Source organism: Aeromonas sp. QDB62, assembly GCF_027705695.1.
GTDB lineage: Bacteria > Pseudomonadota > Gammaproteobacteria > Enterobacterales > Aeromonadaceae > Aeromonas > Aeromonas allosaccharophila.
In genome coordinates this window covers 57,034-113,890 of sequence record NZ_JAPDCD010000005.1, presented here as the reverse complement: position 1 = coordinate 113,890, position 56,857 = coordinate 57,034, and the positions used below count along the sequence as shown (strand labels likewise).

Genomic DNA, 56,857 nt, shown 5'->3' with positions numbered 1-56,857 from the left:
TCAGCTCACGCTGGCCACGACCGATAGGGATCATGGCATCGATGGCTTTCAGACCGGTCTGGACCGGCTGGTCAACAGACTTACGCTCGATAACGCCCGGTGCGATCACTTCGATCGGCGAGAAGCCGTCGTTGTCGATCGGACCTTTACCGTCGATCGGCTGACCCAGGGTGTTCAGCACCCGGCCCAACAGACCACGACCTACCGGCACTTCCAGAATACGGCCAGTACCTTTTACTTTCATTCCTTCTGACAGACCGTCATAGGAACCCATAATCACCGCACCGACGGAGTCACGCTCCAGGTTCAATGCCAGAGCGTAGCGGTTGCCCGGCAGCTCGATCATCTCACCCTGCATGGCATCGGCCAGGCCGTGAATACGAATGATACCGTCGCTCACAGAGACGATAGTACCTTCGTTACGCGCTTCGCTTTTTACATCAAACTGCGCAATGCGCTGCTTGATCAGCTCGGCGATTTCAGTGGAATTCAGTTGCATGCTCTAATACCCCAATCAAGATTGCAGCGCGTCAGCCATGCGATCCAGCTTACCGCGGACTGTGCCGTCGATTACCAGATCACCGGCCTTGATGAGCACCCCGGCCATCAAGGACGCATCGATGCTGCAATTCAGCTTCACTTTGCGCGCGAGACGTTGTTCCAGAGAAGCCTGAATATTGGCTTTCTGCTGGTCGGTCAGTTCGATCGCCGAAATCACGTCAGCCTGAACCTCTTTATCCAGTTCAGCTTTGAACGCTACAAATTCAGCAACGACCGCCGGCAGCACACCCAAGCGACCATTCTCGGCCATCACCCGGATCAGGTTCTGGCCATGCTCGTCGAGTTGCTCACCACAGATACCGACAAATAGATTTGCCAGCTCTTCGGCAGCCACAGAGCCGTTTACCAGGTTGTGCATGGTCTCGTTTTCCGCTACTTGCGCAGCGAAACCGAGCATACCCAGCCACTGGTCAACCGCCTTGTGCTCAACGGCAAACTCGAAAGCAGCCTTGGCGTAGGGGCGAGCGATTGTAGTCAGTTCAGACATAGCCCCGTTCCCGTTACAGTTCTGCTACCAGTTTGTCGACGATGTCGCTGTTGGCAGCCTGGTCGATTTGACGCGCCAGGATCTTCTCTGCACCAGCAATGGCAAGAGCAGCAACCTGCTTACGCAGTTCTTCTTTGGCACGATGACGTTCAGCTTCGATCTCGGCACGGCCCTGAGCCAGGATTTTTTCCCGCTCGGATTGGGCACCAGCGGCGGCTTCATCAATGATCTGGGCTTTACGTTTGTTAGCCTGTTCAATGATTTCAGCAGCCTGCAGCTTGGCTTCTTTCAGCTGATCGGTGGCGTTGGCCTTGGCCAAATCCAGATCTTTCTTGGCACGTTCGGCAGAAGAGAGACCGTCAGCAATAGCTTTCTGACGGGCTTCGATGGCAGCAATCAGCGGCGGCCATACGTACTTCATGCAAAACACTACGAAGAAGAAAAAAGCAATTGCTTGGCCGAGGAGGGTGGCATTGATATTCACAGCCGATGTCCTCTTAAGTTAGTTAATGGGTTATGCCTGGAGAGTCGTAACGACTTAGCCAGCAACCGCAAACATCACGTACAGACCCAGACCAACGGCGATCATCGGGATCGCATCCACCAGACCCATTACGATGAAGAACTGGGTACGCAGAACAGGGATCAGATCCGGTTGACGAGCAGCACCTTCCAGGAACTTGCCACCCAGGATACCGATACCGATGGAAGCGCCGATAGCAGCCAGACCCATCATCATTGCAGCAGCGATGTACAGCAGGTCCATGTTCAAGTTTTCCATGAGGATCTCCAGTTATTTAGATGTAATTGATTGTATAAAAAGGATTATTTGAGTTGCATCAATTATGGTCTTCTTGCGCCATCGACAGATAGACGATGGTCAGAACCATGAAAATGAATGCCTGCAAAGTGATGATCAGGATGTGGAAAATTGCCCAAGGCACGGACAGGATCCACTGTGACCACCAGGGTAACAAACCCGCAATCAGGATAAAGATCAGTTCGCCAGCATACATGTTGCCGAACAGTCGAAGACCCAGAGAAACAGGTTTGGAAATCAGCGTAACAGTTTCCAGGATGAGGTTAACCGGGATGGCCGCCGGGTGGTTGAAAGGCTGAAGCGTCAGCTCCTTCACAAACCCGCCGATACCCTTGACCTTGATGCTGTAGTACAGGATCAAGAAGAACACGCCCAAAGCCATGGACATGGTGATGTTAACGTCAGCAGAGGGAACCACACGCAGATAGGGAATACCCATCAATTGTGCAGCGTGAGGGATAAAGTCAACGGGGATCAGATCCATGAAGTTCATCAGGAAGATCCACACAAACACGGTCAACCCCAAAGGTGCGATGACCTTGTTGCGACCGTGAAAGATGTCTTTGACGTTACCATTCACAAACTCGACCAGCATCTCCACAAAGCACTGCAGCTTACCCGGCACACCGCTGGTAGCGTTAACGGCTACTTTGCGGAACAACAGGATAAACAGGGCGCCTAGCACGACGGAAAATATCATTGAGTCGATATTGACCGTCCAGAACCCGGACCCGACTTGAAGGTGGGTCAGGTGGTGGGAGATATATCCCTGAGGAGTCAGGACTTCTCCGGTTGCAGACATGAGTTTTCCTAATAGTGGTTGTTAAGCGTGAATGAAACCATCCACTGTACAACGAGGGCGAGGATATAAGTGGCGAAAAACGAGACGGTAACGACCTCGACTCCCGCACCGGACAACAGGGCAAACAGACCTGCGGTCGAAATGAGCTTAATCCCAGCCCCACCATAAAAGTCCCGCAAAACCAGGCCCACACTCTCGGTTGTCACCTTGCGGCGCAGCACCCAGACAGTAAACAAGGCTTGAGGAACCCAGTACATCCCCCCTCCGTAGAGGGCGGAATAACCGGCGCTGGCACCAGTCAGGTAAAACCAGACGGCACTCATCGCCAGGATCAGGATGAGTTGACAAACGAGCATAACCAAGGCCAGTGTCAAACCTTCCAAGGCTAATTTCTGCTTCACCAACCTACCCCTGAACATTACAGAACTGTAAAAAATCGGGATCCGAAGACCCCATGTTAACAGCTCTTAAAGCCGGTCAAATTATACCCTTGAGGGCAGCTATTGCAATATGACAAAAATCCTTAATTTTTGCGGCTTTCAGCGGCAAATCAAGGTTATGGCCATATCAAAAGGAATGGATGTTTTATTACTACAAAAAGCGTAAAAATCACGATTCCGACACGCCAAAATAGCCCAATATACGGTCCAAATCGGACAAATTCTCGTAACTTATTACTAACTTCCCGCTATCCCGCTTGCCAGGCTGAAGTTGCACCTGATTGCCAATTTTTTCTGCCAGTTGGCGCTCCAGGTAACCGATCTGCGGATCACGGGCAGGTTCGACCCTGGCTTTTGCCGGTTCGAGCGCTTTTTGCACCAGCTTCTCGGTATCGCGCACGGTCAGCCCCTTCTGGGCAACCAGCTTGGCCAGTTCGGACTGGGCCTGGCCGCTCAGGGCCAGCAGGGCACGGGCATGACCCATGTCGAGGTCACCATGCTCGACGAAACGCTTCACGTCGTCGTTGAGCTGGTTGAGGCGCAGCAGGTTGGTCACCGTGGTGCGGGACTTGCCCACCGCCTCGGCCACCTGCTGGTGGGTGAGTTCGAATTCGGTCAACAGTCTTTGTAAAGCGACCGCCTCTTCGATGGCATTGAGGTCTTCCCGCTGAATATTTTCAATCAGCGCGATGGCGACGGCGGCCTCGTCGGGCACATCCTTGACGATGCAGGGCACCACCTCGAGACGGGCCAGCTGGGAGGCGCGCCAGCGCCGTTCACCGGCGATGATTTCGAAGGATTGTTCGCCGAGAGGGCGTACCACGATGGGCTGGATCACCCCCTGGGCGCGGATGGAGTTGGCCAGCTCTTCCAGTGCATCCTGGGACATATCCTTGCGAGGCTGGTACTTGCCGGACTGCAACCACTCCACCGGCAGCTTGCGCAGCTCGCCCTGGTTGGTAGGGGCCATGGCCTCTTCGGTACGTTGATCGCTCATCACCTGTTTCTGGCGGGCAGCCGTGCTGGTACTGAGCAGGGCATCCAGCCCCTTGCCCAGTCCACGTTTTTTCGGAGTCATATGCTCTCTCGGTCTGCGATGGTCGCCTGACGCTCCTGCTCCTGGCGGCGCAGCATTTCGCCAGCCAGTGCTAGGTAGGCCTTGGCGCCCACCGATGATTTGTCATAGTGCATGGCCGGGGCACCGAAACTCGGGGCCTCCGCCAGTCTGACGTTGCGGGGAATGATGGTGCGGTAGACTTTGTCGCCGAAGTGCTGTTTTAGCTGATCGGACACATCATTGGCCAGCCGGTTGCGGTGATCGAACATGGTGCGCAGCACCCCTTCGATCTTGAGATCCGGATTGACCACGGCGGCCAGCTTGCTGATGGTGTCGACTAGGGCGGTGAGCCCCTCCAGCGCGTAATATTCGCACTGCATGGGCACCAGCACGGAGTCGGCGGCAGCCATGGCGTTCACGGTCAGCATGTTGAGAGAGGGCGGGCAGTCGATGAAGACGTAGTCGTATTTGTCCCGCACCGAGGCCAGCGCATTGCGCAGGCGGATTTCGCGGGCGAAAAACTCCATCAGACGGATTTCGGCCGCGGTCACGTCGGCGTTGGCGGCGATCAGGTGATAGCCCCCGGAAGTTTCGGGGATGATCACTTCGCTGATGGGGGCATCCTCGATCAGCAGCTCATAGGCGGTGCGCTCGACGTCATACTTGTCGACACCGCTGCCCATGGTGGCATTGCCCTGCGGATCCAGATCGATCACCAGCACCTTGCGCCGGGTGGCAGCCAGGGAGGCGGCCAGATTCACACAGGTGGTGGTTTTACCCACTCCACCCTTCTGGTTGGCTATGGCGATGACTTTTCCCACACGATCCCCTAAATGAAACTGCGACCCTATTCGGGCTGGATATGTTTGAATTCCAGCAGATGACGTTCGCCTTCCAGCTCCGGCACCCGCAACTCATGACAGGCTACCAGACGGATATTGGCAGGCAACTGGGCCAGCTCCTGCTCGGGATATTGTCCCTTGAGCGCCAGGAAGCAGCCCTGTTCTGACGGCAGGTGGTGACACCAGCTCAGCATGTCCTCCAGCGAAGCGAACGCTCTGCTGAGTACACAATCAAACCCCACTTCGGGTTGATACTCTTCAACCCGGGATTTGACTGGCGTCACATTGGTCAACCCCAGCTCCTGGATCACCTGACGGATGAAGTTGATCCGCTTGCCCAAGCTATCGAGCAGGACGAACTGCTTGTCCGGATTGATGATCGCCAGCGGCAATCCCGGCAGGCCGGGACCGGTCCCCACGTCGATGAAGCGCTCACCGTGCAAGTGGGGGCTTACCACCAGACTATCGAGGATATGCTTGACCAGCATGGCGTCCGGATCTCGCACCGAGGTGAGATTGTAAGCCTTGTTCCACTTGTGCAGCAACTCGACCAACTGCACCAGTTGGCTCTTTTGGGTATCGGTGATAACAATTTCGGCCTGCTTGAGCAGGCCGTTCAATCTTTCCAGCATGGGATTCCTCAGGCGGTTTTACGCAGCAGGCCGTGTTTTTTCAGGTGAACCAGCAGGATGGAGATGGCCGCCGGGGTGATGCCGGAGATGCGGGAAGCCTGACCAATGGTCTGCGGCTTGGCATCGTTCAGCTTGGCTTTCACCTCGTTGGAGAGGCCGTTCACCTCGCGATAGTCCAGATCCAGCGGCAGCAGGGTGTTCTCGTTGCGCAGCTGTTTCTCCACCTCATCGTGCTGACGCTCGATGTAACCGGCGTACTTGATCTGGATCTCAACCTGTTCGGCCGCGGCAGGATCGGTCACGGAAGGGCCGACCCCTTCGATGGCCATCAGCGCATCGTAGGTCACCTCGGGGCGACGCAGCAGCTCTTCCAGACTCTGTTCGCGGGTCAGCGGGGTGTTGACCAGGGCGTTGACCGCTTCCAGTGACGGGTGTTGCGGGTGGATCCAGGTTGAACGCATGCGCTGACGCTCCAGCTCGACCTGTTCCATCTTGGCGTTGAATTTGCTCCAGCGCTCGTCATCCACCAGACCCAGCTCGCGACCGATGGCGGTCAGACGGATATCGGCGTTGTCTTCCCGCAGCAGCAGGCGGTATTCGGCGCGGCTGGTGAACATGCGGTAAGGCTCGCGGGTTCCCAGGGTGGAGAGATCGTCCATCATCACGCCCATGTAGGCCTGATCCCGACGCGGGTTCCAGGGATCCTTGTCCTGGGCACGCAGGGCCGCGTTCAGACCGGCCATCAGGCCTTGTGCCGCCGCCTCTTCGTAACCGGTCGTGCCGTTGATCTGGCCAGCGAAGAACAGGTTTGGAATGCACTTGCTCTCCATGTTGGCCTTGAGATCCCGCGGATCGAAGAAATCATATTCGATGGCATAGCCGGGGCGGGTGATGTGGGCGTTCTCGAAGCCGCGCACGGAACGGACGATCTGCACCTGCACGTCAAACGGCAGGCTGGTGGAGATCCCGTTCGGATAGAGTTCGTGAGTAGTCAGGCCTTCCGGCTCGACGAAGATCTGGTGCGCCGTCTTGTCGGCGAAACGAGTGATCTTGTCTTCGATCGACGGGCAGTAGCGCGGGCCGATCCCCTCGATCACCCCGGCGTACATGGGGCTGCGATCCAGGTTATTGCGGATCACCTCGTGGGTACGTTCGTTGGTGTGGGTGACGTAGCAGGGCACCTGACGGGGATGCTGGCTGGCATCGCCGATAAACGAGAAGACCGGACGCGGATCGTCGCCGTGCTGGGCCTGCATCACAGAGAAATCGACGCTGCGGGCATCGATGCGCGGCGGCGTACCGGTCTTGAGACGATCGATGCGCAGCGGCAGTTCACGCAGGCGCTGAGCCAGGGCGATCGAGGGAGGATCCCCAGCGCGGCCGCCCTTGTAGTTTTCCATCCCGATGTGGATCAACCCGTTCAGGAAGGTACCGACTGTCAGCACCACCGTCTTGCCGCTGATGCGGATCCCGCTCTGGGTGACTACACCGGCAACACGATCCCCGTCCATGATCAGATCGTCACAGGCCTGCTGGAAGATCTTCAGGTTCGGGTAGTTCTCCAGCATCTGGCGAACTACGGCCTTGTAGAGCAGGCGATCCGCCTGGGCACGAGTGGCTCGCACAGCCGGGCCCTTGGAGGAGTTGAGGGTGCGGAACTGGATCCCGCCAAGATCGATGGCACGCGCCATGATCCCGCCGAGTGCGTCAACTTCCCTGACCAGGTGTCCCTTGCCGATCCCGCCGATCGCCGGATTACAGGACATGTGTCCCAGCGTATCGATATTGTGGGTCAGCAACAGGGTGTTCATGCCCATACGGGCTGCCGCAGTTGCTGCTTCGGTTCCGGCATGACCGCCACCGACGACGATCACATCAAATTGTTCATGGTATTGCATTGGGATCACCTTGATCTGCACGCCTGAAGATCTTTATTTGCCTGGGCTAAAGGGCGGAACATTCTATCTGTTTCGCGTCCTGAGGGGAACGTCTACTTAACGTTCAGTATGAAGGGAGGATCCACTAATTAGATCTTAAGGATCTTTAGATCGATCTTTTACTGGATCTCTTATTAGGATCCGCCCTTTCTGTTGATAAGCCCTTTTTGATCATAAAGATCATTAATTTAAGGACGATCCTAGCTTGTGGAAAAGCTTGGATCCTGGCCCGGTGAACGAGGGGATAACCAGGGCTTTTATACACAGAGGTCTGCCGGTCTGGATCTAATACATGGATAACTATAGGTTTTGCAGAGCTTTACACCGTAGTTATGCACATTACCCCTGGGCGTTGTGGGTAACCTTGTAGAACAACTCCCCCGGATCAATCTGTTAATAACATGGTGGATAGTCGATCTGGGGATAAGTGGGGAGATCAAGCTTTTTTTCAGGATCTCCCGCACGCTGATCAGGCGATCATCGTCATCCAGTCACGGATCCACACTTCTGCGGCATCTTCGGGGATCTCGTGTTGGGTCACATCGATGTCGAGCCGCTCGCCGATCCGGCTGGCACCGCACTCGGTCAACAGTCGATCCAGCGTCTTGCCGCCCTGGCAAAAGGTGTCATAACTGCTGTCGCCAAGGGCGATCACGCCATATTTCAATGAATTAAGATCCGGATGCTGCTCGGCAAGATCCTTGGCGAAGGGTTGCAGGTTGTCGGGCACATCACCGGCACCGTGGGTCGAGGTGACCACCAGCAGGATGGATCCCGCATCATCCAGCACCTCTGCCAGCTTGGCCGGGTTGTGGATCCGGGTCTGGTGGCCAGCCTGTTCCAGCAGGTTGGCGACGTGGTCTGCGACATATTCGGCGGCGCCCAGCATGGAGCCGACGACGAGATTGAGTTTGGCCATGGAATGGATCCTGATTTCAGACAAAGAAACGCAAAGCCGGATTCTACCGCCAAAGGGTGTGGATAAATATGGATAAAGCTTGGGGATAATGGATCCAGTCAGATAATGCCGTTGGATCCATCCCGTCGATCTTTTTTCTGCTTCTTTATATTCCCTTTCATTTTCTTCTCCGCTAATGGCTCTCCTGATGACTCCCATCCCCCGCAAAATCCTGCCAACGACGCAGTTAGATAACAATGCAGATGCAAATGATTAGCAATTATTGAATCGATTCGATCACGGCTCCTGTAGTAGGATTGCGCTGCTTTATTCGCCCATGGAACAGGGTGATGTCGTTAAAAACGACCAAAAATAACAATTAAAACAACATAACTCATTGATAAACGAGACTTTAATATGATTGCGCAAAAAAACACTACAGGACCCGGCAAGAAGGGCGCCTTCGGCGTGCTTTCACTCTCCGGTTTGCTCGTCTCCCTGCCGCTGATGGCCGAACAGGCCGCCGCTGAGCTGCCCAAAGCTAGCGAAACCATGGTGGTGACCGGTACGGCCATGAAGGTGGAAGTGCCGATGGCCGAGACCCCTCGCGCCGTCTCCGTGGTTAATCGCGAGGATCTGGATCAGCACGCCGTGTTGCAGCTGGATGAGGCGCTTCGCTATCGTTCAGGCGTATTGACCGGCCTCTACGGTTCCGATAACAACACCGACTGGTTTAAGGTACGTGGCTTCGATGCCGCCTCTTATCTGGATGGCAACCGGCTGTTTGGCACCGGCTATTATGTCTGGACTCCGGAACCGTTCGGTCTGGAGAGTGTGGAAGTGCTGAAGGGGCCTGCCTCGATCCTCTACGGTGAGGCACCTCCGGGCGGGGTGATCAATGCCATCAGCAAGCGACCGACCGCCACACCGCAAGGGCAGGTGGATCTGCAGCTTGGCAGCCGGGATCATCGTCAGGTCGGGGTGGATGTCTCTGACGCGCTCTCCGACAGCAGCCGCTACCGGATGGTGGCTCTCTATAAAGAGCGTGATGGGGTGCTCACCGGCACCTACAACGATCGGGTTTATCTGGCGCCCAGCGTCACCTTCGATCTTTCGGATCGTACCAGTCTGACCCTGCTGGCCAGCTTCCTGCACGACGAAGGGGTCCCGACCAACGGCTTCTTCCCGGTCTATGGCACCCTGAATACCTCGGGCGGCCAGATTGATCCCTCCACCAACCTGAGCCAGCCGGATTACGATCGCAATCGCAATACCCAGATCTCCACCGGTTACGAGCTGGCCCACCAGCTCAACCAGAGCTGGGAGTTCAAGCAGAACGTGCGCTTTAACTACAACGATCTGCTGCTGCGCCAGACCTATATCTTCCCGACCTATGAAGGCACGACCGCCTACCGCGGTCTGGTCTACCGCGATGGCAATACCAAGAGTGCCACCATGGATAACCAGATGGTGGGCTACTGGAACACCGACAGCACCGAGCAGACCCTGTTGCTGGGGGTGGATCTGCAGCGTCATGTCAATGAAGGGGTCGAGGCCGACAACTACGGCATGGGCTCTATCAATACCATGACCCCCGATTACAGCGGCTTCCCCGGTTTTGACGAGTCGACCGCCACTCACCAGAAGAGCACCAAGGGCCAGAGCGGCCTCTATGCCCAGCACCAGATCCGCTGGGACGATCGCTGGTTGCTGACTGCCGGTGGTCGTTTTGACTATGTGGAGACCCACAACACCAATACCAGCAAGGACCAGCGCCAGTACGATCACGAGCTCTCCCTCTCGGGTAGCCTGATGTATCTGGCTGACAACGGTCTCTCTCCCTACTTTGCCTATGCCGAGTCGTTCGAAGTGCTGCCGGGGATCGATCCTAACACCCGAAACTCCTACAAGCCGCTCAAGGGCAAGCTCTACGAGACCGGCGTGAAGTATGCGCCTGCCTTCCTCGACGGTTACATCAATCTGGCGCTGTTCGATCTGGCCCAGACCAACTCGCTGGTCTCTACCGGTTCCGGCCAGCAGACCCAGGCGGGTGAAGTGACCTCTCAGGGTATTGAGCTGGAAGGGAGCGTGCAGGCGACCGATGCGTTGCGTCTGACCGCTGCTTATACCTACACCGATGCCAAAACCAACGACACCGGTAGTGGCGATCGCCGTGCCAGTCTGATCCCGCGCCATATCGCCTCTTTCTGGGGCAACTACAAGGTGCAGCAAGGGGTGGCTTCCGGTCTGGAGCTGGGGACCGGTGTGCGTTATGTCGGTTCCAGCGTGGGTATCGGCGCTGTGAATGCGGACTACACCCCCATCTACGGCTCTGCCGAGGTGCCGGCCCATACCGTCTGGGATGCGATGATCGGGTATGACTTTGCCAAGAACTGGCGCGCCCAGCTCAACGTCAACAACCTGCTGGGTGAAACCTACGTGGCCAGTTGTGACTACTACTGCTACTACGGCGAGCCGCGCAGCGTAGTGGGCAGCATCAACTACCGCTGGTAATCGAAGTCGGGCGGGAACTAGATTTCCGCCCTTCTTTTCACCCGCAGTTGTTCTGATCTCTCTGGAATACCGGTCCGTTATGGAACTCTTGTCTCTGGTTTATCGCCAATATCGTTGGCCTTTTATCGCCATTACCCTGCTCAGTCTGCTCAGTGCCGTCAGCGGGATTGGCGTCATTGCCTTTATCAATCAATCTCTTATCGAATCTATAGGTGATCCGCTGCCGATCCTCGGTCAGCTGGTCGGCCTGATTGTGTTGCTGCTGGTGATCACACTCGGATCTCAGCTGGCCCTGACCACCCTCGGTCACCATTTTGTCTACCGGTTGCGCGGCCGTCTGCTCAAGCAGCTGCTGGATACCGATGTCGCCCGCATCCGCCAGATTGGTCAGGGGCCGCTGCTGGCCTCCCTCTCCAGCGATATCGGCCAGATCACCATCGCCTTCGTGCGCCTGCCGGAGCTGGTGCAGGGGCTGGTGCTCACGCTGGGTTCAGCCCTTTACCTCGGCTGGCTCTCTCCCGCTCTGCTCGGGGTGACCGCGCTCTGGGTCACCGTCACCATGGTGGTGGGTTGGTTGTTGGTGAACCGTGTTTATCGCCATCTCTCCCAAATGCGTCGGGCCGAAGATCGGCTCTATCAGAACTATCAGGCCATCATCGCCGGCAGCAAGGAGCTGGCGCTCAACCGCGAGCGGGCTCACTTCGTCTACCACCAGCTCTATGAGCAGAATGCCCGTGACTACCGCCAGCAGATCATCCGTGCCGACACCTATCACCTGAGCGCGGTGAACTGGTCGAATATCATGATGCTGGGGGCCATCGGTCTGGTCTTCTTTCTGGCCAACGGGCTGGGCTGGGCCAACACCAATGTGGCGGCTACCTTTGCGCTGACCCTGCTGTTCCTGCGCACCCCGCTGTTGCAGGGGATAGGCGCCTTGCCGACCCTGCTTTCCGCCCAGGTGGCGTTCGACAAGATAGCCGCACTGGCGCTGGCTGAGCCGGATCCCGACTTCTCGCTGCCGCCCGCCATCCGCCCCTGGCAGCGAATCGAGCTGGAGCAGGTGAGCTTTCACTATCAGGGGGAGGGCGGCTTTGCCGTCGGCCCCATCGATCTGGTCATCGAAAAGGGGGAGCAGATCTTCATCATCGGTGGCAATGGATCCGGCAAGTCGACCCTGGCCATGCTGCTGACCGGCCTTTACCAGCCGGTATCGGGCCGGATCCTGCTGGATGGTGAGCCGGTCTCCGATCGCAACGGCTATCTGGCGCTCTTCTCAGCCATCTTTACCGACTATCACCTGTTCCAGCACCTGCTGGGGCCGGAACCCAAGGATGAGCTGGTGGCCGAGTGGCTGGATCGGTTGCAGATGGGCAGCAAGCTCACCATCGAGGATGGCTTTATCGCCGATATAGATCTCTCCCAAGGGCAGCGCAAGCGGGTCGCCCTGCTGCTGGCACTGGCCGAGCAGCGCGAAGTTATGCTGTTTGACGAGTGGGCCGCGGATCAGGATCCCCAGTTCCGCCGCATCTTCTATCAGCTGCTGCTGCCGCGCCTCAAGGAGATGGGCAAGACGGTGATCGCCATCAGTCACGATGATCACTATTTCCCGCTGGCCGATCGCCTGCTGGAGATGCGTCAGGGACAGCTCACTGAACTGACCGGCGCACACCGTGCCGCAGTGAGCCGCGATGCGATCGCCCATCTGGATTGCGAGGTGCCGGTTTGATGCCGGCACCGATGAGACTGGCGGCAAGCCAGCACAGGAATTGCTTATGTTCGAGATGAAATCCGCCAGCTTCACGGTCAATGATCGCTCGCTGCTGCACCCCACCGACCTGCGTTTCGAGCAGGGACAGGTCTATGGCCTCATCGGCCACAATGGGTCGGGCAAATCGACCCTGCTCAAGCTGCTGGCCCGCCAGCAACCCCTCAGCAACGGCGAGATCCTGTTCGATGGCAAGCCGCTGCCTGACTGGGGCAACCGGGAGTTTGCCCGTCAGGTGGCCTATCTGCCCCAGCATCTGCCGAGCGCCGAGAATCTGCTCGGGCGGGAGCTGGTGGAGATGGGCCGCTACCCCTGGCGTGGCCTGCTGGGCCGGATGGGGGCGGAGGATCACCGTCAGGTCGAGCGGGCCATCGCTCTGACTCATACCGAACGTTTTGCCGATCGGTTGGTGGATACCCTCTCCGGTGGCGAGCGGGGGCGGGTCTGGCTGGCGATGCTGCTGGCGCAGGAGAGCCGCTTCATCCTGCTGGACGAGCCGCTGGCCGCGCTGGATGTAGCCCATCAGGTGGAGGTGCTGACGCTCGTCAGGCAGTTGAGCCGTCAGCTAAACCTCGGGGTTATCATCGTCATTCACGACATCAATATGGCCTCCCGCTTCTGCGATCGGCTGGTGGCGCTCCACTCCGGCCGCCTGCTCACCCACGGCGAGCCTGAGGGGATCATGACCAGCGAGACCCTGCACGCCATCTATGGCATCCCGATGGAGGTCATTCGCCATCCGGCTCATGCCCATCCCATCGCCATCGTTTAGATAAGGCTTGTTATCTCGATGTTTTTATTCAAGAAAGTTGGCTGGTTCTGCTATCTCTTGGTTCCGCTTATGTTGCAGGCCGAGCCAACGATGCCTGCCGCTGCAGAGCTCCCTCAAACCGATGCTGTGAAGTCGCTACCCCGTATCGCTACCGTCGACTGGACCATCGCCGAAACCCTGCTGGCGCTCGGGGTGACGCCGCTGGCGGTGGGGGATGCAGGTCCCTATCAGGCATGGGTCGGCGAGCCACGGCTGCCCGCCGGAGTGGTGGATATCGGCCTGCGAACCCAGCCCAACCGCGAGTTGCTGGCGGAGCTCAAACCCGATCGCATCCTCATCTCGCCGCTGGCGGCCCCGCTGGCGCCAACTCTTTCCCGCATTGCGCCGGTGAGCACCATCGCCCTCTATGATGGGCAAACCGATCTGTGGCAGCGGCTGCACGAGGTGACCCTGACCCTCGCCCGTATGGTGGGCAAAACCGCCGAGGGCGAACAGCTGCTGGTCGGGCTGGATCGGGATCTCGCCAGGATGCAGGCTGAATTGCCTGCGGATCTGCCGCCCCTGCTGGTGGTGCAGTTTATCGATGAGCGCCATGTGCGGGTGTTTGGTCGCCACAGCCTGTTCGATGCGGTGATGACGCGGCTTGGGCTGCGCAATGGCTGGCAGGAGCAGACCAATGACTGGGGGTTCTCGGTGGTCAGCATCGAGCAGTTTATGACTTTGCCCAATGCGCGGCTGGTGGTGGTCGATCCCATCCCGGTCGGGGTGAGCGAACGGCTGCAGGAGCCTGGGTTGTGGCAGCACCTGCCGCTGGTACGGCTGGCGCCCGTGCTGCATCTGCCTGCGGTCTGGAGTTTTGGTGGAGTACTTGCCGCCCGCCGTTTCGCCGGTCTGCTCAGCGATGCATTGCTGCAAGATGCCGAGCGTATGGCGGTGAACCGATGAAGCGACTGCTCACATCGCCGCTGCTGCGGCCGGTTTCGATCCTGCTGGGGTTGACCCTCTCGCTTACGTATTGGGAGCTGGCTCGCCAGCTACCCGCTGCGCTCTGGTGGCAGAGCCTCTTCGCCCCCAATCTGGATGACGTCAGCCAAGCGGTGGTGCATTTCAGCTGGCTGCCCCGCTTGGCGGTCACCCTGCTGGCCGGAGCTGCACTTGGGCTGGCGGGCACCCTGATGCAGCAGGTGCTGCGCAACCCGCTCGCGTCTCCGACCACTCTTGGGGTGGCCTCCGGCGCCCAGCTGGCGTTGATGATGGTGACCCTGTTTGCCCCCTCCTGGCTGCTGCTGGGGCGGGAGTGGATCGCCATGGCTGGCGGCAGCCTCGCGATGGCGCTGGTGTTTGCCCTGGCCTGGCGTCGCCAGCTCAATCCGGTGGTCATCGTCTTTGCCGGGCTGGTGATCAACCTCTATCTGGCGGCCATCAGCATGGGGCTCTTGCTGTTCTTTCAGGAGGAACTGAAAGGTTTGCTGGTATGGGGAAGTGGCTCGCTAGTGCAGAACAGCTGGAGCGGGGTGAGTTACCTGTTGCCACGCTTGCTGGCAGCCGCTGCGCTGGCCGCGGTGCTGGTGCGCCCGCTGGCGGTGCTGGAGCTGGATGATGCCAGCGCCCGCAGTCTGGGGGTCTCTCTTCAGCATCTGCGTTTTGCCGGACTGGGGCTGGCGGTGTTTGTCACCGCTTGCGTGGTGAGCGTGGTGGGGCTGATCGGCTTTATCGGGCTGGCGGCGCCCGCCATGGTGCGGCTGCTCGGGATCCGCCAGCTCGGCCAGCGGCTGTTGTGGGCACCAATCCTCGGCGCCCTGCTGCTGGCAGCGACCGATCTGCTGCTGCAGAGCCTGAGCCGCTTCTGGCCGGTATTGATCCCCACCGGCGCCATGACCGCCATGCTGGGGGCACCACTGCTGCTCTGGCTGATCCCGCGCCTTGGCATCAAGTCGGGTACGCCTAAGGCAAACGCCGCTCTGCTGGTGGCCCGCCATCCGGCACCGGCTCGCCTTATCGGCTTGTTGCTGGTCGGGCTGCTGCTGGCCATGGTCGCCTCCCTGCTGTTTGGTCAGGGAATGACGGGCTGGAGCTGGCCGAGCTGGCTCCGTTGGCAGGCCCAGCTGGAGTGGCGGCTACCGCGCACTCTGGCGGCGGGAGCGGCTGGCGTACTGCTGGCGCTGGCGGGCACCCTGTTGCAGCGGGTCAGCAACAACCCGATGGCGAGCCCGGAGCTGCTGGGGGTGAGCGGCGGTACCTTTATGGGGGTAATAGCCACGGCCTTGCTGCTGCCTGCGTTGCCCCTGCCGCTGATGCTGGTCGGTGGCCTGCTCGGTGCCTTCGGCTGCCTGTTGCTGCTGGTGGTGGTCAATCGCAAGCACGGCTTCCAGCCGGAGCGGATCCTGCTCTCAGGTATTGCCATCACCGCACTGTTTGAGCCGCTGCAGGCCATCGCGCTGGCCAACGGCGACATGCGGGTGCAGCAACTGCTCTCCTGGATGTCCGGTTCTACCTATTACGTCACCCTGCCGGTGGCCTATGGGCTGGTGGGGCTGGGGCTGTTGATGCTGGCCGCCTGCCTGCTGGTGAGCCGCTGGCTCGATCTGCTACCGATGGGGAGTGCGGTGGCGACCGCGCTGGGTATTCGCCTCAACCGCGCCCAGCTCGCTATCCTGCTGCTGGTGGCCGTGCTCACGGCCAGCGCCACCCTGGTGGTGGGGCCGCTCTCCTTCGTCGGTCTGTTGGCGCCACATATGGCCAAGCTGATGGGGCTGGTGCGGGCCCGCTGGCACCTGCTCGGAGCCGCCGCTTCCGGCGCCTTGTTGTTGGTATCGGCTGACTGGGTCGGCCAGCAGATCCTCTTCCCGCAGGAGGTGCCGGTCGGTCTGGTCTCCACCCTGTTAGGGGGCGCTTACTTCATGTGGTGTCTGCGCCGCCTCTAGGTGTGCGGACAAAAAACAGACAATAAAAAGCCCGGGATGAACCCGGGCTTTTTATTGTCTGTCGTGCGGCGTTACTTGCCGATGCAGAATGTAAATAATCTATTATTTTCAATATGTTAGTGGCTTTTCGGGGGGCCAATTGGGGTAAAAGTAACTAAAACAGCATATTGAGAGGCCGCTCACATCGTGCAGCGTTCCCACATAGTCCATTCTCGATCGTGCAGCCTTCCCATATGAATCAACGCGATGCTACAACACGCATTCAAAACCGCTTTTTAGGTGAGTTTTGAACATATTTTGAACCGACCATAGCACCGTCCGGTGCCTGGAAAGCCGCTTTTACTCTTCGAACCGTGCAAACTTCCCATAGGTGGTTTGGCTAACCGTGCAATCATCCCACATACCGTCAATTTAATCCCAGCCCTTTATCAGCCTGGCTGAGCGGGCTTTTAGGCCCTCTAGAATGGTGCTGCTGATGGCATCGGGGAAGCCCGCTGGCAATTGCTGGGTAACACGCTCAATAACATCATCAACGGAGTTGGCCAGTTCTGTCAGGATCTCTTCCATAGCAGAACGCTCAAATCCCACAGCTTTCGCCGTTTGGAAGAAATGACGCGGGAATATCTGCTCAATGGCGTATTTCTTTCCCTTGCTGCTTGCTAGGCCCATAGCGAGCTTGGCGTCCCTTCGGTTGAGGCCTCGGCCGCCAAACACTGGATAGACAGATAGGATGTCGTAAAAAGGGGTCAGGCGAAAACGCCCTTCCGGTTCAATAAAGACCGAGAAGTTCTTTGCATGGCCATCGGTGGCCGCCAGCAGCCAGAACAGGACCTGAGATTTCATGAACAGGTAGCGATCCTGTTCTGGTGTCGCAGAGCCCAGCAAGGTTTTCATGATGTCAGTGATCCCTGGTCCTCCATGACTCTCGTATTTCCGTGCTGACGGAACATTCAATACCTGACAGAAATCTTCTTGGGGAAGGCGCATGATCCAACTGCGATCGGCAGCGTAACGTCTGTCGAAGCGTTCCACAGCCAGTGCTTTGACCTGGCCAACCTGCATCATGAAGCAGTGAGGTACGGGTATACCAAACTCCTTGGCAATCAGAGTGCAGAGATATTCGTTTTCTACGCTCTGGGAGAGGTCTATCGAGTAGGAGTGGCTTTCAATCTTGCCAATAGGGAGTTTGATAATGTGGGTTGTCGGCGTTGCGTTGAGTGGCAAGTACCAACGGCCATCGAGAAAGAGCAGCGCTGTCTTTTCTTGCGCTCCGGCGATAGAGATCCGGAACTCCTCTTGCTCCCTGACCATCCCCAAAGGGATTCCTGATTTGTAGCTGGTCAGAATCTGCTCGAGCTCGCCATCGGAAAGTGCTTTGTAGTCGATTCGCCTGACATCTGGAACGTCGTGCCCTTCGGTAACCAGCTGTAATGCCCCTACGCTATCCTGGCCAATGCAACTGAGCAGATCGAAGGGCTGAGTTGATGCCGCTTGATAGCGTGCTACAACCCTGTTCCTCACCTCCGTATTATCTGGCAGCAGGTTGTCGAAGAAGTTATAGGCTTCATCGCCCCGGTAGGCCTGATGGCGCAATGGCATGGAAAGTGAGATGGGACGGCTGCCCGGTTGTGCCAGCCATGACTCATGGTACTGAAACTGATGGGCGCCGCTGGTAGTTTTGGTGAATGTGCCTACCCGATAGCCGTTCATGTAGACAGCCAGATTGGCCATTACCACTCCTCCTTCCAGCCCGATGCCGGACTCTCGGATGACTCATTGCGGGGTTTGATGTCCAGTGACAATTCGAGTGATGCGAGGATCTTGAACAGGGTTTCCAGCTTGGTGGACTCAGGATTGAGTTCGAAGCTGGAGACTGTGTCTTGCCTAATCCCCACTTTCTCGGCCACTTTGCCTTGAGAGAGCTTTTGAGAAAGCCTGGCATCCTTGATACAGGCGCTCAGCTGCTTGGCGCTGGTTACTTTCATGATTCGACAACCTGGTAGCGTGCCTTCTTCCAATTTACACGCTGTGACAGGTATATCAATGTTTACCTGTTATAGGAGGTAAATATAACTTACACGCTATAGCCGGTATTAAACATTAATCCCCTATAGCGGGTAAGAGAACGGTAAGCGGAGATATGACGTCGAAGTTTCAATCAATATGGGCAGCCAACCAGTCGAGACCTTGATCTGCAAACGTGAACAGCTGGTCGCTATAGCCTTGAGCAATGACGCTACGGATGATCTCGGGGTCAATATTCAGATAGTCGTGCACCAGCGCATTGCGAAGGCCAATAATCTTGCGCCAGCCGATTAAGGTGTCGGGGGATAGCTCACCACGCTGGGCCAGGATTTCGAATGCCTGATAGGCATCCTGTGGGGTATGACTTGCCAATGCTTTAGCCCAGTGCTTTGCCACGCCAATACACGCTTCGATAGACACTTGTAGAGTTCGCTCAGCTGCGCGGTACTCCAGATTGGAAAGCGCACGCAGCGCCAGAATAGCCCGTATCTCTGACAACTCGGCCTTATAGCGCGACAGGCTGATGCGTAAAGCTCCTATATAGGCGTTATCACTCATCTTTACTCCACTCCTCAGAATGATGTTTGCTGATATAGGCTTGGCGATGGTGATAACCAAGTTCCATCTGCGACATTATCCGCGCCTCCTCTTGCAAACGCCGCCCCTCATCACGGCTATAGAGAGGACGATTTGCATCTACTACCGCAAAAGCCAACGGAATCGGGGCCTGATTGATATCGACGACCGAAAGTTTCCCCTCTGCCAACCCCATGGCACGTTGCCACTCCAGCGCGAGCAGTTCAGGGCGCAAGCGGTTTTCCAGTGCAGTACCCAGTGGTCCACTCTGTTTGATTGGATCAAAGGCCACCGCCAGATCCCAGTCGCTGGCAGGACCTGCAGTCCCCTTGGCACGGGAGCCGTAAAGCCAAAGCACCTGCACCTGGGGGTTGCTGTTGGCTAGGGTAATCAGCTGGTGAATAACATCGCTGTCGGGTTTCATATTGGTACGGCCATTTGGTCGCTTGAGACAGAGTTCTGGTTAGTATGGTGCCACATGGTTGGGCTTTTGTACGTAACTTCCAGTAGCCTGCCGCGCTGCGCTTGGCTGCTGGCTTGTTCGGTGAGTCGAAAAGATGACTCACCTCAAAGCCCAGCTTCTGTAGATTTCCTCCTTTGGCATCCCATTCAGCAGATCAGGAATGGTGAGCAACGTCGCTTAAATACCCAAATACAACTCAAAAGCGACTTTGTGATGACGGATCACACTTAAAGTTTGTGCTGTCAGATCAAAAGGCTATCGAAAGGTTGTTTTTCGATCGTCATGTGGTGGTTCTAAAAAGGTATACCCCATAAAAACCACTCAATATCCTCTCGAAAACAATATCGAAACCATTTATATTGAACTGATAATTTAGAACCAGTTTAAACAGACCGATGGAGGTTCCAATGTTCATACGGGCGTACTTACGTGCATCGACAGTGGAGCAGGATGCTGAGCGGGCACGAGAGCTGCTGATTGGCTTTGCTGCGGAGCATGGTCACCAGATTGCCAGTTTCTATGTGGAGAATGAGTCGGGGGCGACTCTGGACAGACCTGAGCTTATGCGGCTGATCCGCGACGCTGCAGATCGTGACATTGTGCTGGTAGAACAGATTGATCGTCTGGCCCGTCTCAATCAGACGGATTGGCAAACATTGAAGCAGTTGCTGGCTCAGAAACAGCTCTCAATCGTTTCTCCGGAGCTTCCGACTTCTTGGGTGGCGTTACAGGGGGACAGCCGCTCCGAGTTCACCAGCGCCATTTTGCAGGCTGTAAATGGCATGCTGTTGGATATGCTCGCAGCAGTCGCTCGCAAAGACTATGAAGATCGCAGACGCAGGCAGCAGCAGGGTATTGCCAAGGCCAGGGATGAGGGGAAATATCGCGGTCGCCAGAAAGATGAAAAGAAGCGTCAGCACATCGCACAGTTGTTGAGCACCGGACACAGCTACTCGGTGATCCAGGAAATGTTGGGCTGCTCCCGCCATCTGATTTCGTGCGTGGCAAAAGAGGTCCGTTCAGTAAAATAGCGGGTCATTTATCCGAGGCACCCATGCGACGCTTCTCGATATACAGCCACGCAGCAAAGGCGCCAAAGCCTATCAGGAATGAAAACAGGAGGATCAGGATGACGATGCTGTTCATGGTGATGGCCTCAGGTGTAGCGGATAAAGGATGCAATCAGGTGATCGTGTGACCAAACTCCATATCACCATGGACTCCGCTCAGGAAGAAATCAACAAAACACTGAAAGTATTGAGGTTTGTTCGCTTGCAATAAACATGATTGCGTGGAATCACGCAGGATGTGGAGCCATGGAATGAACACTGTCATTCCCAACCAATTCCCGTCCAGTTTCTTTCCACATAACTATCTATCTGGAAAAGTGGTGCGAATTTTCCACATAGTGGAATGCCAGTTCAGAACGAGTTATGTGGAATCCTGATCGAAGACTTCCTATCTATCTGGAAATTTCGTGCCGTTTTTCTCTCTGGAATATTGGTCATCTTGTTTGAAGGGATGATGGACCTTTGTGTGCTGGAATTGATGGGGGCAGATTCCTATCTATCTGGAATCTTGGCCTCTGCATTCAGCGAGAGCCAAACCGGCTGACTGGCGATGGGACTAACTCAAGCGATGCCCTTCAACAAGCATTCACTACGACCTAGTTATGCCATTGCCTGACGTATCCTTGGCCAGAAGGTACGCTATCAAGAGCAGCCTCCCATGTTGCTTTATGAGTCTGAAATCAACAAAACTCGGCTGATTTTATGAGAGAATCTTGAGCAATATTGTCCCCGACCGGAAGAGTGCTCATGGCCGAGATCAACAAAGCAACCCTCACTGAAGCCGACATCATCTCCAAATACCTGCTGCCTGCCATCAAGGCGGCGGGTTGGGATGACCTGACCCAGGTTCGCCAAGAGGTGAAGCTGCGGGATGGCAAGGTGGTGGTTCGCGGCCAGATGGCGGCACGCAAAAAGGTCAAATCGGCCGATATCGTGCTCTATCACAAGATGGGCTTGCCACTGGCGGTGATCGAGGCCAAAGCCAACAAGCATGAGATTGGCAAGGGGATGCAGCAGGGGCTCGATTATGCCCGTCTGCTGGATGTGCCGTTCGTATTTGCCAGCAACGGCGATGGCTTCGTATTTCATGACAAGACCAATCCGGCCAAGCTGGAATCCGAGATTGCGCTGGAGGATTTCCCCAGCCCGGGTCAGCTTTGGGACAAACTCTGTACCTGGAAGGGTTACACCCAGGCACAGTTGCCTGTCATCAGCCAGGACTATTACTCGGATGGCAGCGGCAAATCTCCCCGCTATTACCAGCTGCAGGCCATCAACAAGACCGTAGAAGCCATCTCAAAAGGTGAGGATCGGGTATTGCTGGTGATGGCCACCGGCACCGGCAAGACCTACACCGCATTCCAGATCATCTGGCGTTTGTGGAAGGCGGGCGCCAAGAAGCGAATCCTGTTTCTGGCCGATCGCAACATTCTGGTAGATCAGACCAAGATCAATGATTTTCAGCCCTTTGGCTCGGCCATGACCAAGGTCACCGGACGCACGATCGATCCTGCCTATGAGATCCACCTTGCCCTCTATCAGGAGCTCACCGGGCCGGAAGAGTCGCAGAAAGCCTTCAAGCAGGTCTCACCCGACTTCTTCGACCTGATCGTGGTGGATGAGTGCCATCGGGGCAGCGCCGCCGAAGACAGCGCTTGGCGCGAGATCCTCGAATACTTCTCATCGGCCACCCAGATTGGTCTCACCGCCACGCCCAAAGAGACCGAAACTGTCTCCAGTACCGATTACTTCGGTGACCCTGTCTATACCTACTCCCTCAAAGAGGGGATCGAAGATGGCTTTCTTGCCCCCTACAAGGTGGTGCGGGTCGATATCGATGTGGATCTGCAGGGGTGGCGTCCCACCAAAGGGCAGCTGGACAAACAGGGCAATGAGATAGTCGATCGCATCTACAACCAGAAGGATTTCGACCGCACTCTGGTGATCGACGAGCGTACTCAGCTGGTGGCCGAAACCATCACCAACTACCTCAAGAAAACCGATCCGATGGCCAAGACCATCGTGTTCTGCAACGATATCGATCATGCCGACCGGATGCGGCGGGCGCTGGTCAACCTCAACCCGGAACAGATGGCCAAGGATGAGCGCTACGTGATGAAAATCACCGGCGATGATGACCTTGGCAAGGCCCAGCTCGACAACTTCATCAACCCGAAAAAGCCCTATCCGGTCATTGCCACCACTTCCGAGCTGATGACCACCGGCGTTGATGCCAAAACCTGCAAGCTGGTGGTGCTGGATCAAAACATTCAGTCCATGACCAAGTTCAAGCAGATCATCGGCCGTGGCACCCGTATCGACGACAAGTACGGCAAGCTCTGGTTTACCATTCTCGATTTCAAGAAGGCCACCGAGCTGTTTGCCGATCCCCGTTTCGACGGCGAGCCGGAACGCGTCATGGTGGTCAAACCGGCAGACATCAACAATCCGGATGAAGGCATGGGCGATATCATCGGCGATGCCGATCCACTGCCAGCCGACGAACCCGGCGATAATGACGATCCGTTTGCTCCTGGAGTCGATGAACAGCCCGGCACTTACACAACCGGTAGTGATGGTGGCCAGAGTGGCGCAGGTGGCCAGGGCACGGGCCCGCTGGGTGGCCCCGAGCCCGGTGTCAGCAAGTATTATGTCAACGGTGTGGCGGTCAGCGTCATCGCCGAGCGGGTGCAGTATTACGATGCCGATGGCAAACTGGTGACCGAATCTTTCAAGGACTACACCAAGAAGACCCTGCTCAAAGAGTTTGCCACCCTCGATGCCTTCACCAAACGCTGGCAAGCCGCCGAACGCAAGCAAGCCATCATGGATGAATTGGCTCAGGCGGGCGTGCTGTGGGAGGTGTTGGAGCAGGAAGTGGGCAAGGAGCTCGACCCGTTCGACCTTATCTGCCACGTGGTATACGATCAGCCGCCACTGACCCGGCGCGAGCGGGCCAACAACGTCAAAAAGCGCAACTACTTCACCAAGTACAACGACACCGCCCAGCAGGTACTCACCAGTCTACTCGACAAGTATGCCGATCAGGGGGTGACCGAGATTGAGACCAAGGATGCGCTAAAAGTCGCCCCCTTTACCGAGCTGGGTCGCCCGCTGGAGTTGGCCAAGAAGGGTTTTGGTGGCCCCAAACAGTTCGAGCAGGCCATCACCGAACTGGAACAAGAAATTTACCGTGAGCAGCAGAGCGCCTGACGACCTGACTGTTTCTGAACTACCATGCGGCCATTCCAATGATGGCCGCTTGTTTTATCGATACTCCTGACGCATTCGCCCCTGTATTCGTCACCATTTTTGTAAAAAGCAGAGAACCCCATGTCATCCATCAGCTCAGTCATCAAATCCATTCAGGACATCATGCGCAAGGACGCCGGTATCGACGGTGATGCCCAGCGCCTCGGTCAGCTCTCCTGGCTGCTGTTTTTGAAAGTGTTCGACGCCCAGGAAGAGGAGCTGGAGTTTGAGCAGGATAACTACCGCTGCCCCATCCCCGAGCGCTTCCTGTGGCGCAACTGGGCGGCCGATAGCGAAGGGTTAACCGGTGATGCCCTGCTCGATTTCGTCAACAACGATCTGTTCGACAGCCTGAAAAACCAGCCTGCCAATATCGATCTCAACCCCCGTGGCTATGTGGTGAAAGAGGCGTTCAGCGATGCCTTCAACTACATGAAAAACGGCACCCTGCTCAAGCAGGTGATCAACAAGCTTAACGAGATCGACTTTACCGACAGCAGCGAGCGCCACCTGTTTGGCGATATCTACGAGCAGATCCTGCGCGACCTGCAAAGCGCCGGTAACGCGGGCGAGTTCTACACCCCCCGCGCCGTCACCCGCTTTATGGTCAATCGTATCGACCCCAAACTCGGCGAGCGGATCATGGACCCGGCATGTGGCACCGGCGGCTTTCTCGCCTGTGCCTTCGATCATGTCAAAGAGCACTATGTCGAGACCGCTGCCGACCACCAGACCCTCCAACAGCAGATCCTGGGGGTTGAGAAGAAGCAACTGCCACACCTCCTTTGCACCACCAATATGCTGCTGCACGGTATCGAGGTGCCGGTGCAAATTCGCCACGGCAACACCCTCGACAAGCCGCTGTCGAGCTGGGACAGCGATATCGACGTGATCCTCACCAACCCGCCCTTTGGCGGCACCGAAGAGGATGGTATCGAGCAGAACTTCCCTGCCGATCTGCGCACCCGCGAGACCGCCGACCTGTTCCTGCAGCTGATCATCGAAGTCCTGAAAAAGGGCGGTCGCGCCGCCGTGGTGCTGCCCGATGGCACCCTGTTTGGCGAAGGGGTCAAAACCAAGATCAAGCAACTGCTCACCAGCGAGTGCAACCTGCACACCATAGTGCGGCTGCCCAACGGCGTGTTTGCCCCCTATACCGGCATCAAGACCAATATCCTGTTCTTCACCAAGGGCCAGCCCACCAAGGATGTCTGGTTCTACGAGCACCCCTATCCGGCTGGGGTGAAGAACTACAGCAAGACCAAACCGATGAAGTTCGAGGAGTTCGAAGCCGAGATTGCCTGGTGGGGTGATGAGGCGGACAGTTTTGCTGCCCGGGTTGAGAACGAGCAAGCCTGGAAGGTCAGTATCAAGACCATTATCGAGCGCAACTTTAACCTCGATATCAAAAACCCCCATGTCGGCGAGCAGATAAGCCACGATCCTGACGAACTGCTGGTTCGCTATGCCGCAGAGCAGGCTGAAATCCAGACCCTGCGTGACCAGCTAAAAGCCATTTTGGGCGACGCTGTGGGCAAAGGTGCGGCCAAGCAAGGGGGACAGGCATAATGGCGATCGAGAATCTGATTACCGACCACCTGGATCTCTGGACTGCGGCGGTGCGTCCCAAAAGCGGTGCCGGGCGCGGCGCGAGCAGCAAGCTGGAACTCACCGGCATCAAAAAGCTGCGTGAGCTGATCCTGGGGCTGGCCGTGCGCGGCAAATTGGTACCGCAAGACCCCAGCGATGAACCAGCCTCCGTGCTGTTGGAGCGCATTGCTGTCGAAAAGGCGCGGCTGGTCAAAGAGGGCAAAATTAAAAAGCCCAAGGCCTTGCCGGAAATTGGTGAGGAAGAGAAACCGTTTGAGCTACCTGCTGGATGGGAGTTTACCCGGGTCGGTTCAATAATAAATAGAATATCAAATGGTTTTTCTGGCGTGCAAAATAAGGAAGGGAATGGTTTCCCACTTACTCGGATAGAATCCATATCAGAATCTGTCATTAATATGGGGAGAGTTGGTTACTCTCCAAGCATACCCCATGATAAGCTGAATTATTATCGGTTAAATCAGGGTGATATATTACTGTCTCACATCAACAGTGATCTTCATGTTGGTAAGACGGCTATTTTTCATGGCAACCATGAACTTTATCACGGCGTTAACTTGTTACTTATTAGAACAAGTTGCTTGGTCTCATATGATTACATTGACTTAGTGTTCAATCAACTAAGGCTTTCAGGATATTTTTTGTCAGTTGCACAACATGCTATAGGGCAGTCTTCAATAAATCAGTCTATCGTTCAGTCAGTATTAATACCTTTGCCGCCTTTGGATGAACAACACCGTATCGTTGCCAAAGTGAAAGAGTTAATGGCCCTATGCGACCAGTTGGAACAGCAGAGTGAAGCACAGCTGGCTGCCCATCAGATGCTGGTAGAGACCCTGCTCGCCACGCTGACAGACAGTGCCGATGCCGACGAGCTGGCGCAAAACTGGGCGCGGCTAAGCACTCACTTCGATACCCTCTTTACCACCGAGTCGAGTATCGACGCCCTGAAACAGACCATCCTGCAACTGGCGGTGATGGGAAAGTTAGTGCCGCAAGACCCGAGCGATGAACCCGTATCCGCCCTGCTGGGACGCATCGCTGCCGAAAAAGCCCGATTGGTGGAAGAGAAGAAAATCAAAAAAGAGAAACCGCTGCCTGCGATTAGTGAAGACGAAAAACCGTTTGAACTGCCGCAGGGGTGGGATTGGGTAAAACTTGATTATATTGCAAAGAATGAAAAGAATGCGTTGAAAGCAGGGCCTTTTGGCTCAGCCTTAAAAAAAGATATGTATGTAGCCTCAGGATACAAAATATATGGTCAAGAGCAAGTTATATCTGGTGATGAGGACCTTGGTGACTACTTTATTGATGAGGAAAAATATCTAAGCTTAGAGTCATGTAAAGTTCAGGCCGGGGATATACTTGTAAGCTTGGTTGGTACTATTGGTAAAGTTTTGATTCTGTCTGATAACGCAGTTCGTGGAATAATAAACCCTCGGTTAGTAAAAGTTTCTTTATTTTCAGATATTGACCGTAAATACATTAGTGTCGTACTAGGTAGCCAGCTAGTTCAGGATGAACTATATAGAAAAAGTCATGGCTCAACGATGAATGTTTTAAATTTGGGCTTACTTCGTGAATTGGTTTTTCCATTACCCCCAGTTAAAGAACAATCCAAAATAGTCAACAAAGTTGAGGGTTTACTGGCTGTTTGTGATCAATTGAAAGTACGCTTGCAAACCAGCCAGCAGACCCAGCTTGCCTTGGCCGAGTCGCTGGTGGAAGGAGCCCTTGCCTGATGAGCCGCATATTTAATGTCTATTGCGATGAGTCCTGTCATCTGGAGAACGATGGTCAATCGGCCATGGTGCTTGGAGCTGTATGGTGTCCGCTGGATAAGCGCCACGAGATCGTGCGTCGCTTGCGCGAGATCAAGCAAAAGCATGGGTTGGCGCCGGATTTCGAGGTGAAGTGGACCAAGGTTAGTCAGTCGAAACTCGCCTTCTATCGTGACCTGCTAGATTACTTTTTCGATGATGATGACCTTCACTTTCGTGGTCTGGTTATCCCGGATAAATCACAACTAAATCATGAAGCGTTTGGGCAGAGTCATGACGACTGGTACTACAAAATGTATTTCGTCATGTTGAAGACGATCTTTGAGCCGCAGAATGGCTATCGAGTCTATATCGATATCAAGGATACCTTGGGGCATGAGAAGATCAGCAAGTTGCATGATGTTTTGTGCAATAACACGTATGACTACTCGAAGAAAATCATTCATCGGGTGCAGCGGATCCACTCTCATGAAGCTGAGTTGCTGCAAGTTGCGGATCTTTTGATCGGAGCCCTGAGCTATCTGCATCGAGGGTTGACCAGCAGCCAAGCCAAGCTGGCGTTGATTGAAAGAATACGGCAACGAAGTGGTTACAAGCTGACGCACAATACCCTTCTGCGAGAGAGCAAGTTCAATCTGATGGTCTGGTGCAGCAGGGGTGGATGGTGATGCAACCGGTATGGCTACCTGACCTCATTCTGATGACCGCCTCTGGCGGTGATTGGGGGCGTTTTTTCTCTGCGGTTTATGCGGCCTTCGAACAAGACTTTGTACTCAACAAACCCGAGTTCAGAGGCAAGCGTCTTGGTCTGAAACGTCATCCTGAATATGCTGGGAAATCAGCAACCTTCTGGCACATGATTTCAACTGGAGACGTTGAAGAAGAGCGAGAGCCCGATTTACGTCGATGCGAACGCATCCGCTGGCCCAAGCCCATCATCGAGAATGATAGCGATCCTGAGCTCAAGGTGTGGGCTGAGCCTCGTGGCAAGCAACAACGCATCCATATCTGGTTTGAAGCGGAAGGCTACCTAGTCGTGCTGGATGATCGAGGAGAATACATCCTGCCGTGGACGGCATTTTTCATCGAACATGAGCACGAACGGCGCAAGTACAACAAGCGCTGGGAACGGTATGGGAGTTATTGACTGCTAGGGGAGGGAATTAAGCTGGCCGCGCCCTCCGGAGAGGACGGGGCCGTAACTCCTTCTACGCTGACGCCAAAGGCTGGTAGATGAGATGCGCAAAGTGTAACGGTTACCCCGATGATTAGCAACCGACTGGCTGTATGGCGAAGTAATAAGGCGTGTATGCCGACACAAAGACAGATTCAAAAAAACAACCCCGGCGTAAGTTGCAAAGCAACCAAGAGGCCGGGGTCATGTTGCGGGAAACCTTAAAGAGACGCCCTCTTTCAGTCAAACATTTTTACCCCATTTTGTGACGGATCTGGTGGAGCCTGATGACTTTACTGGCGGTTTCTCGCCAAAATTTCACATGTGAAAATTTTCCAGAAAACGCTGTAAGTGCCCATTTTGGGCACTTACAGCGCTCTGGATTTCGTTAGGTCCCCGGTACGCTTTGCATGTTGATGTTTGTTACAGGGAGATCATCTGCATGCGTGAGCAAAATCCATCAGTTTACAGCGATCCTAACGGGTCAATTCTGAAAGAGCTTTATGAGCTGAAACGGCTGGTGATCCAGCAAGGGCAGGGGCAGAAGGAGGTGATTTCTGCCGAGGAGTGCGCCGAGCTGCTGGGGGTATCGGTTAGCTATGTATATCGACTGACCAGTGAAAAGCGTCTGCCGCATTACAAGCCACAAGGCAAAAAGATCTACTTCAAGCGTGTTGAGCTGCTGGACTGGCTGCTCTCTCACCGCATTTCACCAGACGCCGAGCTCACTGAGCATGTGACCAATCGTGTACGGCAAGCTCGTCATGGGCGGTTGTGAGGCTGTTATGGAGCGAGATCTCATTGCATCTCATTGGCCCCAGGATCTCCGGTCGGCTTTTGCTGAACCTCCGAAACCCCTCGATTTTGTCCTCCCGGGGCTGCCTGTTGGCTGCGTTGGTGCTTTGGTGTCGCCGGGAGGTGTGGGCAAATCGATGTTGGCATTGCAACTGGCAATGCAGATATCCGGTGGGCCGGATTGGATTGGGCTTGGCAAGCTGGGCAGGGGGGCTGTGCTCTACCTGCCTGCCGAGGACCCTTGGCCTGTACTGCACCAGCGCTTGTTTGTCTTGGGCGGATATCTTGACGCTGAACTTCGTGCCAACGTTGAACGAGACCTTCGTCTTATACCGCTGCTGGGATCCAGTCCGAATGTGCTGGATAGCTATTGGTGGGAAGCGATTGCTATTTGGGCTGAAGGGGTGAGGTTGATTGTCATCGATACTTTGAGACGCTTCCACGATGCCGACGAGAACGCGGCTTGTGCCATGACGCAAGTGTTGGGTCAGTTGGAACGTCTGGCCATGGTGCTGGGATGCGCTGTGTTGTTTGTACACCACACCAGCAAATCCGCAGTATTCCAAGAAGCTGGCGATCTGCAGCAGGCAAGCCGAGGTTCGTCAGTTCTGGTGGATAACATCCGCTGGCAGGGCTATCTCGCCACTATGACCAAGAAAGAGGCGCAGCAGCTGGGCGTATCGGCAGAGCTGAGCCAACTTTACGTGCGGTTTGGAGTAAGCAAAAGTAATTATGGGCAGCCACTACCGGAGCGCTGGTTGGTGCGGGGGGAAGGTGGTGTATTGTACCCCGCCAAATTGGACGAAACGCGCCGAGAGAGAGGTAAACGTGCCTTGCTTTGAATTGACCCATGCTCGGCATGACCATATGCACTGCCTGGCACCAGGATTGTTCAGAGCCATCGCTCCAGGTCAGCGCCGCCGAGACAAGCTGGATGCGGTGTATCGATTCGGTGGGGGCAATCAGATTGAGTTTTCCGGGCCAGAGCCGCTGGGTGCCGATGACCTTCGTGTGCTTCAGGGACTGGTTGCCCTGGCTGGTGTTGAGGACTATAGCGCCATCATTGAGCCCATTGCAGCTACCGGGGAGGGCAACAGCTTGCGTACCCTGCTAGAGCCTCGCTGGGCAGCCAATCAGCAACGAGTCTTGGTGGTCAAAAGCAGCCTGCACAAACTGGCCAAGGAGATTGGCTACGCCAACCCTCGTGACACCAATACGGTGCGCCGTTGTGTCGAGCGGTTATGGAAGGTGTCGGTAATAGCGCAGGTAGCAGGCCAGCGCAGCGGTTTTCGTCTGCTTGCGAACTATTCCAGCGATGCCCTGACCGACGGGCTCTTTGTAGCGCTCAATCCTTTGCTGACCTCCGCCATTATGGGCTCTGGCCGCCATGTTCGTATCGACATGACAGAGGTGCGGCGCCTGAGTGGCGGTATCACCAGACTGTTGCATCAGCGGTTATGTGCCTGGGTCGATGTTGGCCAGAGTCGGACGGTACAGCTAGACACCTTGGTTGCTTATGTTTTTCCTGAGGAAGCCAGCATGGCCACTCACCGCAAGCGGCAATCGCGAGTCCGCAAGGCATTGAATGAACTGGCTGAACTGGGCTGGTCAATCAGTGAACATGCCAAGGGGCGGTTTACCATCGGTCGGCCTGCGCTATCACGATAATGGTCACAAACCATCACGATAATGGTCACAAAGTTCACGATATTGGTCACAGGACTAATCAGTCAAACCCAAGTGCTACTTGGGCTGCAGACCGATCCTGAAATTCGATCTAGATTATCTAAGATGATCTACGCCAGCGCTGGGTAGCGCCGGCGTTTTTGTTGGCTCTTCCTGGCTAGGAGCTCATCAAGGGCGCGTCCCATCTTCTATCACTCCAATACGTTGGGAAAATCGAGCATGGCATCTCGGCGCCGTGATTCAAGGATGTCTGCATAGATCTCTGTGGTTCTCAACTCGCTGTGGCCCAACAAGCGGGAGAGCGCATAGATATCGACGCCACGGTTAAGCTGGATGACGGCGAAGGTATGGCGTGCGCTGTGGAAGGTGACCTTCTTGGTTATACCCGCCTGCAACGCCCAGCGGGTGAGTTCCATGTTGTGCCAGGCAGAGTATTTCAGCCCCTTGAAGATCCGCTCTGTTGCCTTGCCTGGGCGCCCCATCAGCTGCATCGCCATGTCATTCAAATCCAAGTATTGCAGACCGCTGGTTTTCTTCTGGGTGAAGACGATTCTGTAATGGCCGTAGAAGGGCTCAAGCTCTGCCCAAGTCAACTTGTGAATGTCGGACCAGCGCAAGCCAGTGCAGCAGGAGAATAGAAAGGCGCGCTTAAGAACGTCGTAGCGGCACTCGGCATGGGCCAGGGCTCGAACTTCGTCTTCGGTCAGGTAAACGCGCTTGTTCTTCTCCCCCTGGATAGCTTTGACACGTCGTACCGGATTATCCGGTAGCAGCCGCTCCTGCTCTGCCTGGTTCAGGGCGGCCCTTAACTTGTTGAAATAGGCACTCTGGGTATTGCGGCTCAGTGGCGTGCCGCTTTTGGTGCGGGCCTTGTGCATCAGGTAATGCCGAAACCCCTCCAGGAACAGCTGATCTACTTCCTCGAAAGTCAGCTCCGGCTGTTTATGGTACTGGCGCAAATGCTTGAGGGCTGATATCCAGATGGAGTGGTTGCTCTTGCTACCTGCCGCTTTTTGGTCCGTAACCTCTTGGAAGTACTCGAAGAAGCTGGCCTTGTAGGCATTCGAGAAATCCAGATGGTGTTTACCTGTCTCATGCTCGAAGAGCCGCTTGGCGCGGATGGCTTCGGCTGCTCGCTGGGTTTCTTTGTTGTGGAGCCGCTGTGCTGGGGTACGCGGCTTGTCGTACAAAAAGAGATCTAGGGTCTCTCTGCTGCGTTTGTGCTTGCGGATGCCCGTGGTTGGGTCAAGGTAGGAGCCGGCGTAATAGGTTAAGCGCAGAGCGCGCTTGCCTTCGGCGTCAGGTTCGCGGAATTCGATGCTGATCTTCATAATTGTCCCCCGAAAGTACCCCGAGAGGTTACTTCGGGGTACTCTCGGGGTAAATTCTCACGAAACAAGATCAGGCAAGAATAGCCAGTAAAAAACAAAGTTCAATATTTACAATGTCTTATGTTCTCACTGGCTGCTTTTTATTGCTGATTTTTCACCACATTACTTGCCGATGCAGAAGCTGGAGAAGATGCGGCCCAGCAGATCGTCGGAGCTGAATTCGCCGGTGATCTCGGAGAGGGACTCCTGCGCCAGGCGCAGCTCTTCGGCCACCAGCTCGCCAGCCACGAACACTTCCAGCTGCTCTTTGGCCACCAGTAGGCGCTCGGCGGCGCGCTCCAGCGCATCCAGATGGCGGCGGCGGGCCATAAAGCCCCCTTCGGTGTTGCCCTGGAAGCCCATGCACTGTTTAAGGTGCTCGCGCAGTGCGGGCAGCCCCAGCTCGGTCTTGGCTGAGATGCGGTAGACGGCGTGGCCCTGCTCCTGGCTCGGTGCCAGATCCTCGCCGGTCAGGTCGGCCTTGTTGCGAATGACGGTGAGACCGATGTTTTTTGGCAACCGATCAACAAATTCCGGCCAGATCTCCCGCGGGTCAATCGCATCAGTAGTGGTGCCATCCACCATAAACAGCACCCGATCGGCCTGTTCGATCTCGGCCCAGGCGCGCTCGATACCGATCTGCTCCACCTTGTCCTGGGTGTCACGCAGACCGGCGGTGTCGATGATGTGCAGCGGCATGCCATCGAGATGGATGTGCTCGCGCAGCACGTCGCGGGTGGTACCGGCGATCTCGGTGACGATGGCCGACTCGCGCCCCGCCAGGGCGTTGAGCAGGCTCGATTTGCCGGCGTTGGGACGACCGGCGATCACCACCTTCATCCCTTCCCGCAGCAGGGCGCCCTGTTTGGCTTCCCCGCGCACGTCGTCCAGCTCGGACATGATGCTGTAGAGGTCGCCTGCCACCTTGCCGTCGGAGAGGAAGTCGATCTCCTCGTCCGGGAAGTCGATGGCCGCTTCCACATAGATGCGCAGCCTGATCAGGCTCTCCACCAGTTGCTGGATTTTGGTGGAGAACTGCCCCTGCAGGGAGTGCATGGCGCTGCGGGCGGCCTGTTCGCTGGAGGCTTCGATAAGGTCTGCAATGGCTTCGGCTTGGGCCAGATCCAGCTTGTCGTTGATGAAGGCGCGCTCGCTGAACTCGCCGGGGCGGGCAGGGCGGATGCCGTCGATTTGCAGAATGCGGCGGATCAGCATGTCCATGATGACGGGGCCGCCGTGGCCTTGCAGCTCCAGCACATCCTCGCCGGTGAAGCTGTTGGGGGCTTTGAACAGCAGGGCGATGCCCTGATCCAGTACCTGGCCTTGCTCATCCTTGAACGGCAGATATTCGGCGTAGCGCACCCGCGGGAGCTTGCCGAGCACTATCCCAGCGACCTGTTCGGCGGCGGGGCCGGAGACCCGGACTATGCCGACGCCACCACGGCCTGGCGCGGTGGCTTGGGCCACGATCGTATCTGTTGTCATCTTGCTTGGCTCGTTTGTTCGCTGATAGGAAAACGTAGTGGGAGACATTGTAATAAAAAAGGCGGCCCGAAGGCCGCCTCTTTTGTCATCACGGGAAGATTAGCTGCGCATCAGTTGCGAGTGTGCAGGCCTTTCTTCTCCAGCTGACGATAGATGATGGTCTGCTGGGTAATGGAGATGACGTTGCTCACCAGCCAGTACAGAGTCAGGCCAGCCGGGAACCAGAGGAACATGAAAGTGAAGATGATCGGCATGAACTGCATCACTTTCTGCTGCATCGGGTCGGTCACGGTGGTCGGGCTCATCTTCTGCAGATACCACATGGAGGCACCCATGAGGATTGGCAGCACGAAGAAGGGGTCCTTCACTGACAGGTCAGTGATCCACAGGGCAAACGGCGCGTGACGCAGTTCGACGGACTCCATCAGTGCCCAGTAAAGGGCAATGAAGATCGGCATCTGAACCAGGATCGGCAGGCAGCCACCCAGCGGGTTGACCTTCTCCTTCTTGTACAGCTCCATCATGCCCTGAGACATCTTCTGGCGGTCGTCGCCGAAGCGCTCGCGCAGGGCCGCAATCTTGGGTTGCAGCATGCGCATCTTGGCCATGGAGGTGTACTGGGCCTTGGTCAGCGGGAACATGATGCCGCGTACCAGCAGGGTCAGCATGATGATGGCCAGACCCCAGTTCTGGACGAAACCGTGGAACACGGTCAGCAGCCAGTGCAGCGGTTGGGCGATGAACCACAGCCAGCCGTAGTCGACGGTCAGGTCGAGGTGGTTAGCCACCTTGGCCATCTGGTCTTGCAGCTTGGGACCGACCCACAGCTTGCTGGTCACTTCGGCCTGTTGGCCGGCGGCCACGTCTACCAGCGGCGCCTTGTAACCGATGATGGCCTGGCCTTTACCAGGGATCACGCGGCTGTAGAAGCTGTTGGTATCGTCGGCATTCGGTGCCCAGGCAGAGACGAAGTAGTGTTGCAGCATGGCGACCCAACCACCCTTGGTGGTCTTGTTCAGGTCGGCATCTTTCATCTCATCGAAGGTGTACTTCTTGTAGCGAGTCTCTTCGCTGGAGAAAGCACCACCACGGTAAGCGCTGGCTACCATGGCATGACCTTCCTGATCCTTCGGCGTTGCTACGGTCTGCTTCAGCTGACCATAGAACTGCACCTGAACCGGCTCGGCAGATTTGTTGTCGATCTTGTAATCAACGCCAACGGCATAGTCGCCACGCTTGAGGATGAACTCCTTGGTGAAGACCACACCCTTGCTGTCGGTCCAGGTCATCGGAACGACGACTTGATCCTGACCATCGGCCAGCTGATAGCTGGTCTGGGCGGCTTCATAGGTAGGACGACCTTCGGCCTGACTGTCCGGACCGTTGCGACCCACCAGACCGCTCTGGGCGATATAGAGGTGCTCAGGCTGGCTGGTCAGCAGCACGAACGGTTGGTCCTTGCCCTCTTCCAGTTTGTGAGACAGCAGTTCGGCAGACACGACGTCACCACCCTGGGTATCCAGGGTCAGCTTGAGCACGTCGGAGGAGACGGTGATCAGCTTGCGTGCGGCAGTCGCGTTGGCTTGCTCGGAAACCTGAGGAATATCACCGGTCTGACCGGCTTCAGGTACGAAATGTTCGGTTTGGGCCACGGTAGTCGGGGCCGGCTTCGGAGCCTTGTCGGACTCCCACTGTTGCCAGAGCAGAAAGCTCACGAACAGCAAACCGATCAGGAGTAGATTGCGTTGTGATTCCATAGTCTTCAGTTTCTTCGCTTTGGTTGCGGAACCGGGTCATAACCACCCTCGGATAAGGGATGGCATTTTAATAGACGTTTGCTAGCTAACCAAACGCCTTTTATGAAACCGTGAAGTCGGATGGCTTCTATCGCAAATTGGGAACAAGTTGGAGTAAAACGGCAGCGCGGCCCGAGCAGAGGGCTAATGATTAGCTGATACAGGCGTATCAGTTTGATAGCTACCCATTGCAACGGCGTGACAGAGTGCGCCATAGCTTTTCCAGTAACTTGAACAGTTCCTCGTTATCCATCTCTTTCACACCGGCCTTGGCGATCACCACGATGTCGATAGCGGGCAGCTGATGTTGTTTGAGGCGGAAACTTTCCCGGACCACCCGTTTGACACGGTTACGCCAGACGGCACGCTTGAGTGCTTTTTTGGGCACAGCGAGACCAAGACGAGAGTGTTCGAGTGAATTGGGGCAGGCGAGAAGCGTAATTTGCGGGGAAGCAGCCCGGACAGGCTCGGCGAAAACGCGTTTGAAGTGTTCGGGAGTTAACAGACGTAACTCCCGAGAGAAGGTGTGCTGGGTAGGCATTAAACTACCAGACGGGCACGACCCTTGGCACGACGAGCGGCCAGAACTTTACGACCGTTGGCAGTTGCCATGCGGGCGCGGAAACCGTGAGAGCGCTTGCGCTTCAGGTTGGACGGTTGAAAAGTACGTTTCATGATTCGATTCCGTATTTCTGTACAGTTTTGATTGTCACACTTAGCCGACGCGCCAGCTATAGCGTGTGACGACTAGCAAAAGAGGCCGAATTCTAAACAGAGTTCGGCTTTTAGTCAATCCGCCGTTCCCTCTCATCCTGGCATGGTCTTGAAAAGGCCACTGCCGAGCGTGAGGATCCAGAGGATCAAGGGCTCCGGATTATACTGGCAACCCGGGGTTAAACAAGGGATCCCTCAATAAAAAAGGCGGCCAGGCCGCCAAAGAGAGAGCTATTTAAGGACTTTCCGCAAGAACTCCCGGGTACGGGGATCCTTGGGATCGACCAATATCTGATCCGGCGGGCCCTGTTCGACGATCCGCCCTCCTTCCATGAAGATCACCCGATCGGCAACATCACGAGCAAATTCAATCTCATGGGTCACCACCACCATGGTCTGGTGCTGGCGGGCCAACTCTTTCATCAACCCCAAAACCTCGTCGACCCACTCGGGATCGAGGGCCGAGGTGGGCTCGTCAAACAGGATCACCTTGGAGTGGGCCGCCATGGCGCGGCCAATGCCGACCCGCTGCTGCTGGCCGCCGGAGAGCGAGGCCGGATAGGCATCCTGCTTGTCGGCGAGGCCAATGTCCTTGAGGATGCCGAGCGCAGTGGCACGGGCCTCGGCTTTTGGCTGCTTCCAGACGGTGATCAGCCCTTCGGCGATGTTGTCGAGCGCCGTCTTGTTGGCAAACAGGGCGTAGTTCTGGAACACGAAAGAGGCCCGTTTGCGCAGCTCGATCGCCTGCTGTTCGCTGGCCTTGGCCAGATTCAGATCGAGATCGTCGATGGCAAGGGTGCCCGCATCCGGGGTCTCCAGCAGGTTCAGGCAGCGCAACAGGGTCGACTTGCCTGTGCCGGAGGGGCCGATGATGACGACAATTTCCCCCTTTTTGACCTCCAGATCGATGCCGTTGAGCACCTGATTGCCGTGATATGCCTTGGAGAGGCCGGTTAGCTTGATCATGAGAGCCCTCCTTTAAACAGGCGCAGTGTTAAAACGGACTTCCGGCGTGCATTGCAAGCGGGTCAGTTGCTTTGTCATGGCAAACCCCTAATAGGCACGGTTGAGACGAATTTCCAGCAGGTGCTGCAAGCGGGTGAAGAAGATCACCACCACCCAGTAGACCAGCGCCACCGCCATGAAGCTCTCGAAGAACTTGAAGGAGGAGGAGGCTTCCATCTGCGCCTTGCCCATGATCTCGGCCACCCCCAGGGTGAAGGCCAGCGAGGTGCTCTTGATCATGTCGATGAAGTAGTTCATCAGCGACGGGGTGGCAATACGTGCCGCCTGCGGCAGGATGATCCGCTGCATCGCCTGAGAACGGCTCATGCCGATACTGAGCGCCGCTTCCATCTGGCTTTTATGAATGCCGAGGATGGCTGCGCGGATCGACTCGGCCATGTAGGCGGCGAAGTGCAGGGTCAGGCCGACGATGGCGGCGGTAAAGGCATCCATCCCCACGAAGATCGGGAATAGTTGCGGCAGTCCGTAGTAGAGCAGGAATAGCTGAACGAGTAGCGGTGTACCCCGAAAGAACGAGATATAGAGCATCGCCAGCCAGTGGATCGCGGGGACGCGAAACACCCGTACTATCGCCAGGGCCAGCGAGAGTACGAGTGCCAGCACGAATCCCCACAGGGCCATCTCCATCGTGGTGCCCAGATATTTGAGCAGGATGGGAAACAGCCCCAGCGTGTATTCGAGGTCAAATTCCATCATTTATTTGTCGGTGATGTCGGAAGCGAACCATTTTTCGGAGATCTGACGCAGGGAGCCATCATTGCGCATGGCGGTCAGGGCCTCGTCGACCTTCTTCAGCAGCGCCTGTTTCTCCGGGGTCTTCAGGAAGGGCAGGGCGTTCTCGATGGTTTCGAACGGTGCGCCAGCCTGTTGCAGCGGCAGCTTGGACTCTTTGATCAGCTGGGCGGTAGAGACGCGGTCCATCACGAAGGCGTCGATGCGACCCAGGGCGACATCCTGCTCGAAGGCGGAGTCATAGGTGCGGATATCGATCTTCTTGTTCGGGTCATTCTTGCGCAGCAGCTCTTCGAAGTTGGAACCCAGGTTCACGGCAACGCTCTTGCCTTCCAGATCCTTGATGCCGTGGATGGTGCTGTTACCCTTGCGTACCACGATCTGGGCGCCGTCATAGACGTAGGGCTGGGAGAAGTCGTACTTCGCCTTGCGCTCATCGGTGATGGTGATCTGGTTGGAGATGGTGTCGATGCGACCAGTTTCCAGCATGCCGAACAGGCCGGAGAAGCTGGCCGTCACGAACTCGACCTTGTAGCCGGTGCGCTCGCCGATCTGGTTCCACATATCCACCTCAAAGCCTTGCAGCTTGTCCTGCTTGACGAAGGTGAACGGGAAATATTTGCCAGACATGCCGACCTTGATGGTCTCCTGGGCGATGGCCTGACCGGACAGGGTGGCGAGCAGCATGGCGGCGCCGGAAATCAGTTTGATGGATGTTTTCATGGTGTTTCTCTCTCTCAATGTCTTGTATTTGTAGTTGTAATAACTGGTTTGGCCCTGATGTTATTGGAATAAAATTTAAAAAATAAATGACATTTGGTTATATGAAATAACAGGAGAGAGGGACGGGATCCGTTAATTCAGGCAGTGGATCAAGCTGTGGGTAACTTTGGGGATGAAATCCGATCCAAAGGCGCTGGATCCTTGAAAGTCAAGGATCTTATTTGCCGGATCCACCGGGCGACGGCTGGAGATCCGGCGGCTAAAAACGTAGAATAGCCGGTCTTTAGTTAATCAATCGACAGGAGTTTAGAGTGACTGCTTCGCTATGGCAGCAGTGCCTTAACCGGCTGCAAGATGAGTTGCCCTCGGCAGAATTCAGCATGTGGATCCGGCCGCTTCAAGCGGAGTTGAGTGACAATACTCTAACCCTGTATGCACCGAATCGCTTTGTTCTGGACTGGGTACGAGATAAGTATCTCATCCGGGTTAACGGCATCATCAATGAACTCTATGGGGTCGACGGCCCCACCCTGCGTTTTGATATAGGCAATCGTCCCCATCCCGTCGCTGTCGCCAGAGCGCCAGTGCAAGGGGCCGCGCCTGTGAATAACTTGCAGAAGAGCTGGGAACGCAAGGCTGAAACCAAGCCAGAGCCGAACCACAAGAGCAACACCAACGTGAACTATACCTTCGAGAATTTCGTCGAGGGTAAGTCCAACCAGTTGGCGCGTGCGGCTGCCCGTCAGGTAGCGGACAATCCGGGTGGTGCTTACAACCCGCTGTTCCTCTATGGCGGCACCGGCCTGGGTAAAACCCACCTGCTGCACGCCGTTGGCAATGCCATCAAGGAGAGTAAAAAAGATGCCAAAGTCATCTATATGCACTCCGAGCGGTTTGTTCAGGACATGGTGAAAGCGCTGCAAAATAACGCCATTGAAGAGTTCAAGCGTTACTACCGCAGCGTCGATGCCCTGCTCATCGATGATATCCAGTTCTTCGCCAACAAGGAGCGCTCCCAGGAGGAGTTCTTCCATACCTTCAATGCCTTGCTGGAAGGTAACCAGCAGATCATCCTGACCTCGGATCGCTATCCGAAGGAGATCAACGGTGTCGAGGATCGCCTCAAGTCCCGCTTCGGCTGGGGTCTGACCGTGGCGATCGAACCACCGGAGCTCGAGACCCGCGTCGCGATCCTGATGCGCAAGGCCGACGAGAACCAGGTTCATCTGCCGGACGAAGTGGCCTTCTTCATCGCCAAACGTCTGCGATCCAACGTCCGTGAACTGGAAGGTGCCCTCAACCGGGTGATCGCCAACGCCAACTTCACCGGTCGTGCCATCAACATCGATTTCGTGCGCGAAGCGCTGCGCGATCTGTTGGCACTGCAGGAGAAGCTGGTCACCATCGACAACATCCAGAAGACGGTGGCGGAGTACTACAAAATCAAACTGGCGGATCTGCTCTCCAAGCGGCGTTCCCGCTCTGTTGCCCGTCCGCGTCAGCTGGCGATGGCACTGGCCAAGGAGCTGACCAACCACAGTTTGCCGGAGATAGGTGATGCCTTTGGTGGCCGTGACCACACTACCGTTCTTCACGCTTGCCGCAAGATCGAGCAGCTGAAGGAGGAGAGTCACGACATCAAGGAGGACTATTCCAACCTGATCCGTACTCTTTCTTCCTGATAACGGAACGGAGTGGACAGATGCAGCGCGAATATTCCAACCTGATCCGAACCCTTTCCTCCTGATAACAACGGAGAGCACAGATGCAGCTCGAAATTAGCCGTGAGGCCCTGTTACGTCCTCTGCAACTGGTGTCCGGCGCCCTCGGCGGCCGACCGACCCTGCCGATCCTCGGCAACGTGCTGCTTGATGTCAGCAACGGTTTGCTGTCGCTGACCGGTACCGATCTCGAAGTAGAGATGATCGGTCAGGTCTATCTGAACGGGGCCAGTGAAGATGGCCGCACCACAGTACCGGCGCGCAAGCTGCTGGATATCTGCCGTGGTCTGCCGGAAGGCGCCGAGATCCGTCTCAATACCGAAGGCGAGCGCCTGATCATCCGATCCGGTCGCTCCCGCTTCAACCTCTCGACCCTGCCAGCGACCGAGTATCCGAACATTGAGGATTGGGAATCCGTGCTCGAGTTCGATATCAGCCAGCTGGAGCTGAAAAAGCTGATCGATGCAACCCAGTTCTCGATGGCCAGCCAGGACGTGCGCTACTACCTGAACGGCATGCTGTTCGAGAGCGAAGGTCACGGTCTGCGTACCGTGGCGACCGATGGTCACCGTCTGGCCACCTGCCGCCGCGAGGTAGTCGGGGAATCGCTGCCCGATCATCAGGTTATCCTGCCCCGTAAAGGTGTGCTGGAGCTGGTGCGTCTGCTGGAAGCGGAAGACAAGCCGGTGCGGCTGCAGATTGGTCGCAGCAACCTGCGTGCTGCGCTGGACGGCTTCATCTTCACCTCCAAGCTGGTGGATGGCCGCTTCCCGGACTGGCGCCGCGTCATTCCGCGCAACAGCGACAAGGCCCTGATCGCCGGGCGCGAGGATCTGCGTCAGGCATTTGCCCGTGCCGCCATCCTCTCCAACGAGAAATTCCGTGGGGTGCGTCTCAATCTGCAGGAAAACCTGCTGCGCATCACCGCCAACAACCCGGAACAGGAAGAAGCTGAAGAGCTGCTTGACGTACAATATGCCGCTGGCGAGATGGAGATCGGCTTTAACGTCTCTTATGTGCTCGACGTGCTGAATACGTTAAAATGTGACCAAATTCGGATTAGCCTGAGCGATTCCATCAGCAGTGCCATTATTGAGGATTTTGAACATCAGGATGCTCAGTACGTGGTGATGCCGATGCGGATCTAGTCGTGTCCCTGGTCAAACTCCAGCTCAGCGACTTTCGCAATATCCAGCAAGCCAGTCTCAAGCTGTCGCCCGGTCTCAACATTCTGGTCGGGTGCAATGGCAGCGGCAAGACCAGCGTGCTGGAAGCCATTCACTACCTTGGTCTGGGGCGCTCCTTTCGCACTCATTTGACCGGGCGGGTCATCCGCCAGGGGGAGCGGGCGTTTACCTTGTTTGCCCAGTGCGAACTGGAGGGGCGTCAGGTTCCGATCGGTCTTGCCAAAGACAAGAGTGGCGAGACCCAGCTCAAGATTGCCGGGGCGCAGGCCCAGCGGCTGGCCGATTTGGCGGAGCTGTTGCCGGTGCAGTTGATCCATCCCGATGGTTTCAACCTGCTGACGGGCGGGCCTCAGGCTCGCCGCGCCTGGCTCGATTGGGGCGTTTTCCATCAGGAGCCGACCTTCTTTGCCCTGTGGGGGCGAGTGCGGCGGCTGCTGAAACAGCGCAATGCGCTGCTGCGCCAGAGCACCCAGTACCGCCAGCTGGCGTTCTGGGATCAGGAACTGGTGCGGCTTGGTGGTGAGCTGGCCGAGTTTCGCGCCAGTTATTGTCAGGCCATTACGCCCCTGATCAAGGAGATGACGGCGGATTTTCTGCCGGAATTCGATATCAGTCTCGGCTTTTACCGGGGCTGGGAGAAAGATACTCCCCTCGGCGATCTGCTGGAGGCGGGGTTTGAGCGGGATCGGGCGCTGGGCTATACCGGTGTCGGTCCACAGAAAGCCGATGTACGCCTCAAGGCGAACGGGGTGCCCGCTCAGGATATTTTGTCCCGGGGTCAGCTGAAGTTGCTGGTCTGCGCCATGCGATTGGCCCAAGGGCTCTATTTGAATCAACATAGCAGCCGTGGCTGTATTTTTTTAATTGACGATTTTGCCTCTGAACTGGATGTCGACAAGCGCCGTTTGCTGGCCGCAAGGCTGAAGCAGTGTGCGTCCCAGGTGTTTATCACCGCCATCGATACCGGTCAGCTCGCAGACATGATGGATGCGAATGACTGCAAGTTGTTCCACGTGGAACAGGGTAAAATCTCCGAAACGTTAGAGAAGGCAGAGAGTAAGCTATGAGTGAAAATACTTACGACTCCTCGAATATCAAGGTGCTGAAGGGCCTGGATGCGGTCCGCAAGCGCCCGGGGATGTATATCGGCGATACGGATGATGGCTCGGGTCTGCACCACATGGTGTTCGAAGTCGTCGATAACTCCATTGACGAGGCGCTCGCTGGCTACTGCTCCGATATTCTGGTCAAGATCCATTCCGACGGTTCTGTTTCTGTGCGTGACAATGGCCGGGGTATCCCGGTAGACATGCACGAGGAGGAGGGCCGCTCCGCCGCAGAGGTCATCATGACCGTGCTGCACGCTGGCGGTAAGTTTGATGACAACTCCTACAAGGTATCCGGCGGCCTGCACGGCGTGGGTGTCTCGGTAGTTAACGCCCTCTCTGACAAGCTGTTGCTGACCATTCGTCGTAACGGCCACGTCTACGAGCAGACCTATCATCTGGGTGAGCCGCAGGCGCCGCTCAAGCAGATTGGCGACAGCACCGGCACCGGTACCGAGGTTCGCTTCTGGCCGAGCCCGACCATCTTTACCGATACCCTGTATCACTACGAGATCCTGGCCAAGCGCCTGCGTGAGCTCTCCTTCCTCAACTCCGGTGTTTCAATCCGCTTGCTGGACGAGCGTGATGGCCGCGAGGCGCATTTCTGCTATGAGGGTGGTATCAAGGCGTTCGTTGAATACCTGAACCAGAACAAGACCCCGATCCACCCGAAGGTGTTCCATTTCACCACCGAGCAGGATGGCATCGGCGTTGAAGTGGCGATGCAGTGGAACGACGCCTATCAGGAAGGGGTCTACTGCTTCACCAACAACATCCCGCAGCGCGATGGTGGTACTCACCTGGTTGGCTTCCGCACCGCGCTGACCCGTACTCTGAACTCCTATATGGATAAAGAGGACTACAGCAAGAAGGCCAAGTCTGCCGCCAGTGGCGACGACGTACGTGAAGGTCTGATTGCCGTTATCTCCGTCAAGGTGCCGGATCCCAAGTTCTCCTCCCAGACCAAAGACAAGCTGGTCTCTTCCGAAGTGAAGACCGCCGTTGAACAGGCGATGGGTGAGAAGCTGGCCGACTTCCTGCTGGAAAACCCGGGCGATGCCAAGATCGTGGTCAACAAGATCATCGATGCGGCCCGTGCCCGTGAAGCGGCCCGCAAGGCTCGCGAACTGACTCGCCGCAAAGGCGCGCTGGATATCGCCGGTCTGCCCGGCAAGCTTGCTGACTGTCAGGAAAAAGACCCGGCGCTGTCCGAACTCTACATAGTGGAAGGGGACTCTGCTGGCGGTTCCGCCAAGCAGGGTCGCAACCGTAAGAACCAGGCCATCCTGCCGCTCAAGGGCAAGATCCTGAACGTAGAGAAGGCCCGTTTCGACAAGATGATCTCCTCGCAAGAGGTGGGCACCCTGATCACCGCACTGGGCTGCGGTATCGGTCGCGACGAGTACAACCCGGACAAGCTGCGCTACCACAACATCATCATCATGACCGATGCGGACGTCGATGGTGCGCACATCCGAACCCTGCTGCTGACCTTTTTCTATCGTCAGATGCCGGAGATCATCGAACGTGGCTACGTCTACATCGCCCAGCCGCCGCTCTACAAGGTGAAAAAGGGCAAGCAGGAGCAGTATCTGAAAGACGAAGATGCGCTGCTGCAGTACCAGACCGCCATGGCGCTGGATGGTGCAACCCTGCACGTCAACGAATCTGCCCCGGCCATCGGTGGCGAGGCGCTGGAGCGTCTGGTCAACCAGCACCGCGCCGTGTCTCACCTGATCACCCGCATGTCCCGCCGCGCGCCGGATGCCGTACTGACCCAGCTGATTTATCAGCCGGAGCTGAACGAAGCGCTGCTGGCCAGCGAGAGCGATCTGCTGGCCTGGTGTCAGGGTATGGAAGCCGTGCTCAACGAGAGCAACCACGGTATCCAGTACCAGATCCAGGTTCGTCGTGACGAAGAGCGCAGCCTGTTCGTGCCGCACGCCGTGGTACGTCAGCACGGTGTCGACCGCGAATACCCGCTCAGCTACGACTTCCTGCAATCCTCCGAGTACCGTCAACTGGTCTCGCTGGGCAAGGAGATCGCCAACCTGATCGAGGAAGGTGGTTACATCAAGCGTGGCGAGAAGGTCAAACCGGTTGCCAGTTTCGTGGAAGCGGTCGACTGGCTGATGAGCGAAGGCAAGCGCGGTATCTACATCCAGCGCTATAAAGGGCTGGGTGAGATGAACCCGGACCAGCTGTGGGAAACTACTATGGATCCGGAAGCCCGTCGCATGCTGCGCGTCACCATCGACGACGCCGTCGGTGCTGACCAGCTCTTCTCCACCCTGATGGGTGACGCTGTAGAGCCCCGTCGTGACTTTATCGAGACCAACGCCCTGCGCGTGGCCAACCTCGACGTCTAATCGACGCAGTCAGACAGCAAAAAGCCGCTCCTTGTGAGCGGCTTTTTTCATTTTCAGGGGCGGGGAAATGGCACGTTCCACGTGAAACATGAAACATGAAACCGCTTGGTGTTGATGGTTATAACTCAGCTCAGTACTGGTGCCAGGCAGTAGAGTCGCAGTCGATGGCCATCGGGATCAAGAGCCATGCCGGTATAGCCAAACTCCATCCGGGTCGGCTGCTGGATGATGGTCAGGCCACGAGCCTGCCACTCTGACAAGCCAGAATCGACACTGGTTTCATCAGGCAGCGAGAAGGCCAGTTCCATGGCGCCAGCACTTTGGGTAACGGCTGGCTCGACGGTGGTACTGGACCAGAGCGCCAGTCTGGCGCCTGACTCGAATACGAACATGGCAAAGGTAGGTGACTCTTCCACCGGTTCACGCCCGAACAGCTCGCGGTAGAAGAGCGCACTGCGGGTCGGGTTGGCAACGTAGAGGATGGTGAACTGGGGGACTAACATGGTGATGCTCCTTGCTTATGAGATGGCGCATTGGCGCCGACCCAGTCAGCATGGCGCTACCTGCTGTCAGTTTCTGTCAGCAATGAATTTCGGCTGCGGGATCTGCTGGGTGGCGCGCCACGCTTTCAGCAGGCTCTCTCTGCTTTTGGGATAGCGGCAATCTTCCGGCTGCATCCGGGTGATGCGATCGACCCGAAAGTGGCGAAAGCCCTGACGCAGTTCGCACCACGCCACCAGTACTCGCACCTGATCGAAGTAGCCGAGGGCAAAGGGCCAGACGGTGCGCTCAGAGCTCTCTTCCTTGAGGTCACGATAACTCAGGGTCACCTTGCGTTGCTGGCGGATGGCGCTGCGTAATGGGGCTTCATCGGTGAGGCTATCGCTTCGGGAGGTGCCGATCAGCAGGGCATTGCTCTGGAGCTGCTGGCGATAGTCTGCGGGTAGCACAGCTTCTATCTTGGCCAGCGCACTGCTGGCTGATGCACTCAAGGCTTTGTCACCGTGGGCGACCACCCAGCGCGAACCTAGCACCAGCGCATCCAGCTCCTCCTCGCTGAACATCAGTGGCGGCAGCATGAAGCCGGGACGCAGCACATAGCCGATACCCGGTTCGCCCTCGATATGGACACCTTGCGCCTGCAGGGTGGCGATATCCCGATAGAGGGTGCGTAGGCTTATGCCAAGCTGGCTGGCCAGTTCAGCGCCGGTGATGGCGTAGCGGTGACCGCGCAGCAGCTGGAGCAGGGCCAGCAGGCGTTCGGAACGGGACATGGTATGACTCCTCATGATCTCTGGTTAGCCTGCCATAGCGAGGAGAGTGGGTACAGCGGGCATTATCAGGAGTTATGGCCGCGAAAAGATCGCCGCCACTCGCTCGGGGAGATGGCAAAGCGGGCGCGAAAGTGATTGCGCAGGGAGGTGGCACTCTTGAAGCCGACCAGCTCGGCGATGCGATCGATGGAATGGCCGCTTACTTCAAGCAACTCCTGACTGCGCCTGAGCCGTTCCGCCAGCAGCCATTCACCCACCGAGAGGCCGGTAGCCTGATGAAAACGGCGGGTAAAGGTGCGTCGGCTCATCAGGGTGTGGGCCGCCAGAGAATCCAGGGTATGGGGTTCGGCCAGATGGGCACGCAGGTGATCGAGCAACTGGTTCATCCGGACATCGCGGGTGGAGGTGGGCACCGGCTGTTCGATAAACTGGGCCTGACCCCCTTCGCGGTGGGGCGGGATCACCAGTCGCCGTGCCACCTTGTTGGCGATGGCCGAGCCGTGGTACTGACGCACCAGATAGAGGCAGCAGTCCAGTTCGGCGGCGGTGCCTGCCGAGGTGACCAGCCCATCGTCATCCACGTAGAGGGCATTGGTATCGAGCTGCACGCAGGGAAAGCGGCGGCAGAAATCCTGTTCGTACTCCCAGTGGGTCGATGCCTTGCGACCATTGAGCAGCCCGGCATAGGCGAGCACATAGGTGCCGAGACAGAGCCCGACCAGCCGGGCACCTCTGGCTCTGGCTGCGATCAGCGCATCGATCAGCGCCGCCGGTGGCCGTGCAGCCGGGTCGTGCCAGAAGGGGATGATGATGATCTCCGCCTCGGCCAGCACCTCCAGCCCATAGGAGGCCTGAATGGTGAAGCCTTGTGCCGAGTGTGCGTGACGGTTGCCATCGCCGCAGCAGATCTTGAGCTCGAACAGCGGCTGGCCCGGCAGAATATCGCCGAAGATGAGGCAGGGGACGGCGCAGTGAAAAGGGCTGAAGTGATCGAAGGTCACCACGGCAACGATCGGGGTGGTCATGGTGTTGGCTCCTCTCTGCGCGCAGACCACTCATCATAAGCGTTCGGCAGTGAAAGCCGAAGGGCCATGCGCGCTGTTCGGCATGGCCCAGTCAGTTACAGCGAGAGAGCCTCGCCATCCGCCGGTATCCGCACCCGATCCATCATGCCTCGCTCGGTCAGATAGGTATGAAGTTCCTGACGTGACAGCACGGCGTGGTTGACCGCCTCCATATGGCTGGCGATCAGCGTGGCCTGCGGTGCGGCCTGATATACGGCGGCGACATCCTCCTTGCCCATGATGATGGAACCGAGCCCGGGCACCTGCGCATCGCCGCAGTTGAGAATGACCACCTCGGGCTGATGTTGTTGCAGGGCTTGCTCGACCGAGGGATGCCAGATGGTATCACCGGCCAGATAGAGGCTCTGCTCATCGGGGTGGGAGAAGACCACGCCGCACACCTCTCCCATGCGCTCGCCCAGTACCTCCATCAGTTGATCGCTGCCGTGCTGGCCACCGGTCTGCTGCAGGCGAATATCGGCAAACTCGGGCTGGTCGCTCAGCAGGCGCACATCCTCAAAGCCACTGGCACGAATGGCATCGGCATCTTTCTGATGTTGTACCAAGATCGGCAGATGTTTGGGGATCAGGGCTCTGGCGGCATCATCCCAGTGGTCGGGATGGTCGTGGGTGACAATAACGGCATCCACATCGACCAGCTCATCGATCGGCAGTGGCAGCTCGACCAGCGGATTGCGCAGCTGGCTGTTGGCGGTGCCCTCAAAGCCGGGGAAGGCCCCTTTGGCCGAGAGCATGGGGTCGATCAGAAAGCGGGTGCCGGCATAGTCGAGCAGCAGGGTGGCGTTACGAACCTGGGTAATCTTCATGGGAGGCTCCATATTGGCTGGTGGATATGCAACCAATTATGGGGGGCGGAGCGAGTTGCCATCAGTGGCCCACGGGTCGATTATCAGCATAATCGGGCCAACAGGTTGATGTGCTAAAGGTCGGCGCGGCCATTTAAAAAATTTGAAAAAATCCCCTTGAAAGGAAAAAGTGAGCCCCTATATAGGTAACAAGGCCGGAACGCTCGACAGAGGTTTCGACCAGACGCCCGTCCACCAGGAGGGCAAACAATCCGTTATCGCTCACAAGAGGGTAATACTATGCGTTCTATCGACTTTTCTCCGCTCTATCGTTCAGCCATTGGTTTCGATCGTCTGGCCAATCTCATCGAATCTGCGGCCAGCAATGGCAATGCCGGTTATCCCCCCTACAACATCGAGCAGCTGGGTGACAACGACTACCGCATCAGCATGGCGGTGGCGGGCTTTACCCAGGAAGAGCTGGAGCTGAGCTTCCAGGAAAATCTGCTGACGGTGAAGGGCAACAAGCAGGCCGACACCGGGCGCAACTATCTCTATCAGGGGATCGCCGAGCGTGGTTTCGAGCGCCGCTTCCAGCTGGCCGACTATGTGCGGGTGAAAGGGGCCGACCTGAAAAACGGCTTGCTGCACATCGAACTGGTGCGTGAAGTGCCCGAGGCGATGAAGCCGCGCAAGATTGAGATCAACGGCTGATAGACTGAATTCACTGCGATTTTAAAATTTCCCGGGTGCCGATGACGGGCCTGTGGAGAGTTGAACCTGTTGCTTATTAGAAGGATAGGATTATGCGTAACCTCGATTTTTCTCATCTCTATTCCAATGCCGTCGGCTTCGAGCGGATGGCCCGTGAGCTGGAAGGTCTGTTCGAGCAGAAGACCGCCGCTTACCCCCCGTACAACATTGAAAAGCGCGATCAGGATGGCTATCGCATCACGGTCGCCGTGGCTGGCTTCGAGCGCGAAGAGCTGGAGCTGGAGACCGAAAACGGCACCCTCAAGGTGAAGGGTCGCAAAGGGGCGGCGGCCGGTGAGCGCCAGTTCCTCCATCAGGGGATTGCCGAGCGTGACTTCGAGCTGGCCTTCAAGCTGAGTCAGCACGTGGAAGTGCAGGGCGCCAAGCTGGAGCATGGTTTGCTGACCATCGACCTGGCCCGCGAACTGCCGGAGGCGCTCAAGCCCCGCGCCATCCCCATCGGTAAACCCGACCAGCTGGCGCTGCCCGGTTAAGCAAACCGGATCGCGATAAACAACAAAGGCCTGCATCTGCAGGCCTTTCTGTTTTGTATCGCTGGATTGGATTAACCAGCGTAGAGGGTGTTGATCTCGTCCGCCAGAATGGCGATGCCGCGGCGTACCAGCTCCTCGCTCTGGGAGTAGTTGAGGCGGATGCACTCCTGACTGTGGCGCCACTCGGGGTCATCGATGCCGGGGAAGAAGTAGTGACCCGGCACGATCAGCAGGTTCTTCGCTTTCAGTCGCTCATAAAGTTCCTGACAGTGGATCGGCAAGCCTTCAAACCAGAGCCAGAGGAAGAGGGCGCCTTCCGGCTTGTGGATATGGAAGCGCGGGTCGGGGATCGCTTCGCGCAGCAGTTGCACCGCCAGCTCCGCCTTCTGCTGATAGAAGGGTTTCACCACCTGTTCGCTGAGAGTGATGATATCGCCGCTCTCGATCATCGGGATGGTGATGGCGGGTCCCAGACTGCCCGGCGCCAGATTGATGATGCCGCTGAGGTTGGTGATGGCCTGGATGATCTTCTCGTCGGCGATGACGATGCCGCAGCGGGTGCCCGGCAATCCCAGCTTGGAGAGGCTCATGCAAAGGATGGTGTTGGCGTTCCAGAACGGTTTGGCTTCGCTGAAGATGATGCCCGGGAAGGGGACGCCGTAGGCGTTGTCGATCAGCAGCGGAATCCCCTTGTCGCGGGCGATCTGATCGAGATGTTCGATCTCTTCGTCGGTCAGCACGTTGCCGGTGGGATTGGTCGGGCGGGAGACGCAGATCACCCCGATATTGTCACCCACCTGCAGGCTCTCGAAATCCACGTGGTATTTGAACTGGCCATCGGGCAGCTTCTCGATGGTGGGCTTGTAGGCCACGAAGTAGTCGTCGGCCAGCGCCGAGTCGGCATAGCCGATGTATTCGGGAGCGAGCGGGAACAGCACCTTCTTCTTGCGGCCATCAGCAAATTCACCGGCCAGCAGGTTGAACAGGTAGAAGAAGGCATTCTGGCTGCCGTTGGTCAGGGCGATATTGCGGGCCGAGATATCCCATCCCAGCTCCTTGCTGAGCAGGGCGGCCAGCGCTTTGGTGAACCTGTCTTTGCCCTGTGGGCCGTCGTAGTTGGCCATCGCTTTGACCAGCTCGCCGTTGTCGAGCAGGCTCTTGGCTTCCGCCTGAAAGCGTTCCAGCATGGCGGGGATCGGGGCCGGATTGCCGCCACCCAGCATGATGGCGTCCGGATTGGTCAGCCCCTGATTGAGGTCATCCATGAGTTGGGTAATACCGGCGTGGCGAGTGAACTTCTCGCCGAACAAGGAAAATTCCATTCGGTGACAGATCCAGAGTCAGTTACGAAGATGTAGCACCATAGCTCAGTTTAAAAGCGGGTGTCGATCAAAAAGATGGGACGTTCCACGTGGAACATGGTGCAAAAATCAAGCGTGGTTAAAAGCACCAACTGTTGGTTTAAAAATGACCGAGCGGAATGCGTTTTGCGACTCAATTTGGTATCGCAAGATAGTTAATTTAAACAAAATCATGATGTTATTAATTGCATGAGGATTGGCACAACTATTGGAATAGCTATCTGGTCATCTCAACCATACCGGAGCAAACCAGATGAAAAGCCTGATCGCTACCCTGATTGTGAGTGCCCTGAGCCTGAACGTGATGGCTAACGAGAACCCGCGGCCCGAGCTGGAGAGTGCCCGGCTGGAGCAAGATGTGCAGAGCGAGTTGCAACAGGCATCCCATGCCGTGGTGCAGGATGCGCTGCACAATCTCAAACCGCTGGCGCTGGATACCCTGGTGGTGGAGGCGAGTCAGGCAGTGGCGACTCACCCCGAGAGCTGAGATAGCGTAAGGGAGTCTGCCCCGTATGTTGTTTGAAGAAGCTGATGAAGGCGCTGTCGCTGGAGAACTCCAGCGCAGCGGCAATCCGGCTGATGGGCTCGCTTTCTGCCAGCAACTCCATGGCGCGCAACAGCCGCCACTGCTGACGCCACGCCTGATAGCTCATGCCGGTCTCCCGCATGAAGATGCGGCCAATGGTCTTGTCACTGGCACCCACCCGTTCGGCCAGCCGGTTGAGCCGATCGGGCAGGGCATCCCCACGCTTCAACTGCTGTAGCCAGTCGCCCAGTCTGGGATCGGTCGGCAGCGGTAGTTGCCATGACTCTCGCGGCGCCAGCCTCAATTCTTCCATAAACAGCGCCACCGTCCGCTGTTGCTGCTCTTGCGGCTTGTCCCACGGCCAGAGCGCCATCCGTTCAATCAGTTCGTGCAGCAGCGGATTGACCGCCAGCACTTCCACCGTGGCGGGCAACTCGGGGTGTGGCTGGAAGTAGAGGGAGCGGTAGGCGACGACACCACGCATCAGTACCCGATGGGTGGTGCCCGCTGGCAGCCAGGCCGCGCGGGTGGGCGGTAGCAGGCAGACCCGACCTTCCAGCTCCATGGTCATGCAGCCGGATTGGGCGAACAGCAGCTGATGGCGCCGATGCTGATGCAGGCCCGAGTCGTGCCAGCCGAGCGCGGAGGCAATGCCGATCACGCTGCCCGTCAGCTGGTCGGGGTCAAAAGGGTGATCGGGAAGAATAAAGGCCATATGTCCGATTTTTGATGTTTATAGTCCTGCTTATTGTAATCGGACAGTCGGCATCTCTCTAGAATGGCGACCTCTTGTGAAGGAGGTTTGTCATGAACAACAAGTTGCCACCGCTCTGGCTGGTGGTGGGATTGATGATGTTTCCCCAGATCGTGGAGACCATCTACAGCCCGGTGCTGACCCACATCGCCAGCCAGTTTCGGGTGAGCGAGGGGCAGGCATCCCAGACCCTGTCGGTCTATTTTCTGGCGTTTGCGGTGGGCGTGGTCTGTTGGGGGCGGCTCTGCGATCTGATCGGGCGGCGCCCCGCCATGCTGGCGGGTCTGCTCACCTATGGCGTCGGCACCTTGCTGGCGCTGTTGGCCAACCAGTTTGAAACCCTGCTGCTGGCCCGGATCATCTCGGCCTTTGGCGCCGCCGTGGGATCTGTGGTGACCCAGACCATGCTGCGCGACAGCTATCAGGGTAGCGATCTGGCGCGGGTCTTCTCGGTGATGGGCATCGCGCTCTCACTCAGCCCGGTGCTGGGGCTGCTCAGTGGCGGGCAGCTGGCGAGCGGGTTTGGCTATCTCGGGGTGTTCAGCGGTCTGCTGGTGCTGGCGGCTGTCTTGCTGCTGGTGGCCTGCTGGCAACTGCCGGAAACCCGTCCGGCCACCACCCGGCAAGTCGCACTCTGGCCGCTGGCGTGCCGGATGATGAAGGATGGCGGGCTCTGGCGTAGTGCCATGCTGGTCGCCCTGTTCAACACCATGCTGTTTGGCTACTACAGTCTGGCCCCGTTCCTGTTTGCCGGGCTGGGGTTGAGCACCGGCGAGTTTGGTTACTCGGGGATCTTGCTGGCGCTGGCGACTCTGCTCGGCAGTCTGCTCAACAAGCATCTGTTGGGGAAGGGTTGGCAGTCGTCATCCCTGGTCAGGCTGGCTTGCGCTCTGGCGCTGGTTGCCGGGCTGCTGGTTTGGGCGAGTCAGGCCAACCTCTGGTTCCTGTTGCCCATGATGGGGGTCGTCGTCGCTTTCGGGCTGGCGATTCCCAATGTGCTGAGTCAGGCGCTGCTGGCTTATCGCGAGGTAGCGGGTAGTGCTGGCGCCCTGTTCGGGCTTGGCTACTACCTGCTGCTTAGTCTGGGATTGGCGGTGGCGGCCAGTTTGCAGGATCTCGGCCTGTTGCTCAGTGGTTGCGGTCTGCTGGCACAGCTTTGCTGCTGGCGTCGTTCCACATGAAACATCAGTTGCCGATAAAGCGGTAGCCAATACCGGATTCTGTCTCGATAAGTGCTGGTTGCTGGGGGTTATCCCCCAGCTTTTTGCGCAGGCTGGCGATGACGATGCGCAGGTAGTGGGTGTCTTCCTTGTGGCTCGGCCCCCAGATGTCGTTGAGCAACTGGGTCTGCATCACCAGCTTGCCGGGGTGGCACACCAGTGCCTGCAGCAGGGCGAACTCCTTGCGAGAGAGAGGGATCTCCTCCTCCTTCATGGTCACCTTGTGGCTGCTGATATCCAGCGTCAGCCCGCATTGGGGGAAGTGGCGCCGCTCGCCGCTGCTGACGCCAGCCCGCTGGCGCAAGAGCACGCGAATGCGGGCCATCATCTCGCCAATGCCAAATGGTTTGCTCATATAGTCGTTGGCTCCCGCATCCAGCAAGCGCACCTTCTCCTGCTCCGAATCGCGGGCCGACAACACCAGCACCGGATTGGGGTGATGCTCGCGAATGGCCTGCAATACCTGAATGCCATCACCATCCGGCAGACCGAGATCGAGGATCACCAGATCGGGGTTGAGGTGGCGATACTGCTCCAGCCCTTCATTGACCCCCACCGCCTCACTCACCTGATGCCCCTCGGCAATCAGGCTGATCCGCAGAAAGCGACGGATCGCCGCTTCATCATCTATGACCAGAATGTGCGCCATCGAACCTCCAGAGGCGAATGGTGGGAAGGGCTGAGTGACCCGATCTGGCGGTCAACCATCAGACCTCCGGTGAATTGAGGGCGAGCGGCAGGGAGATGCGCATGCAGGTGCCGTTGCCATTGGGGCCGGAGAAGGCCCAAATCTTGCCGCCGTGGGCCTCTATCATAGCGCGGGAAATGGCGAGGCCAAGCCCGGTGCCACGGCTGCCGCAATCGCCCACCGGCTGGGTGTAGAAGAGGTTGAAGATCTTCTCCCGATCCGACTCGGCGATACCGACCCCGATATCGATGATGTCGATGATGAGATCGGGCTCGGCCATCATCACCTTGAACTCGATGGGGGTGCCTGCCGGTGAGTAGCGGGAGGCGTTGTCGAGGATGTTGACCAGCACCTGCTCGATCAGGGCGCCATGGACATAGAGCTGGGGCACATGTTGATCGATATGCACTAGCAGTTTGTGCTGGCGCCAGGAGGAGTCGAGCCGCTTGCGGGCGCTCTCCACCAGATCGGTCAGGTCGACCCAGTCCCGTTTCAGCTGGAAATCGGGGGAGCCGATGCGGGTCATATCCAGCAGATTCTGCACATAGCTGTGCAGGCGGCGCGCCTCTTCCTGTACCGAGTGGAGCAGTTCGTCGCGGTCTTCAGCGGGGATCCGGTCACCATATTCCAGCAGGGTACTGCCAGCCCCCATGATGGTCGCCAGCGGGGTTTTCAAATCGTGGGAGACCGAGGAGAGCAGGGCCGCCCGCATCCGGTCGGTCTCCGCCTGCAACTGGCTGTCAGCCAGCCGCTCGTTGAGGTCGATCCGCGCCAGTGCGGCGCGAATGTCGGTGAGCAGCGCCTGCAGCTGGTGCTCGGCGGAGGAGGAGAGCGGATTGGTCAGCGCTATGCCGATCACCAGATCGTCGCTGAGGTGGTGATACTGCGCCTCAGCGGCATTGAGGGTCGCTGTGTGGGCCCCGGCGCTCTGTTTCTGGGCCAGACACCAGTCGATGGCCGCCTTGTCGGTCTGTCCCGGTCTGTGCTTCTCGTTGCCGAGCCGGTCGTTGAACTCCTTGTCGATCACCACAGTCGGCTGGCCGAGCGCCAGCGAAATGGCCTGGGCACCTTGTCTGAGTACCTCCTCTGGACTGCTGGCGGTGGCCAGTCCCTGACTGAGGGAGAGCAGGGCATTGCCCAGCTGCTGGGTCTCGCGCAGGCCGATCAACTGCTGCCGCTGGCGGGAGGCGAGCCGCCCCGCCGTCATGCCGACGATAAGCAGCACGAACAGGGTGAGCAGGTCGCTGTGGTTGGCGACGCTGAGGGAGAAGTAGGGGGCGGTGAACAGCAGATTGTGGGCGATAAAGCCCAGCACCGCCGCCAGCGTCGCGGGCACCAGACTGGTGGTGAGGGCGGTCGCCAGCACCCCCAGCACGAACAGCAGCGGCAGGGCGGCAGGTGGCAGCCAGTAGGAGAGCCCCCAGGCGGCAGCCGAGGTGATCCCCATGATGGCCACCGCCAGCAGGCTGTGGTGGATATCCTTCGGGGTCGCGGAGTGCATCCCCACTCCGGGCTGGTGCTTCTCGGTATCGACCAGGGTGATTTCGAGCCCCTGCGCCTGCTTGAGCAGGTGTTGCACCAGCGAGCGGCGCCATGGCGCCTTGTGGGGTTTGCCTAGCAGCAACTGGGAGACCTGCTGCTGCTCGGCGGTCTCCAGCAGAGTGTTGGCGACCGCCGGACTGGAGAGGGTCAGCACCTTGGCACCGAGGTGGGAGGCGAGCGCCAGCGCCTGCTCCACATCGGCAGAGCGGCGGCCATTGCTGTCGATATGCACCACCAGCCAGGGCAGCTGGCGGCGCTGGGCAAAGCGGTGGCCATAGCGCACCAGCGCCGAGCCGTGCTGATCGCCGAGGCAGACCATCAGTTTGCCCCGCAGCGGCAAGGTGGTCTTGCCTGCTGCCTGCCACTGCAGTTGCAGATCCCCTTCCACATGGCTGGCGGCGGTCTGCATCGCCAGCTCCCGCAATGCGGTGAGGTTGTTGAGGGAGAAGAAGGATTGTAGCGCCGCTTTGGCCTGATGGGGCACATAGACCTTGCCCTCCTTGAGGCGGCCGAGAAGCTCCTTGGGGGGCAGGTCGATCAGCACCAGGCTGTCGGCTTCCAGCAGCACCTGATCGGGCAGGGTCTCTTTCACCCTGACCCCGGTCAACTGCCACACCAGATCGTTGAGGCTCTCCAGATGCTGCACGTTGAGGGTGGTGTAGACGTCGATCCCGGCGTTGAGCAGCTCCTCCACATCCTGCCAGCGCTTCTCGTGGCGACTGCCGGGGGCGTTGCTGTGGGCCAGTTCGTCCACCACGGCGATGGCCGGTTTGCGGGCGAGCAGGCCGTCGAGATCCATCTCTTCCAGCCGTTGCTGGCGGTGCATGTGGATCTTGCGCGGCATGATGGCGAGCTTGTCGAGCAGGGCCAGCGTCTCCTGACGGCCGTGTGTCTCCACCACGCCGATCAGAATATCGACCTCCTCTTTGGCCTGTTCCCGCACCGCCTGCAGCATGGCGTAGGTCTTGCCCACGCCGGGAGCGGCCCCGAGAAACACCTTCAGCTTGCCCTTGTGCTCCTGTTCCAGACTCGCCAGCAGGGCGTCGGCCCTTGCTTCATCACGCATCTCCATGCTCCTGCGTCAAATTGACCTGCAGGGCGTCAGCTCTTGCCACATCAGCCATTGTTATCCCTATCGAGCCAACTGCCCGTTGCGAAAGTCGAGGTCATCACCAAACCGGAAGGGGCGCCATCAGGCGCCCTTTTTATGATCCAGTTGCAGATTCAGCTGGAGAATGTTGACCACCTGCGGGCCAAGGATACCA

At 57.4% G+C, this 56,857-nt stretch carries 55 protein-coding genes (2 of these 55 running past the window's edge); 22 read left to right on the top strand and 33 right to left on the bottom strand.

Annotation, left to right across the window (positions count from 1 at the left end; translation table 11 throughout):
• The 11 genes from atpA to mioC form a co-directional block, all read right to left on the bottom strand.
• On the bottom strand, nt 1-499 hold the start of the coding sequence (gene atpA / locus OKC27_RS04225; RefSeq protein WP_033138551.1) for a F0F1 ATP synthase subunit alpha. The gene continues 1,043 nt to the left of window position 1, outside the view; 499 of the gene's 1,542 nt are visible here — the first part of the coding sequence; it begins with the start codon at nt 497-499; its stop codon lies off the left edge, out of view.
• Between the two features lie 15 nt (nt 500-514).
• Nucleotides 515-1,048 carry a F0F1 ATP synthase subunit delta gene (atpH, locus tag OKC27_RS04220; protein ID WP_005342351.1) on the bottom strand — a complete coding sequence of 178 codons (534 nt, stop codon included), beginning with the start codon at nt 1,046-1,048 and terminating at the stop codon, nt 515-517.
• Between the two features lie 13 nt (nt 1,049-1,061).
• Complete coding sequence (atpF, locus tag OKC27_RS04215) at nt 1,062-1,532, bottom strand: F0F1 ATP synthase subunit B (protein WP_005339336.1); 471 nt, start codon at nt 1,530-1,532, stop codon at nt 1,062-1,064.
• A gap of 54 nt (nt 1,533-1,586) precedes the next feature.
• Nucleotides 1,587-1,829, bottom strand: a complete 243-nt coding sequence (gene atpE, locus OKC27_RS04210; RefSeq protein WP_005307205.1) for a F0F1 ATP synthase subunit C — start codon at nt 1,827-1,829, stop codon at nt 1,587-1,589.
• A gap of 58 nt (nt 1,830-1,887) precedes the next feature.
• Nucleotides 1,888-2,670, bottom strand: coding sequence for a F0F1 ATP synthase subunit A (atpB, locus tag OKC27_RS04205; protein ID WP_042063276.1), 783 nt, complete (start codon nt 2,668-2,670; stop codon nt 1,888-1,890).
• Between the two features lie 8 nt (nt 2,671-2,678).
• Nucleotides 2,679-3,089 carry an ATP synthase subunit I gene (locus OKC27_RS04200; protein ID WP_042063277.1) on the bottom strand — a complete coding sequence of 137 codons (411 nt, stop codon included), beginning with the start codon at nt 3,087-3,089 and terminating at the stop codon, nt 2,679-2,681.
• A gap of 190 nt (nt 3,090-3,279) precedes the next feature.
• Complete coding sequence (locus OKC27_RS04195) at nt 3,280-4,188, bottom strand: ParB/RepB/Spo0J family partition protein (RefSeq protein WP_005342343.1); 909 nt, start codon at nt 4,186-4,188, stop codon at nt 3,280-3,282.
• A complete protein-coding gene (locus OKC27_RS04190; protein WP_182938571.1) occupies nt 4,185-4,988 on the bottom strand; it encodes a ParA family protein in 804 nt (267 codons plus the stop codon). The genes OKC27_RS04195 and OKC27_RS04190 overlap by 4 nt, the downstream gene beginning before the upstream one ends.
• Before the next feature lie 26 nt (nt 4,989-5,014).
• Entirely contained in the window at nt 5,015-5,641 is a 627-nt protein-coding gene (gene rsmG / locus OKC27_RS04185) for a 16S rRNA (guanine(527)-N(7))-methyltransferase RsmG (RefSeq protein ID WP_182938572.1), read from the bottom strand.
• A gap of 8 nt (nt 5,642-5,649) precedes the next feature.
• Nucleotides 5,650-7,539 (bottom strand): tRNA uridine-5-carboxymethylaminomethyl(34) synthesis enzyme MnmG, encoded by a 1,890-nt coding sequence (gene mnmG, locus OKC27_RS04180; protein WP_042063321.1) that lies wholly within the window; start codon nt 7,537-7,539, stop codon nt 5,650-5,652.
• A 508-nt stretch (nt 7,540-8,047) separates the two neighbouring features.
• Complete coding sequence (gene mioC, locus OKC27_RS04175; RefSeq protein ID WP_162626935.1) at nt 8,048-8,497, bottom strand: FMN-binding protein MioC; 450 nt, start codon at nt 8,495-8,497, stop codon at nt 8,048-8,050.
• Between the two features lie 396 nt (nt 8,498-8,893).
• On the opposite strand from mioC, the gene OKC27_RS04170 reads away from it, so the two are divergent.
• The 5 genes from OKC27_RS04170 (at nt 8,894) to fhuB (ending at nt 16,451) form a co-directional block, all read left to right on the top strand.
• Nucleotides 8,894-10,990: a TonB-dependent siderophore receptor gene (locus OKC27_RS04170; RefSeq protein WP_182938573.1), complete on the top strand. Its 2,097-nt coding sequence runs from the start codon at nt 8,894-8,896 to the stop codon at nt 10,988-10,990.
• A gap of 79 nt (nt 10,991-11,069) precedes the next feature.
• The gene (locus tag OKC27_RS04165; protein ID WP_111808813.1) at nt 11,070-12,716 is read left to right on the top strand and encodes a multidrug ABC transporter permease/ATP-binding protein; all 1,647 of its coding nucleotides are present in this window, start codon (nt 11,070-11,072) and stop codon (nt 12,714-12,716) included.
• 46 nt (nt 12,717-12,762) lie between these two features.
• Nucleotides 12,763-13,527 (top strand): ATP-binding cassette domain-containing protein, encoded by a 765-nt coding sequence (locus tag OKC27_RS04160; RefSeq protein ID WP_111808815.1) that lies wholly within the window; start codon nt 12,763-12,765, stop codon nt 13,525-13,527.
• 18 nt (nt 13,528-13,545) lie between these two features.
• The gene (locus OKC27_RS04155) at nt 13,546-14,472 is read left to right on the top strand and encodes an ABC transporter substrate-binding protein (RefSeq protein WP_182938574.1); all 927 of its coding nucleotides are present in this window, start codon (nt 13,546-13,548) and stop codon (nt 14,470-14,472) included.
• Nucleotides 14,469-16,451 carry a Fe(3+)-hydroxamate ABC transporter permease FhuB gene (gene fhuB, locus OKC27_RS04150; RefSeq protein WP_182938575.1) on the top strand — a complete coding sequence of 661 codons (1,983 nt, stop codon included), beginning with the start codon at nt 14,469-14,471 and terminating at the stop codon, nt 16,449-16,451. The genes OKC27_RS04155 and fhuB overlap by 4 nt, the downstream gene beginning before the upstream one ends.
• 411 nt (nt 16,452-16,862) lie before the next feature.
• On the opposite strand, the gene OKC27_RS04145 is transcribed toward fhuB, so the two are convergent.
• The 4 genes from OKC27_RS04145 to mntA all read right to left on the bottom strand — a co-directional run bounded on the left by OKC27_RS04145 (nt 16,863) and on the right by mntA (nt 19,476).
• Nucleotides 16,863-18,182, bottom strand: a complete 1,320-nt coding sequence (locus OKC27_RS04145) for a type II toxin-antitoxin system HipA family toxin (RefSeq protein WP_075112288.1) — start codon at nt 18,180-18,182, stop codon at nt 16,863-16,865.
• On the bottom strand, nt 18,182-18,436 hold the full coding sequence (locus OKC27_RS04140) for a helix-turn-helix domain-containing protein (RefSeq protein ID WP_042013334.1): 255 nt from the start codon (nt 18,434-18,436) through the stop codon (nt 18,182-18,184). Before OKC27_RS04140 ends, OKC27_RS04145 begins: the two co-directional genes overlap by 1 nt.
• Nucleotides 18,437-18,605: 169 nt before the next feature.
• Entirely contained in the window at nt 18,606-19,034 is a 429-nt protein-coding gene (hepT, locus tag OKC27_RS04135; RefSeq protein WP_075112289.1) for a type VII toxin-antitoxin system HepT family RNase toxin, read from the bottom strand.
• Entirely contained in the window at nt 19,027-19,476 is a 450-nt protein-coding gene (mntA, locus tag OKC27_RS04130) for a type VII toxin-antitoxin system MntA family adenylyltransferase antitoxin (protein WP_075112290.1), read from the bottom strand. The genes hepT and mntA overlap by 8 nt, the downstream gene beginning before the upstream one ends.
• Nucleotides 19,477-19,922: 446 nt before the next feature.
• Here mntA and OKC27_RS04125 point away from each other — a divergent pair, with 446 nt between their 5' ends.
• The 9 genes from OKC27_RS04125 to repC all read left to right on the top strand — a co-directional run bounded on the left by OKC27_RS04125 (nt 19,923) and on the right by repC (nt 30,863).
• The gene (locus OKC27_RS04125; protein WP_075112291.1) at nt 19,923-20,546 is read left to right on the top strand and encodes a recombinase family protein; all 624 of its coding nucleotides are present in this window, start codon (nt 19,923-19,925) and stop codon (nt 20,544-20,546) included.
• A gap of 786 nt (nt 20,547-21,332) precedes the next feature.
• Complete coding sequence (gene hsdR, locus OKC27_RS04120) at nt 21,333-23,798, top strand: EcoAI/FtnUII family type I restriction enzme subunit R (protein WP_270805967.1); 2,466 nt, start codon at nt 21,333-21,335, stop codon at nt 23,796-23,798.
• A gap of 120 nt (nt 23,799-23,918) precedes the next feature.
• Nucleotides 23,919-25,406, top strand: a complete 1,488-nt coding sequence (locus OKC27_RS04115; RefSeq protein WP_096117952.1) for an N-6 DNA methylase — start codon at nt 23,919-23,921, stop codon at nt 25,404-25,406.
• Nucleotides 25,406-27,187: a restriction endonuclease subunit S gene (locus OKC27_RS04110; protein ID WP_270805966.1), complete on the top strand. Its 1,782-nt coding sequence runs from the start codon at nt 25,406-25,408 to the stop codon at nt 27,185-27,187. The genes OKC27_RS04115 and OKC27_RS04110 overlap by 1 nt, the downstream gene beginning before the upstream one ends.
• The gene (locus OKC27_RS04105) at nt 27,187-27,894 is read left to right on the top strand and encodes a DUF3800 domain-containing protein (protein WP_081990753.1); all 708 of its coding nucleotides are present in this window, start codon (nt 27,187-27,189) and stop codon (nt 27,892-27,894) included. The genes OKC27_RS04110 and OKC27_RS04105 overlap by 1 nt, the downstream gene beginning before the upstream one ends.
• Nucleotides 27,888-28,373, top strand: coding sequence for a hypothetical protein (locus OKC27_RS04100; protein ID WP_270805965.1), 486 nt, complete (start codon nt 27,888-27,890; stop codon nt 28,371-28,373). The genes OKC27_RS04105 and OKC27_RS04100 overlap by 7 nt, the downstream gene beginning before the upstream one ends.
• A gap of 469 nt (nt 28,374-28,842) precedes the next feature.
• Nucleotides 28,843-29,178: a helix-turn-helix domain-containing protein gene (locus OKC27_RS04095; RefSeq protein WP_270805964.1), complete on the top strand. Its 336-nt coding sequence runs from the start codon at nt 28,843-28,845 to the stop codon at nt 29,176-29,178.
• Nucleotides 29,147-30,037, top strand: coding sequence for a helicase RepA family protein (locus OKC27_RS04090; RefSeq protein WP_270805963.1), 891 nt, complete (start codon nt 29,147-29,149; stop codon nt 30,035-30,037). The genes OKC27_RS04095 and OKC27_RS04090 overlap by 32 nt, the downstream gene beginning before the upstream one ends.
• A gap of 46 nt (nt 30,038-30,083) precedes the next feature.
• Nucleotides 30,084-30,863: a replication protein C, IncQ-type gene (gene repC, locus OKC27_RS04085; protein ID WP_234935951.1), complete on the top strand. Its 780-nt coding sequence runs from the start codon at nt 30,084-30,086 to the stop codon at nt 30,861-30,863.
• Between the two features lie 209 nt (nt 30,864-31,072).
• On the opposite strand, the gene OKC27_RS04080 is transcribed toward repC, so the two are convergent.
• From OKC27_RS04080 to OKC27_RS04040, 9 genes are all read right to left on the bottom strand, one after another.
• Nucleotides 31,073-32,212, bottom strand: coding sequence for a site-specific integrase (locus OKC27_RS04080; RefSeq protein WP_270805962.1), 1,140 nt, complete (start codon nt 32,210-32,212; stop codon nt 31,073-31,075).
• Nucleotides 32,213-32,374: 162 nt separating this feature from the next.
• Entirely contained in the window at nt 32,375-33,736 is a 1,362-nt protein-coding gene (gene mnmE / locus OKC27_RS04075) for a tRNA uridine-5-carboxymethylaminomethyl(34) synthesis GTPase MnmE (protein WP_182938576.1), read from the bottom strand.
• Between the two features lie 110 nt (nt 33,737-33,846).
• Complete coding sequence (gene yidC / locus OKC27_RS04070; protein WP_058052648.1) at nt 33,847-35,493, bottom strand: membrane protein insertase YidC; 1,647 nt, start codon at nt 35,491-35,493, stop codon at nt 33,847-33,849.
• Between the two features lie 5 nt (nt 35,494-35,498).
• Nucleotides 35,499-35,747, bottom strand: coding sequence for a membrane protein insertion efficiency factor YidD (gene yidD, locus OKC27_RS04065; protein ID WP_010672280.1), 249 nt, complete (start codon nt 35,745-35,747; stop codon nt 35,499-35,501).
• Nucleotides 35,714-36,073, bottom strand: a complete 360-nt coding sequence (gene rnpA / locus OKC27_RS04060) for a ribonuclease P protein component (protein ID WP_005339313.1) — start codon at nt 36,071-36,073, stop codon at nt 35,714-35,716. The genes yidD and rnpA overlap by 34 nt, the downstream gene beginning before the upstream one ends.
• Complete coding sequence (gene rpmH, locus OKC27_RS04055; protein ID WP_005307156.1) at nt 36,073-36,207, bottom strand: 50S ribosomal protein L34; 135 nt, start codon at nt 36,205-36,207, stop codon at nt 36,073-36,075. Before rpmH ends, rnpA begins: the two co-directional genes overlap by 1 nt.
• Before the next feature lie 270 nt (nt 36,208-36,477).
• A complete protein-coding gene (locus OKC27_RS04050; protein WP_058052649.1) occupies nt 36,478-37,212 on the bottom strand; it encodes an amino acid ABC transporter ATP-binding protein in 735 nt (244 codons plus the stop codon).
• Between the two features lie 87 nt (nt 37,213-37,299).
• Entirely contained in the window at nt 37,300-37,968 is a 669-nt protein-coding gene (locus tag OKC27_RS04045) for an amino acid ABC transporter permease (RefSeq protein ID WP_197970783.1), read from the bottom strand.
• A complete protein-coding gene (locus OKC27_RS04040) occupies nt 37,969-38,727 on the bottom strand; it encodes an amino acid ABC transporter substrate-binding protein (RefSeq protein ID WP_182938577.1) in 759 nt (252 codons plus the stop codon).
• Between the two features lie 311 nt (nt 38,728-39,038).
• Here OKC27_RS04040 and dnaA point away from each other — a divergent pair, with 311 nt between their 5' ends.
• From dnaA to gyrB, 4 genes are all read left to right on the top strand, one after another.
• The gene (gene dnaA, locus OKC27_RS04035) at nt 39,039-40,409 is read left to right on the top strand and encodes a chromosomal replication initiator protein DnaA (RefSeq protein ID WP_042063291.1); all 1,371 of its coding nucleotides are present in this window, start codon (nt 39,039-39,041) and stop codon (nt 40,407-40,409) included.
• 83 nt (nt 40,410-40,492) lie between these two features.
• Nucleotides 40,493-41,596 carry a DNA polymerase III subunit beta gene (dnaN, locus tag OKC27_RS04030; protein ID WP_005339306.1) on the top strand — a complete coding sequence of 368 codons (1,104 nt, stop codon included), beginning with the start codon at nt 40,493-40,495 and terminating at the stop codon, nt 41,594-41,596.
• 2 nt (nt 41,597-41,598) lie between these two features.
• Nucleotides 41,599-42,702 carry a DNA replication/repair protein RecF gene (gene recF, locus OKC27_RS04025; protein ID WP_005339305.1) on the top strand — a complete coding sequence of 368 codons (1,104 nt, stop codon included), beginning with the start codon at nt 41,599-41,601 and terminating at the stop codon, nt 42,700-42,702.
• On the top strand, nt 42,699-45,110 hold the full coding sequence (gene gyrB / locus OKC27_RS04020; protein WP_182938578.1) for a DNA topoisomerase (ATP-hydrolyzing) subunit B: 2,412 nt from the start codon (nt 42,699-42,701) through the stop codon (nt 45,108-45,110). The genes recF and gyrB overlap by 4 nt, the downstream gene beginning before the upstream one ends.
• A gap of 125 nt (nt 45,111-45,235) precedes the next feature.
• On the opposite strand, the gene OKC27_RS04015 is transcribed toward gyrB, so the two are convergent.
• From OKC27_RS04015 to OKC27_RS04000, 4 genes are all read right to left on the bottom strand, one after another.
• Nucleotides 45,236-45,613, bottom strand: coding sequence for a VOC family protein (locus OKC27_RS04015; protein WP_182938579.1), 378 nt, complete (start codon nt 45,611-45,613; stop codon nt 45,236-45,238).
• Between the two features lie 66 nt (nt 45,614-45,679).
• The gene (locus OKC27_RS04010; protein WP_270805961.1) at nt 45,680-46,384 is read right to left on the bottom strand and encodes a helix-turn-helix transcriptional regulator; all 705 of its coding nucleotides are present in this window, start codon (nt 46,382-46,384) and stop codon (nt 45,680-45,682) included.
• 65 nt (nt 46,385-46,449) lie between these two features.
• Nucleotides 46,450-47,409 (bottom strand): helix-turn-helix domain-containing protein, encoded by a 960-nt coding sequence (locus tag OKC27_RS04005; protein WP_270805960.1) that lies wholly within the window; start codon nt 47,407-47,409, stop codon nt 46,450-46,452.
• Between the two features lie 95 nt (nt 47,410-47,504).
• Nucleotides 47,505-48,275, bottom strand: coding sequence for an MBL fold metallo-hydrolase (locus tag OKC27_RS04000; RefSeq protein WP_182938582.1), 771 nt, complete (start codon nt 48,273-48,275; stop codon nt 47,505-47,507).
• 279 nt (nt 48,276-48,554) lie between these two features.
• Here OKC27_RS04000 and OKC27_RS03995 point away from each other — a divergent pair, with 279 nt between their 5' ends.
• Both OKC27_RS03995 and OKC27_RS03990 read left to right on the top strand, forming a co-directional pair.
• The gene (locus OKC27_RS03995; RefSeq protein WP_005339298.1) at nt 48,555-48,968 is read left to right on the top strand and encodes an Hsp20 family protein; all 414 of its coding nucleotides are present in this window, start codon (nt 48,555-48,557) and stop codon (nt 48,966-48,968) included.
• 92 nt (nt 48,969-49,060) lie between these two features.
• Nucleotides 49,061-49,501 (top strand): Hsp20 family protein, encoded by a 441-nt coding sequence (locus OKC27_RS03990; protein ID WP_042656871.1) that lies wholly within the window; start codon nt 49,061-49,063, stop codon nt 49,499-49,501.
• A gap of 71 nt (nt 49,502-49,572) precedes the next feature.
• Here the strand turns inward: OKC27_RS03990 and OKC27_RS03985 are convergent, their stop codons facing one another.
• Nucleotides 49,573-50,823, bottom strand: a complete 1,251-nt coding sequence (locus OKC27_RS03985; protein ID WP_182938583.1) for a valine--pyruvate transaminase — start codon at nt 50,821-50,823, stop codon at nt 49,573-49,575.
• 292 nt (nt 50,824-51,115) lie between these two features.
• On the opposite strand from OKC27_RS03985, the gene OKC27_RS03980 reads away from it, so the two are divergent.
• The gene (locus tag OKC27_RS03980; protein WP_075112307.1) at nt 51,116-51,349 is read left to right on the top strand and encodes a hypothetical protein; all 234 of its coding nucleotides are present in this window, start codon (nt 51,116-51,118) and stop codon (nt 51,347-51,349) included.
• Here the strand turns inward: OKC27_RS03980 and OKC27_RS03975 are convergent.
• Complete coding sequence (locus OKC27_RS03975) at nt 51,279-52,103, bottom strand: AraC family transcriptional regulator (RefSeq protein ID WP_182938584.1); 825 nt, start codon at nt 52,101-52,103, stop codon at nt 51,279-51,281. The genes OKC27_RS03980 and OKC27_RS03975 overlap by 71 nt on opposite strands.
• Nucleotides 52,104-52,195: 92 nt before the next feature.
• Between OKC27_RS03975 and OKC27_RS03970 the strand changes: the two genes are divergently transcribed.
• On the top strand, nt 52,196-53,323 hold the full coding sequence (locus tag OKC27_RS03970; protein WP_182938585.1) for a multidrug effflux MFS transporter: 1,128 nt from the start codon (nt 52,196-52,198) through the stop codon (nt 53,321-53,323).
• A 4-nt stretch (nt 53,324-53,327) separates the two neighbouring features.
• Here the strand turns inward: OKC27_RS03970 and OKC27_RS03965 are convergent, their stop codons facing one another.
• The 3 genes from OKC27_RS03965 to OKC27_RS03955 form a co-directional block, all read right to left on the bottom strand.
• On the bottom strand, nt 53,328-54,011 hold the full coding sequence (locus OKC27_RS03965; protein ID WP_182933236.1) for a response regulator: 684 nt from the start codon (nt 54,009-54,011) through the stop codon (nt 53,328-53,330).
• A 58-nt stretch (nt 54,012-54,069) separates the two neighbouring features.
• Nucleotides 54,070-56,658 (bottom strand): sensor histidine kinase, encoded by a 2,589-nt coding sequence (locus OKC27_RS03960; RefSeq protein ID WP_182938586.1) that lies wholly within the window; start codon nt 56,656-56,658, stop codon nt 54,070-54,072.
• A 126-nt stretch (nt 56,659-56,784) separates the two neighbouring features.
• Nucleotides 56,785-56,857 carry the end of a potassium-transporting ATPase subunit C gene (locus OKC27_RS03955; RefSeq protein ID WP_182938587.1) on the bottom strand. Its footprint extends 455 nt past the window's final position, so 73 of the gene's 528 nt are visible here — the last part of the coding sequence; its start codon lies beyond the right edge, outside the window; it ends in the stop codon at nt 56,785-56,787.

Excerpts from the sequence above, each read along its gene's own strand:
- atpH (WP_005342351.1), bottom strand. The coding sequence starts at position 1,048 with ATGTCTGAACTGACTACAATCGCTCGCCCCTACGCCAAGGCTGCTTTC.
- atpE (WP_005307205.1), bottom strand. The coding sequence starts at position 1,829 with ATGGAAAACTTGAACATGGACCTGCTGTACATCGCTGCTGCAATGATG.
- atpB (WP_042063276.1), bottom strand. The coding sequence starts at position 2,670 with ATGTCTGCAACCGGAGAAGTCCTGACTCCTCAGGGATATATCTCCCAC.
- OKC27_RS04200 (WP_042063277.1), bottom strand. The coding sequence starts at position 3,089 with ATGTTCAGGGGTAGGTTGGTGAAGCAGAAATTAGCCTTGGAAGGTTTG.
- OKC27_RS04195 (WP_005342343.1), bottom strand. The coding sequence starts at position 4,188 with ATGACTCCGAAAAAACGTGGACTGGGCAAGGGGCTGGATGCCCTGCTC.
- rsmG (WP_182938572.1), bottom strand. The coding sequence starts at position 5,641 with ATGCTGGAAAGATTGAACGGCCTGCTCAAGCAGGCCGAAATTGTTATC.
- mnmG (WP_042063321.1), bottom strand. The coding sequence starts at position 7,539 with ATGCAATACCATGAACAATTTGATGTGATCGTCGTCGGTGGCGGTCAT.
- mioC (WP_162626935.1), bottom strand. The coding sequence starts at position 8,497 with ATGGCCAAACTCAATCTCGTCGTCGGCTCCATGCTGGGCGCCGCCGAA.
- OKC27_RS04170 (WP_182938573.1), top strand. The coding sequence starts at position 8,894 with ATGATTGCGCAAAAAAACACTACAGGACCCGGCAAGAAGGGCGCCTTC.
- OKC27_RS04165 (WP_111808813.1), top strand. The coding sequence starts at position 11,070 with ATGGAACTCTTGTCTCTGGTTTATCGCCAATATCGTTGGCCTTTTATC.
- OKC27_RS04160 (WP_111808815.1), top strand. The coding sequence starts at position 12,763 with ATGTTCGAGATGAAATCCGCCAGCTTCACGGTCAATGATCGCTCGCTG.
- OKC27_RS04155 (WP_182938574.1), top strand. The coding sequence starts at position 13,546 with ATGTTTTTATTCAAGAAAGTTGGCTGGTTCTGCTATCTCTTGGTTCCG.
- fhuB (WP_182938575.1), top strand. The coding sequence starts at position 14,469 with ATGAAGCGACTGCTCACATCGCCGCTGCTGCGGCCGGTTTCGATCCTG.
- OKC27_RS04145 (WP_075112288.1), bottom strand. The coding sequence starts at position 18,182 with ATGGCCAATCTGGCTGTCTACATGAACGGCTATCGGGTAGGCACATTC.
- OKC27_RS04140 (WP_042013334.1), bottom strand. The coding sequence starts at position 18,436 with ATGAAAGTAACCAGCGCCAAGCAGCTGAGCGCCTGTATCAAGGATGCC.
- hepT (WP_075112289.1), bottom strand. The coding sequence starts at position 19,034 with ATGAGTGATAACGCCTATATAGGAGCTTTACGCATCAGCCTGTCGCGC.
- mntA (WP_075112290.1), bottom strand. The coding sequence starts at position 19,476 with ATGAAACCCGACAGCGATGTTATTCACCAGCTGATTACCCTAGCCAAC.
- OKC27_RS04125 (WP_075112291.1), top strand. The coding sequence starts at position 19,923 with ATGTTCATACGGGCGTACTTACGTGCATCGACAGTGGAGCAGGATGCT.
- hsdR (WP_270805967.1), top strand. The coding sequence starts at position 21,333 with ATGGCCGAGATCAACAAAGCAACCCTCACTGAAGCCGACATCATCTCC.
- OKC27_RS04115 (WP_096117952.1), top strand. The coding sequence starts at position 23,919 with ATGTCATCCATCAGCTCAGTCATCAAATCCATTCAGGACATCATGCGC.
- OKC27_RS04110 (WP_270805966.1), top strand. The coding sequence starts at position 25,406 with ATGGCGATCGAGAATCTGATTACCGACCACCTGGATCTCTGGACTGCG.
- OKC27_RS04105 (WP_081990753.1), top strand. The coding sequence starts at position 27,187 with ATGAGCCGCATATTTAATGTCTATTGCGATGAGTCCTGTCATCTGGAG.
- OKC27_RS04100 (WP_270805965.1), top strand. The coding sequence starts at position 27,888 with ATGGTGATGCAACCGGTATGGCTACCTGACCTCATTCTGATGACCGCC.
- OKC27_RS04095 (WP_270805964.1), top strand. The coding sequence starts at position 28,843 with ATGCGTGAGCAAAATCCATCAGTTTACAGCGATCCTAACGGGTCAATT.
- OKC27_RS04080 (WP_270805962.1), bottom strand. The coding sequence starts at position 32,212 with ATGAAGATCAGCATCGAATTCCGCGAACCTGACGCCGAAGGCAAGCGC.
- mnmE (WP_182938576.1), bottom strand. The coding sequence starts at position 33,736 with ATGACAACAGATACGATCGTGGCCCAAGCCACCGCGCCAGGCCGTGGT.
- yidC (WP_058052648.1), bottom strand. The coding sequence starts at position 35,493 with ATGGAATCACAACGCAATCTACTCCTGATCGGTTTGCTGTTCGTGAGC.
- yidD (WP_010672280.1), bottom strand. The coding sequence starts at position 35,747 with ATGGCGCACTCTGTCACGCCGTTGCAATGGGTAGCTATCAAACTGATA.
- rnpA (WP_005339313.1), bottom strand. The coding sequence starts at position 36,073 with ATGCCTACCCAGCACACCTTCTCTCGGGAGTTACGTCTGTTAACTCCC.
- rpmH (WP_005307156.1), bottom strand. The coding sequence starts at position 36,207 with ATGAAACGTACTTTTCAACCGTCCAACCTGAAGCGCAAGCGCTCTCAC.
- OKC27_RS04050 (WP_058052649.1), bottom strand. The coding sequence starts at position 37,212 with ATGATCAAGCTAACCGGCCTCTCCAAGGCATATCACGGCAATCAGGTG.
- OKC27_RS04045 (WP_197970783.1), bottom strand. The coding sequence starts at position 37,968 with ATGATGGAATTTGACCTCGAATACACGCTGGGGCTGTTTCCCATCCTG.
- OKC27_RS04040 (WP_182938577.1), bottom strand. The coding sequence starts at position 38,727 with ATGAAAACATCCATCAAACTGATTTCCGGCGCCGCCATGCTGCTCGCC.
- dnaN (WP_005339306.1), top strand. The coding sequence starts at position 40,493 with ATGCAGCTCGAAATTAGCCGTGAGGCCCTGTTACGTCCTCTGCAACTG.
- gyrB (WP_182938578.1), top strand. The coding sequence starts at position 42,699 with ATGAGTGAAAATACTTACGACTCCTCGAATATCAAGGTGCTGAAGGGC.
- OKC27_RS04015 (WP_182938579.1), bottom strand. The coding sequence starts at position 45,613 with ATGTTAGTCCCCCAGTTCACCATCCTCTACGTTGCCAACCCGACCCGC.
- OKC27_RS04010 (WP_270805961.1), bottom strand. The coding sequence starts at position 46,384 with ATGTCCCGTTCCGAACGCCTGCTGGCCCTGCTCCAGCTGCTGCGCGGT.
- OKC27_RS04005 (WP_270805960.1), bottom strand. The coding sequence starts at position 47,409 with ATGACCACCCCGATCGTTGCCGTGGTGACCTTCGATCACTTCAGCCCT.
- OKC27_RS04000 (WP_182938582.1), bottom strand. The coding sequence starts at position 48,275 with ATGAAGATTACCCAGGTTCGTAACGCCACCCTGCTGCTCGACTATGCC.
- OKC27_RS03995 (WP_005339298.1), top strand. The coding sequence starts at position 48,555 with ATGCGTTCTATCGACTTTTCTCCGCTCTATCGTTCAGCCATTGGTTTC.
- OKC27_RS03990 (WP_042656871.1), top strand. The coding sequence starts at position 49,061 with ATGCGTAACCTCGATTTTTCTCATCTCTATTCCAATGCCGTCGGCTTC.
- OKC27_RS03985 (WP_182938583.1), bottom strand. The coding sequence starts at position 50,823 with ATGGAATTTTCCTTGTTCGGCGAGAAGTTCACTCGCCACGCCGGTATT.
- OKC27_RS03980 (WP_075112307.1), top strand. The coding sequence starts at position 51,116 with ATGAAAAGCCTGATCGCTACCCTGATTGTGAGTGCCCTGAGCCTGAAC.
- OKC27_RS03975 (WP_182938584.1), bottom strand. The coding sequence starts at position 52,103 with ATGGCCTTTATTCTTCCCGATCACCCTTTTGACCCCGACCAGCTGACG.
- OKC27_RS03970 (WP_182938585.1), top strand. The coding sequence starts at position 52,196 with ATGAACAACAAGTTGCCACCGCTCTGGCTGGTGGTGGGATTGATGATG.
- OKC27_RS03965 (WP_182933236.1), bottom strand. The coding sequence starts at position 54,011 with ATGGCGCACATTCTGGTCATAGATGATGAAGCGGCGATCCGTCGCTTT.
- OKC27_RS03960 (WP_182938586.1), bottom strand. The coding sequence starts at position 56,658 with ATGCGTGATGAAGCAAGGGCCGACGCCCTGCTGGCGAGTCTGGAACAG.